The 46,745-nt window shown below is 75.3% G+C and carries 13 protein-coding genes; all 13 read left to right on the top strand.

Annotation, left to right across the window (positions count from 1 at the left end; all coding sequences use genetic code 11):
* A partial coding sequence (locus tag ACFVYI_RS35800) for an SDR family NAD(P)-dependent oxidoreductase (protein ID WP_387893372.1) occupies positions 1-5,987 on the top strand: 5,987 nt, incomplete at its 5' end.
* An 11-nt stretch (positions 5,988-5,998) separates the two neighbouring features.
* Positions 5,999-15,478 carry a type I polyketide synthase gene (locus ACFVYI_RS35795; protein WP_387893370.1) on the top strand — a complete coding sequence of 3,160 codons (9,480 nt, stop codon included), beginning with the start codon at positions 5,999-6,001 and terminating at the stop codon, positions 15,476-15,478.
* A 45-nt stretch (positions 15,479-15,523) separates the two neighbouring features.
* Positions 15,524-35,950, top strand: coding sequence for a type I polyketide synthase (locus tag ACFVYI_RS35790; RefSeq protein WP_387893368.1), 20,427 nt, complete (start codon positions 15,524-15,526; stop codon positions 35,948-35,950).
* Between the two features lie 16 nt (positions 35,951-35,966).
* Positions 35,967-37,301 carry a lysine N(6)-hydroxylase/L-ornithine N(5)-oxygenase family protein gene (locus ACFVYI_RS35785; protein WP_387893366.1) on the top strand — a complete coding sequence of 445 codons (1,335 nt, stop codon included), beginning with the start codon at positions 35,967-35,969 and terminating at the stop codon, positions 37,299-37,301.
* A gap of 56 nt (positions 37,302-37,357) precedes the next feature.
* Positions 37,358-38,179: an SAM-dependent methyltransferase gene (locus ACFVYI_RS35780; RefSeq protein WP_387893365.1), complete on the top strand. Its 822-nt coding sequence runs from the start codon at positions 37,358-37,360 to the stop codon at positions 38,177-38,179.
* Positions 38,180-38,388: 209 nt separating this feature from the next.
* Positions 38,389-39,633, top strand: a complete 1,245-nt coding sequence (locus tag ACFVYI_RS35775; RefSeq protein ID WP_387893363.1) for a LeuA family protein — start codon at positions 38,389-38,391, stop codon at positions 39,631-39,633.
* On the top strand, positions 39,630-41,048 hold the full coding sequence (leuC, locus tag ACFVYI_RS35770; protein ID WP_387893362.1) for a 3-isopropylmalate dehydratase large subunit: 1,419 nt from the start codon (positions 39,630-39,632) through the stop codon (positions 41,046-41,048). Before ACFVYI_RS35775 ends, leuC begins: the two co-directional genes overlap by 4 nt.
* Before the next feature lie 25 nt (positions 41,049-41,073).
* Positions 41,074-41,679, top strand: a complete 606-nt coding sequence (gene leuD, locus ACFVYI_RS35765; protein ID WP_387893360.1) for a 3-isopropylmalate dehydratase small subunit — start codon at positions 41,074-41,076, stop codon at positions 41,677-41,679.
* Positions 41,680-41,684: 5 nt separating this feature from the next.
* Entirely contained in the window at positions 41,685-42,713 is a 1,029-nt protein-coding gene (locus ACFVYI_RS35760) for an isocitrate/isopropylmalate dehydrogenase family protein (RefSeq protein WP_387893359.1), read from the top strand.
* Between the two features lie 54 nt (positions 42,714-42,767).
* Positions 42,768-43,949, top strand: coding sequence for a pyridoxal phosphate-dependent aminotransferase (locus tag ACFVYI_RS35755; RefSeq protein ID WP_387893357.1), 1,182 nt, complete (start codon positions 42,768-42,770; stop codon positions 43,947-43,949).
* A 156-nt stretch (positions 43,950-44,105) separates the two neighbouring features.
* Entirely contained in the window at positions 44,106-45,161 is a 1,056-nt protein-coding gene (locus tag ACFVYI_RS35750; protein ID WP_387893355.1) for an SAM-dependent methyltransferase, read from the top strand.
* Positions 45,162-45,199: 38 nt separating this feature from the next.
* The gene (locus ACFVYI_RS35745) at positions 45,200-46,375 is read left to right on the top strand and encodes a cytochrome P450 (RefSeq protein WP_387893353.1); all 1,176 of its coding nucleotides are present in this window, start codon (positions 45,200-45,202) and stop codon (positions 46,373-46,375) included.
* A 37-nt stretch (positions 46,376-46,412) separates the two neighbouring features.
* On the top strand, positions 46,413-46,637 hold the full coding sequence (locus ACFVYI_RS35740) for an MbtH family protein (protein ID WP_387893351.1): 225 nt from the start codon (positions 46,413-46,415) through the stop codon (positions 46,635-46,637).
* Positions 46,638-46,745 lie beyond the last annotated feature (108 nt).

Genomic DNA, 46,745 nt, shown 5'->3' with positions numbered 1-46,745 from the left:
CGGGGTTGAGTGAGGCGGACCGGGCTCGGATGCGGCGTCAGGGTGTGTTGCCGTTGGAGACCCAGGACGCCCTGCACCTCCTCGACACCGCACTCGCCACGACGGAGCCGAACCTGGTGGCGATCCGCCTGGACGCCGCCGCGCTGCGGACCGAGGCGGCGAACGACTCGCTCGCGCCCTTGATGAGGGAACTCGTACCGGCGCGGGCACGAACGGAACTGCCCGGCAGCCGGCCGGATTCCGGGTATCGGCAGCGGCTGGCGGGGCTGCCGGAGGCCGAGCGCGCTGCCGCGCTGTTGTCGCTGGTGCGGACGGAGATCGCCGGTGTCCTGGGCCACGGGACGACGGGCGGAATTCCGGCCGGCCGGGCGTTCACGGAGCTGGGATTCGACTCGTTGACCGCCGTGGACCTGCGCAACCGGCTCAACAAGGCCACCGGCCTGTCACTCCCCACGACGCTGATCTTCGACTACCCCAATCCGGCCGAGCTCGCGGGCTTCCTGCTCCCGCAGCTCGTGGAGGTACGGCCGGACGCCGACCAGCGGCGGGCCGCGCTCGATTCGACGTCCTCGCCGGTGAATCCGGCAGCGGACGAGCCGATCGCCATCGTCGGGATGGCATGCCGCTACCCGGGTGGAATCTCCTCGCCGGAGGACCTCTGGCGCATGGTGATGGCCGGCGACGAGGGCATCTCGCTGTTCCCGGAGAACCGTGACTGGGATCTCGACGCGCTCTACAGCCCGGACGCCGACCAGCTCGGCACCTTCTACACCAAGGAGGGCGGGTTCCTGCACGACGCGGGGGACTTCGATGCGGAGTTCTTCGGGATCTCGCCGCGTGAGGCGTTGGCGATGGATCCGCAGCAGCGGTTGTTGCTGGAGACCTCGTGGGAGGTGTTCGAGCGGGCCGGGATCGATCCGGCCACCGTGCGCGGCACCGATACGGGTGTCTTCGCGGGGGTGATGTACCACGACTACGCGTCGCGGCTGTCCACCGTGCCGGACGAACTGGAGGGATACCTCGGCAACGGCAGCGCGGGCAGCATCGCGTCCGGGCGGTTGTCCTACACGTTCGGTCTCGAAGGCCCTGCAGTCACCGTCGACACGGCGTGTTCGTCGTCGTTGGTGGCGTTGCATCTGGCGGTGCAGTCGTTGCGGCAGGGTGAGTGCTCGCTGGCGTTGGCCGGTGGTGTGACGGTGATGTCGACGCCGGGGGCGTTCGTGGAGTTCAGCCGTCAGCGGGGGCTGGCGCTGGACGGTCGGTGCAAGTCGTACGCGCAGGCCGCCGATGGCACGGGGTGGTCCGAGGGTGTGGGCGTGCTGCTGGTGGAGCGGCTGTCGGACGCGGTGCGCAACGGGCATCGGGTACTCGCCGTGGTGCGTGGCAGCGCGGTGAACCAGGATGGTGCGTCGAACGGTCTGACGGCGCCGAACGGTCCGTCGCAGCAGCGGGTGATCCGGCAGGCGCTGGCGAGCGCCCGGCTGAGCGCCGCCGAGGTCGACGCGGTCGAGGGCCATGGGACGGGCACCACGCTGGGCGACCCGATCGAGGCACAGGCGTTGCTCGCCACCTACGGTCAGGAGCGGCAGAAGCCGTTGTGGCTGGGCTCGGTGAAGTCGAACCTCGGCCATACGCAGGCGGCGGCGGGTGTGGCGGGTGTCATCAAGATGGTGATGGCGATGCGCCATGGCGTGCTTCCGGCGACGTTGCACGTGGACGAGCCGTCGTCGCATGTGGACTGGTCGGCGGGCGGGGTGCGGCTGCTGACCGAGCAGACGGCCTGGCCCGAGGTGGACCGCCCTCGCAGGGCGGGTGTGTCCTCGTTCGGGATCAGTGGCACCAACGCCCACGTGATCCTTGAGCAGGGGCCGGCGGAGCTGCCGGTGGAGGTGCCGGTGCAGGCCGGTCCGGTGCCGGTGGTGCTGTCCGCCGCCGGGGAGGTCGCGCTTCGTGCGCAGGCGGCGCGACTGGCGCCGCTGGTCGAGGACAGCCCGGTGGCCGTCCTGGGGCAGGCGTTGGCGACGACGCGTGCGGTGTTGGACCACCGCGCGGTGGTGGTGGCCGGTGACGCGGCCGAACTGCGGCAGGGCCTGTTGGCGTTGGCGGCGGGCGAGCCCGGCGCGGGTGTGGTCACCGGCAGTGCGACGAACGGGGGTTGGGCGTTCCTCTTCGCGGGGCAGGGCGCGCAGCGGGGCGGTATGGGAAGCGAACTGTATGAGCGGTTCCCGGTGTTCGCGAGGGCGTTGGACGAGGCCCTCGAACTCCTCGACATCCGTGGGGAGTTCTTCGGTGCGGACGCCGAGGTCCTGGAGGGGACGGGCATCGCCCAGCCGGCGCTGTTCGCTTTCGAGGTGGCGTTGTTCCGGCTCTGGGAATCCTGGGGTGTTCGGCCGGACGCGGTGGCGGGTCATTCCGTGGGTGAGGTCGTGGCCGCTCATGTGGCGGGTGTGCTGTCGCTGGCGGACGCGTGCACCCTGGTCGCCGCGCGTGGACGTCTGATGCAGGCGCTCCCGGCCGGCGGGGTGATGGTCGCGGTGGAGGTCACGGAGGAGGAGGTCCTGCCGCTGCTGGGCGACGACGTTTCGCTGGCGGCGGTCAACGGGCCGACGTCGGTGGTGGTTTCGGGTGCCGGGCCAGCGGTGGAGCGGGTCGTGGCGGCGTTGTCGGGTCGTCGTTCGCGGCGTCTGCGGGTGAGTCATGCGTTCCACTCGCCGTTGATGGAGCCGATGCTCGACGAGTTCCGTCAGGTGCTCGCGGGCCTGTCATTCGAGTCGCCGACCCTGCGGTTCGTCTCCACCGTCACCGGTGCTCCGGTCTCGGAGGAGATCGCGACGCCCGAGTACTGGGTGGAGCACGCCCGCAAGGCGGTGCGGTTCGCCGATGCGGTGTCCGCGCTGCACGCCGACGGCGTCGAGACCTTCGTCGAGCTCGGCCCGGATGGCGTCCTGAGCGCCATGGGGTCGGCCGTGGCACCGGCGGGGGTGTTCGTTCCGTCGGTGCGCCGCGACCGGGACGAGCCCGCGTCCGTGCTGACGGCGCTCGCCCACGCCCACGTCCGAGGCGCCTCGGTCGCGTGGGACGCGGTGTTCGGCCGGTCCCGGGGCCCTGCCGTCGACCTCCCGACCTATGCGTTCCAGCGGCGGCACTACTGGCTGAAGGAGGGCACGCAGTCGGCCGGTCAGGTGGCGGCGGGCTTCGGCGCCGCCGGGCACCCGCTGCTCGGGGCGGTGGTGGAGCTGCCGGACTCCGGCGGGTGCCTGCTCACCGGCACGCTGGCGCTGGAGGCGCAGGAATGGCTCGCCGACCATGTCGTCGCGGGTACCGCACTGGTGCCCGGTACGGCGTTCCTCGAATGTGCCCTACGCGCGGGCCGCGAGGTGGGCTGTGACCGGGTCGCGGAACTGGCGCTGGAGGTGCCGCTCGTCCTGCCGGAGCGTGGGGGCGTGGCGGTCCAGGTGGCCGTGGCGGCACAGGACGAGCACGGGGCCCGCCCGTTCAGCGTGTACGCCCGTCGGGGCGAGGACGCCTGGGTGCGGCACGCCACCGGCGTCCTGACCGGAACCGTGCCCGGGGAGCCGGTGTCGGGCCTGCCCGGTGCCGAGGCCGGCGGGTGGCCGCCCGCGCACGCCGTGCCCGTCGATCTCGCGGACTTCTACCCGCGCCTGGCGGAGGCCGGGTTCGGGTACGGGCCCGCCTTCCAGGGGCTGCGGTCGGTGTGGCGGCACGAGGACGAGTTCTGGGCGGAGGTGAGCCTGCCCGAGGACGTCGCCGCGCAGGCCGGCCTCTTCTCCGTGCATCCGGCGCTGCTGGACGCCGTCCTCCACGCCACCGCGCTGATCCGGCCGGAGGCCGGGCTGCCGTTCACCTGGAGCGGCGTGCGGGTGGCCCGGGCGGGTGCGGCGGAGCTGCGGGTGCGGCTGGTGCCGGCCGCCGACGGCGCGCTGTCGCTGACGGCCCACGACGCCTCGGGTGACTTCGTGCTCTCCGTCGATTCGTTGACGTTCCGTCAGGTGTCCGAGCGTCAGTTGCGGGCGGCCCGTGGCGGGCAGCAGGCGCTGTTCCGGGTCGACTGGCAGCCTGTCGCCCCCGCCGGCGGGAGCGCGCCCGGGTACGCCGTGCTGGGTCGGGACACCCTGGGCATCCTGCTCCGGGGCACCGACCGCCTCGTCGCCGACCTCGGGTCGCTGATCGGAGAGCTGCCCTCCGAGACGGCTTCGGGGATGTCTCCAGGGACGCCTTCAGGGGCGTCCGGCGAGGTGCCCGAGCTGGTGGTCCTGCCGTGCTTCGGTGCGCCGGGGCTCGCCCGGTCCACCGAAGGAGCCGACCTGCGGCCCACGCTGGAAAGGGTTCTGACGATCCTTCAGGACTGGGTGGCTGACCCGAGGTTGGAGCATGCGCGACTCGCGGTCGTCACCCGTGGCGCCGTCGCGCCGCACGACGGCGACGACGTCCCCGATCTCACCGGCGCGGCCGTGTGGGGCCTGGTGCGGGCCGCCCAGGCGGAGTACCCCGGCCGGTTCGTCCTGGTGGACGTCGACGAGCCGGACGCGCTGGCCCCGGCACTGGCCGCCGCACTCGCGGCGCGCGAGCCGCAACTCGCCGTGCGGTCCGGAGCCCTGCGGGTGCCCCGGCTGGTACCCACCGCCGGGCGGGCGGAGCCGGTCGACTGGGACCGGGAGGGAACCGTCCTGATCACCGGCGGTACCGGGGCGCTCGGCACCGAGATCGCCCGGCACCTGGTGACCGCACGCGGCGTGCGGCACCTGCTGCTGGTGAGTCGCGGCGGTGGCGGGGCGGGAACGGAGGCCCTGGCCGCCGAACTCGCCGAGCACGGCGCCGAGGTACGGGCCGTCGCCTGCGACGTGTCCGACGAGGACGACCTTGCCCGCGTGCTGGCCGCCGTCCCGGTGGATCACCCGCTCCGCGCGGTGATCCACGCGGCGGGCGTCGTCGACGACGCCGTCCTGCCCTCCCAGAGCGCCGGGCGGTTGGCCGCGGTGCTGGCGCCGAAGGCGGACGCGGCGCTGCACCTGCACCGGCTGACGCGGCATCTGTCGCTGGACGCCTTCGTGCTCTTCTCCTCCACCACCAGCCTCTTCGGCGGGCCGGGGCAGGCGAACTACGCGGCGGCCAACGCGCTCCTCAACGGGCTGGCCCGGCACCGACGCGCCGCCGGCCTCCCCGCCTCCGCGCTGGTGTGGGGGCGGTGGGAGAGCGACGGCGGCATCGTCGGCGGCCTGGCCGAGGCCGATGTGCGCAGGATGGCCCGGGCGGGGATCGGCGCGCTCTCCTCGGCCGAGGCGCTGGCGCTCTTCGACGCCGCGGTCGGGGCCGGGGAGGCCGAGTTGGCGGCCGTCCTGCTGGACCGGGCCGCCCTGCGCGCCCAGGCCCGCTCGGGCACCCTGCTGCCGCTGCTGCACGGCCTCGTGCCGGCGTCGCAGCGGCCGGGGGGCGCGGCCGCGGACCCGGACGGCGGCGCGGAGTTGCGGACCAGGCTCGCGGGGGCGGCGGAGCCCGACCGTGCCGACCTGGTGCGCCGGGTGGTCGTGCGGGAACTGGCCGGGGTGCTCGGGCACCACGACGCCGGCACGGTCGACGCCGATCGCGGTTTCTTCGAGCTGGGCCTGGACTCCCTGACGGCGATCGACCTGCGGACCCGGCTGGACGCGGCCACCGGGCTGCGGCTGCCCACCGCGGTGCTGTTCGACCACCCCAACGCCACCGCCCTGGCCCGGCACCTGACGGCGGCCCTCGCGCCCGCGGACGCGGTGGCCGACGGCGATGCCGAGCTGCGGCGGATTATCGCCGCCATTCCCGTCGACCGGTTGCGCGACGCGGGGGTCCTCGACCTGCTGTTGCGTCTGGGCGGCTCCGAGGACGAACAGAAATCGATGGATCATCACATGGCTGATTCCGGTGGTATTGACGAAATGGCTCTCGACGAATTGATCCAGATGGCACAGGATGATCAGCGAGACCGGGACTGACGGGGGTATCGGTGAACCAGAGCAAAGAGCAGATCATTGAGGTGTTACGGGGTTCGCTGAAGGAGACGGAGCGGCTGCGCCGTCGTAATCGGCAGCTCGTCGACGCGGCGCACGAGCCCATCGCCGTCATCGGAATGGCGTGCCGCTACCCCGGTGACGTACGAAGCCCCGAGGACCTCTGGCGCCTGGTCGAGGAGGGCCGCGACGCGGTCGCCGGATTCCCGGCCGACCGCGGCTGGGACCTGGAGAGGCTGTACCACCCGGACCCGGACCGGACCGGCACCAGCTACGCGCGGGAGGGCGGCTTCCTCTACCCGGCGGCCGACTTCGACCCCGAGTTCTTCGGCATCAGCCCCAAGGACGCGCTGGCCATCGACCCGCAGCAGCGGCTGCTGCTGGAGACCTCCTGGGAGGCCGTGGAGCGGGCCGGCATCGACCCGACCACCCTGCGCGGCGAGCAGGTCGGCACCTACGTCGGCGTCATGTACAACGACTACGCCGGTCGCCTGCACCGCGTCCCCGAGGGCTTCGAAGGCTATGTGGGCAACGGCAGCTCGGGCAGCGTGGCCTCCGGGCGCATCGCCTACACCTTCGGCTTCGAGGGTCCGACGGTCACCGTCGACACCGCCTGCTCCTCCTCCCTGGTCGGCCTGCACCTGGCGGTCGGGGCGCTGCGGCAGGGCCAGTGCTCGCTGGCCCTGGCCGGCGGCGTCACGGTGATGTCCTCCCCGGCGGCGTTCATCGAGTTCAGCCGGCAGCGCGGCCTCGCCCCCGACGGCCGCTGCAAGTCCTTCTCCGACCGGGCGGACGGCACCGGCTGGGGCGAGGGCGTCGGCATGCTGCTGCTGGCCCGGCTCTCGGACGCGGTGCGGGACGGGCACCGCGTGCTCGCCGTGGTGCGCGGCACCGCGGTGAACCAGGACGGCGCCTCCAGCGGTCTGACGACCCCCAGCGGGCCCGCCCAGCAGCGCGTGATCCGCGCCGCGCTGGCCGACGCCCGACTGCTCGCCGCCGACGTGGACGCCGTGGAGGCGCACGGGACGGGAACGCCGATCGGTGACCCGATCGAGGCGCGGGCGCTGCTGGCCACCTACGGCCAGAACCGCGAAGTCCCGCTGGCCCTGGGCTCGGTGAAGTCGAACATCGGCCACACCCAGGCCGCCGCCGGGGTCACCGGCGTCATCAAGATGGTGATGGCGATGCGGCACGGCACCCTGCCGCGCACCCTGCACGTGGACCGGCCGTCCCCCCAGGTCGACTGGTCGGCCGGCGCGGTCGAGCTGCTGACCGCCGCCCGGCCGTGGCCGGAACTGGACCGGCCCCGGCGTGCCGCGGTGTCCGCGTTCGGCGTCAGCGGTACCAACGCGCACGTGGTGCTGGAGCAGGCCCCCGCCGTGGAGCGGCCGGCGCGCACCGGCACCGTGCCGGTCGTGCCGTGGGTGCTCTCCGGCCGGACGGAGGACGCGCTGCGCCACCAGGCCCGCCGGCTGAGCGCGCTGGTGCAGGACCACTCGGACCTCGACCCGGTCGACGTCGCGCACACGCTGGCGACCGCGCGCACCCGGTTCGACCACCGTGCGGTGGTGCTCGCCGGCGACCGCGCCGGCCTGTGCGACGGGCTCGCCGGCCTCGCCGCCGGGCGCAGCCTGCCGGACGTCGTCCGCGGGCGGGCCGCGGGCTCGGCCCGGGTGGCGTTCGTCTTCCCCGGCCAGGGCGCCCAGTGGGCCGGCATGGCGGTGCCGCTGCTCGACTCCTCCCCGGTGTTCGCCGCGCGGATGGCGCAGTGCGCGCAGGCCCTCGCCCCGTACCTGGACCGCGACCCGCGCGACATCCTGCGCGCAGGCGCTCCGCTGGACCGGGTGGACGTCGTGCAGCCGGTGCTGTGGGCGGTGATGGTGTCGCTGGCCGAGGTGTGGCGCTCGCTGGGCGTGCGGCCCGCCGCCGTGGTCGGGCACTCCCAGGGCGAGATCGCCGCGGCCTGCGTGGCGGGCGCGCTGTCGCTGGACGACGGCGCGCGGATCGTGGCGCTGCGCAGCCGGGCGCTGCTGGGGCTCGCCGGGCGCGGCGGCATGGTGTCGGTGGCCCTGCCGGTGGACGAGGTGCGGGCCCGGCTCGCCGAGCGGGGCGGGGCGCTGTCCGTCGCGGCGGTGAACGGCCCGTCCTCCGTGGTGGTCTCCGGCGACGACGCGCCGCTGGAGGCCTTCCTGGCCGCGCTCGCCGACGAAGGCGTCCGGGCCCGCCGGATCGAGGTGGACTACGCCTCGCACTCGCACCACGTCGACGCCGTCCGCACCGACATCGCCGAGGCGCTCGGCGCGGTCGAGCCGCGCCCGTCGGAGCTCCCGTTCCACTCCACGGTCACCGGCGCGCTGCTGGACACGACCGCGCTGGACGCCGACTACTGGTACCGGAACCTGCGCGAGCCGGTCGGCTTCGAACCGGTGATCAGGGCGCTGCTCGACGACGGCGTGACCTGTTTCGTCGAGGTGAGCCCGCACCCCGTGGTGTCGGTGGGCGTGCAGGAGACCATCGACGCGGCCGGGCGTGACGCCGCCGTGGTCGGGACGCTGCGTCGGGACTCCGGCGGGCCGGAGCGGATGCTCGCTTCGGCGGCCGAGGCGTACGTCCGCGGCGTGCCGGTGCGGTGGGAGACGGTCCTCGCCGAGGCCGGACCCGCCCCGGTGGACCTGCCCACGTACGCGTTCCAGCACCGGCGGTACTGGCTCGACCTCCCCGCGCCCGGCTCGGACGAGAGCGGCCGGGACGCCTGGGAGAGCTCGTTCTGGCAGGCCGTCGACACGGCTGACGGCGAGGCGCTGACCGAGCTGCTGGCGCTGCCCGCGGACGCCCCGCTGGGCTCCGTCGTGTCGACCCTGGCGACCAGGCGCCGCGGCCGCACGGAGCGCGCCGCCCTGGACGAGTGGCGGTACCGGATCGTCTGGCGCCCGCTGGCGGTCGGCTCGGCGCCCGGCGCGTCCGGGACGTGGCTGCTCGTGGCGCCCCCGGAGCACACCGCCGACCGGCGGGTCACCGCGCTCGCCGGGGCCCTGCGGCTCAGGCGCCTGGACGTGCTGGTCACCGAGGCGGCGGACCTCGCCGACGTCGACCCCGCCGCGGTGACGGGCGTGCTGTCGCTGCTGGCCCTGGACGAGGACACCGCGCTGCACGGCACGGCGGACCTGGTCCGGGTGCTGGGCACCACCGGCATCGAGGCACCGCTGTGGTGCCTGACCGGCGGAGCGGTCTCCACCGGCGACGACGACGAGCTGACCAGCGCCGTCCAGGCCGGGCTGTGGGGCCTCGGCCGGGTGGTGGCGCTGGAGCAGCCGCGCCGCTGGGGCGGTCTGGTCGACCTGCCGCCGCACCTGGACGACACCGCCCACGACCGTCTGGTCGCCGTCCTCGGGGGCGTCGACGACGAGTGCGAGGTCGCGATCCGCGAGGCGGCGGTGTTCGTGCGGCGCATCGTCAGGGCGCCGCTGCCCGAGGCCGCCGTGGCGCCGTGGCGCCCGCGCGGCACCGTGCTGATCAGCGGCGGCACCGGACTGATCGGCGCCCACGTGGCCCGCCGGCTGGCGGCCGACGGGGCCGAACACCTCGTGCTGGCCGGACTGCGCGGACCGGACGCCCCGGGCGCGGCCGAGCTGGAGCGGGAGCTGACCGCGCTGGGCGCCCGGGTGAGCATCGTCGCCTGCGACATGTCGGTCCGGTCCGAGGTCGCGGCGCTGCTCGACTCGCTGCCCGCCGACGCTCCCCTGACGGCGGTGCTGCACGCGGCCGGTGTGCTGGCCGACGGCCTGGTCGACACCCTCACGCCGCAGCGCTTCGCCGAGGTGATGGCGCCGAAGGTGGACGGTGCGCTGCACCTGCACGAACTGACCGGCCATCTGGACCTCGACGCGTTCGTGCTGTTCTCCTCGGTCGCGGGCAGCTTCGGCGCCGCGGGGCAGGGCAACTACGCGGCCGCCAACGCCCGGCTGGACGCCCTCGCGCAGCAGCGCCGCCGCAGCGGACTGCCCGCGACCTCGATCGCCTGGGGGTCCTGGGGCGCCGGCATGGCCGAGGACGTCGCCGAACGGCTGGCGCGGCGCGGGTTCCCGGCCCTGGACCCGGACCTCGCGGTGTCCGCCCTGTTCCAGTCGATCGCCCGGGACGAGACCCACCTGGTGGTCACGCACGTCGAGTGGGACCGGGCGGCGCCGGTCTTCACGATGGCCCGCCCCAGCCCGCTGATCCGCGAGGTGCCGCAGGCGCGGCAGGCGCTGGACGGCGCCCGGACGGCCGCGGACGGCACCCGCCCGGACGCGTCGGCGCTGGCGGCGAAGCTCGCGACGGTACCGGCCGACGCCCGGCCACGGGTCCTCCTCGACCTGGTCCGCACCGAGGCGGCGGTCGTCCTCGGGCACGCCACGCCCGACGCGGTGGACGCGGCCCGCGCCTTCCGCGAGCTGGGCTTCGACTCGCTGTCGGCCGTGGAACTGCGCAACCGCCTCTCCGCGGCCACCGGGATCGCGCTGCCCGCCAGCCTGGTCTTCGACCACCCCTCGGCCCGCGCGCTCGCCGACTACCTGCTCACCCGGGTGACCGGTACCGGGCCGGCCGTCCCGGTGCTCGCCGAGACGGCGGCCGGCGCGGACGACGACCCGATCGCGATCGTCAGCATGGCGTGCCGGTTCCCCGGCGGCGTCACCACGCCGGAGCGGTTCTGGGAGCTGCTCGCCGAGGGCGGCGACGCGATCTCGCCCTTCCCCACCAACCGCGGCTGGGACCTCGGCAGGCTCTACGACCCGGACCCGCACCGTGACGGGACGACCTACGCCCGCGAGGGCGGGTTCCTGCACGACGCGGGCGACTTCGACGCGGCGTTCTTCGGCATCTCGCCGCGCGAGGCGCTGGCGATGGACCCGCAGCAGCGGCTGCTGCTGGAGACCTCCTGGGAGGCCGTCGAACGGGCGGGCATCGATCCGACCACCTTGCACGGCACCAGCACCGGCGTCTACGCGGGCGGCATGCACTCCTTCTACGGGGCGGCCACCCCGCCCGGGGAGGGGCTCGAAGCCCACCTCATGACCGGGGTGTTCACCAGCGTCCTGTCCGGGCGGGTGTCCTACACCCTCGGCCTGGAGGGCCCCTCGCTCACCGTCGACACGGCCTGTTCCTCCTCCCTGGTGGCCCTGCACCTGGCCTGCCAGGCGCTGCGCCGCGGCGAGTGCACGCTGGCCCTGGTCGGCGGCGTGGCGGTGATGCCCTCCTCGGGCGGCTTCGCGGGACTGAGCCGGCAACAGGTGCTGGCGCCGGACGGCCGGTGCAAGCCGTTCGCGGCCGCGGCCGACGGGATGGGCATGTCCGAGGGCGCCGGCGTCCTGGTGGTGGAGCGGCTCTCCGAGGCCCGCCGCAACGGCCACCCCGTCCTGGCGGTCATCCGGGGCAGCGCGATCAACCACGACGGCGCCTCCAACGGGCTGACGGCGCCGAACGGGCCGTCGCAGGAGCGGGTGATCCGGCGCACCCTGCACGCCGCCGGGCTCACGGCGCGGGACGTCGACGTGGTGGAGGCGCACGGCACCGGCACCCGGCTGGGCGACCCGATCGAGGCCAACGCCCTGCTCGCGACCTACGGCCGGGACCGGGACCGGCCGCTGTGGCTCGGCTCGGTGAAGTCCAACATCGGTCACACCGCCGCCGCGGCCGCCGTGGCCGGCGTGATGAAGCTCGTCCTGTCGATGCGGCACGGCGTCCTGCCCCGGACCTTGCACGTCGACGCCCCGTCGCCGCACGTGGACTGGGAGTCGGGCGAGATCCGGCTGCTGACCGAGGCCCGGCCCTGGGAGCGCCTGGACGGTCCGCGCCGCGCGGCGGTCTCCTCGTTCGGGATCAGCGGGACCAACGCCCACCTCGTCCTGGAGGAGCCCCCGGCGGCCGACCCGGCGGACCAGGCCGACCCGGCCGACCTGCACGACCCGGCCGAGCTGCCCGAGGCGGCCGAGGACGGCGAGCGGCCCGCGCCGCCGGCCGTCGTCCCCTGGGTGCTGTCCGCCCGGACCGGCCGGGCCCTCGACGAGCAGCTCCAGCGGCTGCGGAGCAGGCTCGCCGAACAGCCGGACCTCGACCCGGCCGACGTCGGGCACTCCCTGGCGCACGGCCGTGCGCTGTTCGCCCACCGCGCCGTCCTGCTCGGCACCGACACCGCCGGACTGTCCCGCGCGGCCGCCGGGGAGAGCGTCGCGGACGCCGTGCGGGGCGTCGCCGGCGGCGAGGCGCGGCCGGTGTTCGTCTTCCCCGGGCAGGGCAGTGAGTGGCCCGCCATGGGGCGCGAACTCCTGGCGACCGCACCCGCCTTCCGCGAGCAGGCCGAGGCCTGCGACGCGCAGATCCGCGCCCTGACCGGCTGGTCGGTGCTCGACGTGCTGCGCGGCGACTCCGAGCCGTCCGAGGACCGGCTGGACGTGTACCAGCCGGTGCTGTTCACCATGATGGTGTCGCTGGCCGCGCTGTGGCGCTCCCACGGGGTGGAGCCGGCGGCCGTGGTGGGGCACTCGCAGGGCGAGGTCGCCGCCGCGTACATCGCGGGAGGCCTGTCCCTGGAGGACGCCGCACGGATCATCGTGGTCCGCAGCGACGCCTGGGCCACCCTGGCCGGGAGCGGCGGGATGACCGCCGTCCTGCTGCCGGCCGACGAGGCGGCGCGCCGGATCGAGCCCTGGGGCCCGCGGCTGTCGGTGGCCGCCGTCAACGGGCCGGGCTCGTGCACGGTCTCCGGCGACGCCGAGGCCTGTGACGCGTTCGTGGCCGCCTGCGCGGCCGACGGCATCCGGGCCCGCCGGGTGCCCGGCGTGACGGTGGCCGGGCACTCGGCCCATGTGGACGCGCTGCGCGAGCGCCTGTTGCGCGACCTCGCGCCGGTCACGCCCGGGCCGGGCAGGATCCCGATGTACTCCACGGTGACCGGGGACGTGGTCGACACCGCGACCCTCGACGCCGCCTACTGGTACCGCAACGTCCGGGAGACGGTGGCCTTCGAGGCCGCCGTCCGGGCGATGGGCCGCGACGGGTACCGCACCTTCGTCGAGGCCGGCCCGCACCCGCTGCTGGCGCTCTCGATCCAGGAGACCGTCGAGCAGCAGGGCGGCGAGCCGGTCGTCGTCCCCACGCTGCGCCGGGACGAGGGCGGCCTGCGGCGGTTCCTGGCGTCGGCCGCCGAGGCCCATGTGAGCGGGGTGACCGTCGACTGGCGGGCCGCGTTCCGGGGGGCGGGCGCCCGCCGGGTCGACCTGCCCACGTATCCGTTCCAGCACGAGACCTACTGGCTGGACACCCCGGTCGCCGGGACCGTCCCGGTCGCCGGTGCGGCCGGCGCCGTCGCGACCGCGGCCGACCAGGCCTTCTGGGCCGCGGTCGAACAGCAGGACCTCACCGCGCTGACCTCCACCCTGGAGATCGGCACCGACGCCGAGCCGGCGGTGCGGGCGGCGCTGCCCGTCCTCGCGTCCTGGCGCCGGCAGCTGGACCGGCGCTCCGCCGTGGACTCCTGGACCTACCAGGTGACCTGGCAGCCCCTCGCCGCCGCCCCCGCGGCGGCGCCGGGCGGCAGCTGGCTCACCGTGGTGCCCGCGGCCCTGGCCGGTCACCCCACCGTCACCGCGCTGGTGGAGGCCCTCGAACGGGCCGGCGCCAAGGCGGTCCGGGTCGAGGTGGGCGCCGCCGAGCTCGACCGGGAGGTCCTGGCGCAGCGCCTGCGGGCCGCCGCCGACGGGGCCGAGGTCACCGGCGTGCTGTCGCTGCTGGCACTCGACGGCTCCCCGAGCCCGGACCGCCCCACGGTCGCCGCGGCCACCGCGGGCACCCTGGCCCTGGTACAGGCGCTCGGCGACACCGGTTCGGCCGCCCGGCTCTGGTGCGTCACCAGCGGCGCGGTGTCCGTGGACGACAACGACCCGCTCCGTGACCCGACCGCCGCCCAGGTCTGGGGCCTGGGCCGGGCCGCCGCGCTCGAACAGCCCGAACGCTGGGGCGGCCTGATCGACCTTCCGCAGGAGGTGGACCGACGGGCGCAGGACCGGTTCGTCGAGGCACTGGCCGGTCTGGGCGCGGAGGAGGACCAGCTGGCCGTCCGCGCCACCGGCGTCCTCGGCTGCCGGCTCGTCCGGGCCGCGGCCCCGGGCCCGGACACCGGGTGGCGGCCCACGGGCACCGTGCTCGTCACGGGCGGCACCGGCGCGCTCGGCCGGCACGTGGCCCGGTGGCTCGCCGGCGAGGGCGCGACGCACCTCGTCCTGGCCGGCCGGCGGGCCACCTCCGCCGTCGGCGCCGACGAACTCGTCGCCGAACTCACCGCCCTGGGTGCCCGGGTGACCCTCGCGGACTGCGACGCGGCGGACCGCGCGGCCCTGGCGCGGCTGCTGGCCTCGGTGCCCGAGGACGCCCCGCTGACCGCGGTGATGCACGTCGCCGGCGTGGTCGACGACGGCCCGGTCGACGCGCTGACCCCGGAACGCCTGGAGCGGGTCTTCGCCTCCAAGGTCACCGCCGTGGACAACCTCCACGCGCTGACCGAGGGCCTGGACCTCACGGCGTTCGTGCTGTTCTCCGCGTTCGGCGCCACCGTCGGCAGCACCGGTCAGGCCAACTACTCGGCGGCCAACGCCTACCTGGACGCCTTCGCCCGCCACCGGCGGGCGCGCGGGCTGCCGGCGACCTCGGTGGCCTGGGGCGCGTGGGGCGGCGGCAGTCTCGACTCGCGCGACGACGCCGAGGCCCGGCTTCGCAGCCGGGGCGTGCGCGCGATGGATCCCGAGCTCGCGATGGACGCACTCCGTCGCGCGGTACGGCACGATGAAACGTTTCTGCTCGTGGGCGACATCGAGTGGGACCGCTTCGCCCGGGGCCTCGCCTCGCTGCGGCCCAGCCCGCTGCTCGGCACGGTGCCCGAGGCACTGGCGGCCATGGCGGAGGCCGGGGCCGGCGGCAACACCGACTCGGTGGACACCCTGTCCGCCCTGCGCGACCGGCTGGCCGCCCTCTCCGAACCGGAGGGCGACGACCACGTCCTGACCCTGGTACGCGCCGAGCTCGCCGCGGTGCTCAGGTACGCCACCCCCGACGCGCTCGACGTGGACGGCCCGCTGACCGGGCTCGGACTCGACTCGGTGACGGCGGTCGAACTGCGCAACCGGCTCAGCCGGCTCAGCGGCATGCGACTGCCGGTCACCCTCGTCTTCGACCACCCGACCGCGCGGGCCGTCACCACCCACCTGCTGGAGCGGATCCGCGAGGACTCCGGCAGCCCGGCCGCGGCGCTGCTGGAGGAGCTCGAAACGCGATTGCCCGCAATCGCCACCGACGACCTCACCCGCAAGGTCGTCATCACCCGGCTGACCTCGCTGCTCGCGCAGCTGACCGAGGAACAGCCGGAGAACGCGTCCGTCGAACTGGCGGAGGCCACGGACGACGAGTTGATCGAGTACATCGGCAAGGAATTCGGCATCTCCTGACCGTCCGGCCGACAGGCTTTCGTTCTTCGAGAGGCACTCACCAGCATGGCGGACAAAGAGAAACTCAGCTATTACCTCAAGCGCGTCACCAACGATCTGCAGGACACCCGCAGGCAATTGCGGGAAATGCAGGAGGAACGGCGTGAGCCGATAGCCGTCGTCGGCATCGGCTGCCGATTCCCCGGCGGCGTTTCGTCGCCGGAGGACCTCTGGCGGCTGCTCGTGTCCGGCGGGAACGCCGTGGCCGATTTCCCCGCCGACCGCGGCTGGGACCTGGAGACGCTGTTCGACCCGGACCCGGACCGGCGGGGAACCAGCTACACCCGCCGCGGCGCCTTCCTCGCCGACGCCGCCGACTTCGACGCCGAGTTCTTCGGGATCTCGCCGCGCGAGGCGCTGGCGATGGACCCGCAGCAACGCCACCTGCTGGAGGTCGCCTGGGAGACCCTGGAACGGGCCGGCATCGACCCCGCGACCCTGCGCGGCAGCCGGACCGGCGTCTTCGCCGGCACCAACGGGCAGGACTACGTACGCCTGCTGATGACCTCGCTGGAGTCCGAGGCGCTGGAGGGCCACCGCCTCACCGGCAACACCGCCAGCGTGCTCTCCGGCCGGCTGTCGTACACGCTCGGCCTGGAGGGCCCGGCGGTCACCGTCGACACCGCCTGCTCGGCCTCGCTGGTGGCGCTCCACCTGGCCGTGCAGTCGCTGCGGCAGGGGGAGTGCTCCCTCGCCCTCGCCGGCGGCGCGACGGTGATGTCGACACCGGGCGCCTTCATCGAGTTCAGCCGGCAGCGCGGCATGGCGCCGGACGGGCTGTGCAAGCCCTTCGCGGACGCGGCGGACGGCACCGGCTGGGGCGAGGGCGTCGGCCTGCTCCTGCTGGAGCGGCTGTCGGACGCGGTGGCCAACGGCCACCGGGTGCTGGCGGTGGTGCGCGGCAGCGCCGTGAACCAGGACGGCGCCAGCAACGGCCTGACCGCGCCGAACGGCCCCTCGCAGGAACGCGTGATCCTCGAAGCCCTCGACAACGCCGGGCTCACCCCCGACGAGGTCGACGCCGTCGAGGCGCACGGCACCGGCACCACCCTGGGCGACCCGATCGAGGCCAACGCCGTCCTCGCCACCTACGGCCGCCACCACACGGCGCAGCGGCCGCTGCTCCTGGGCTCGGTCAAGTCCAACCTCGGCCACACCCAGGCCGCCGCGGGCGTCGCCGGCGTCATCAAGGCGATCCTGGCGGTCCAGCACGCGGTGATGCCGCCCACCCTCAACGTCGACCGGCCGACCACCCACGTCGACTGGTCCGCCGGATCCGTCCGGCTGCCGACCGAGCCGACGCAGTGGCCCGTCACGGACCGCCCCCGCCGGGTCGGCGTCTCCTCGTTCGGGGTCAGCGGCACCAACGCGCACGTGATCGTGGAGCAGCCGCCCGCCGCCGAGCAGCCGCCCGCCGCCGAGCAGCCGCCCGCCGCCGAGCCGGCGCCCGCCGCCGCGGCCGCGGGGCCGCTCACCCACGGCACCCTGCCGCTGCCGGTGTCCGGCCACACCCCGCAGGCGCTGCGCGCGCAGGCCGGCCGGCTCCTGGCCCACCTGGACGAGCACCCGCAGGCCGACCTCCTGGACCTCGCCCACGCGCTGGCCACCGGCCGCGCCGCACTGCCCTTCCGGGCCGCCGTCGTCGCCGCCGACCGCGAGGGCGCGCTGCACGGCCTCGGCGCGCTGGCCCGGGGCGCGGCCTCCCCGCACCTGCTCGGCGGCACGGCCCGGGTCAAGGGCGGGCGGACCGCCTTCCTGTTCGGCGGCCAGGGCGCGCAGCGGACCGGCATGGGGCGCGAACTCCACGACCGAGTACCGGAGTTCGCCGCCGCCCTGGACGCCGTCGGCGCGGTCCTCGACCCGCTCCTGGGGCGGCCGGTGCGCGACGTGATGTTCGGCGACGAGGGGCTGCTGGACGCCACCCGCTACGCGCAACCCGCCCTGTTCGCCCTCGAAGTGGCGCAGTTCCGGCTCTGGCAGAGCTGGGGCGTGCGGCCGGACTACCTCCTCGGGCACTCCGTCGGCGAGGTCGCCGCCGCGCACCTGGCCGGCGTGCTGTCCCTGGAGGACGCCTGCGCCCTCGTCACGGCCCGCGGCCGGCTCATGCAGGCGATGGCGCCGGGCGTCATGGTGTCCGTGGCCGCCTCCGAGGCGGAGGTGGCACCGCTGCTCACCGACCGGGTCGCCGTCGCGGCGGTCAACGGCCCCGCCTCCGTGGTCCTCTCGGGCGACGAGGACGCGGTGTCGGCCGTGCTGTCGGCGGTGCGGGCGGCCCTGGGGGAGCGCCGGTCCAAGCGGCTCACCACGAGCCACGCGTTCCACTCGCCGTCCATGGAGCCGATGCTGGGCCAGTTCCGCGCCGTCGTGGAGCGGCTGACGTTCCACCCGCCGCGGATCCCGGTCGTCTCCAACGTCACCGGACGGGTCGCCGCGGCCGACGAGATCGCGATGCCCGGGTACTGGGTGCGCCACGTCCGCGAACCGGTCCGCTTCCACGACGGGATGGCGGACCTGCTCGCCCGCGGGGTGACCACGTTCCTCGAACTGGGCCCGGGCGGTGTGCTCACCGGGCTCGGCCGCGACAGCGTGCCCGCGGACCGCACCGACGTGCTCCTGACGCCCGCGCTGCGCCACGGCAAGGAGGAGGTCTCCACCACCCTGACCGCGCTGGCCGGCGCCCACGCCAACGGCACCTCCGTCGACTGGCCGGCGGTGTTCGCCGGCAGCGGGGCCGCCCCGGCCGAGCTGCCGACGTACGCGTTCCAGCGCGAGCGCCACTGGCTGAAGAACCCGTTCTCCGCCACCGGCGACGTCACCCGGGTCGGCATCGGCACGGCGAACCACCCGCTGCTCGGCGCGGCCGTCTCGCTCGCGGACGGCGACGGCCTGCTGCTGACCGGCCTGCTGTCCCGGCAGAGCCACCCCTGGCTCGCCGCACCCGCCGACGGCGTGCCCCGCCTCGCCGCCGCCCTGCTGGAGCTGGCGCTGCACGCGGGGAGCCAGGTCGGCTGCGGCCGCGTCGCCGAGCTCACCGTGGACGAGCCGCTGACCCTGCCGGAACGCGGCGGCGTCGTGGTCCAGGTCCGGGTGGGCGCGCCGGACGACGCCGGCGGCCGCGCCCTCACCGTCCACGCGCGCGAGAACCACGACGACGCCCCGTGGACCAGGCACGCCACCGGCGTCCTGGAGCGCGGCGGCCCGACGCCGCCCACCGCGACCGATCGCGGCCGCCCGGGCGAGGGCGCCGAGGCGATCGACCTCGCCGCACTGCGCGCCGGGCACCCCGCCTCCGGCGGCGCGGAGCTGCTCGCCGCGTGGCGCGGCGGCGACACCGTGTACGCCGAACTGGGGGCGCCCGCCGACGCGTCGGCCGGCGCCGACCGCTTCGGCCTGCACCCCGCCCTCCTGGCCGCCGTCGCCGAGGCGGCCGGGGTCCTGCTGCCGCCGGTGACCGACCACCGGCTCCGGTGGCTGCCCACCCGCTGGTCCGGGGTCGAACTGCACGCGGCCGGCGCCGCCGCGGCGCGGGCCGAGCTCACCCTGACCGGCGAGCGCACGGTGTCCCTCGTCCTGGTCGACGAGGACGGCCGCACCCTCGCCCGGGCCGCCGCGGTGACCTTCCACGAGACGGCGGTGCGCGGGCGGCACGGCGACGCCCTGTTCCGGATCGCCTGGGACGAGGTGACCCTCGCCCACGGGGACGCCCCCGCCGAGGGGTGGGCGGTGCTCGGCGACGCCGAGGCCGCCGCCCGGTTCGCCGACGCGACGCCGTACGCCGACCTCGCGGCACTGTCCCTGGCCGTGCGGGCCGGCGCGCCGGCGCCCGCCGTCGTCCTCGCGCCGGTGCCGCCCGGCGGCCCCGGTGCCCTCGGCGAGGAGGTGCGCGCCGCGCTGCGGGGCGTCCTCGCGCTGGCCCGGGAGTGGCTCGCCGACGAGGCCTTCGCGGCCTCCCGCCTCGTGGTGGTGACCGAAGGCGCCGTGACCACGGTGCCGGACGCCCGGCCGGACGACCTGGCCACCGCCCCGGTCTGGGGGCTCGTCCGCTCCGCCCAGTCCGAGCACCCCGACCGCTTCCTGCTGCTCGACGTGGACGGCACGGTCGCCTCGTACCGCTCGGTCGTCCCGGCGCTCGCCGGCGGCGAGCCGCAGCTGGCGCTGCGCGCGGGCACCCCCCACGCACCGCGGCTGGCCCGGCTCCAGCAGCCCGCCGAGCCCGCCGAGCCCGCCGAGCGGCACTTCGACCCCGAGGGGACCGTCCTGGTCACCGGCGCCACCAGCGGCGTCGGCCGGCTCGTCGCCCGCCACCTGGCGCAGCGGCACGGCGTGCGGCACCTGCTGCTGCTCAGCCGGCGGGGGGCGGCCGCCGACGGCGCCGAGGAGCTGCGCGCCGAACTGGCCGAGCTGGGCGCCGAGGCGACCCTCGCCGCCTGCGACGTGGGCGACCGCGAGCAGTTGGCGGCCTGCCTGGCCGCCGTCCCGGCCGCGCACCCGCTCACGGCCGTGGTGCACAGCGCCGGTGTCGTGCAGGACGGGCTGATCGGCTCGCTCACCGAGGAGCAGGTGGACCGGGTGCTGCGGCCCAAGGTCGACGCGGTGCTCCACCTCGACGACCTCACCCGCGACCTCGACCTCGCCGCCTTCGTGGTGTTCTCCTCGGCCGCCGCCACCATCGGCGCCGGAGGCCAGGGCAACTACGCGGCGGCGAACACCTTCCTCGACGCGTTCGCCGCCCACCGCCGGGCGCAGGGCCTGCCGATGGTCTCCGTGCAGTGGGGGCTGTGGGAAGAGCGCAGCGGCATGACCGAGCAGCTCGGCGAGGCCCACCACACGCGGGCCAGGAGCGCGGGCATCATCCCGATGCCCACCGAGCAGGGCCTCGCCCTGTTCGACGCGGTGCTCGACGTCGACCGCCCCGTCGTGGTGGCCGCACCGGTGGACCTGGAGGCCTGGCGGGCGCGGGCGGCGTCCGGCACCGTGCCGCCCCTGCTGCACGGCCTGGTCCCGCCCCTCGCGCGCGGCGCGGCCGCCGACGGCCGCCAGGACGCCGGGGCACTGCTGGACGTGGCCGCGCTGTCGGACGCGGAGCGCGCCAGGACACTGCTGAACCTGGTCCGCACGCACGCCGCCGCGGTGCTCGGCCACACCTCCGCCGAACCGGCCGGAGCCGACCGCCTCTTCAGCGAGCTGGGCATCGACTCCCTGACCGCGGTGGAACTGCGCAACCGGCTCACCCACGCGACCGGGCTCCGGCTGCCGGCCACGCTCGTGTTCGACTGCCCGACCCCGGCCGAGCTGGCCCGGTTCCTCGACGAGGAGCTGGCCGCCGCGGCGGGCGCGCAGCCGCGGCGGGCGGTACCGGCCGCGGTCGCGCGGACCGGGGCGTCGGACGAGCCGATCGCGATCGTGGGGATGGCCTGCCGCTTCCCCGGCGGGGTGCGCTCGCCGGAGGACCTCTGGCGGCTCGTCGCGGAGGGCGGCGAGGGCATCGGCGCCTTCCCCGCCGACCGCGGCTGGGACCTCGAACAACTGCTCGGCGACGGCCGGTCGAGCGTCGGCAACGGCGGATTCCTGTCCGACGCCGCCGACTTCGACGCGGAGTTCTTCGGGATCTCCCCGCGCGAGGCGCTGGCGATGGACCCGCAGCAGCGGCTGCTGCTGGAGACCTCCTGGGAGGCCTTCGAACGGGCCGGGATCGACCCGGCCACGCTGCGCGGCAGCGACACCGGCGTCTTCGCCGGCACCAACGGGCAGGACTACGCCCTGCTCCTGCAGGACCTCCCGGAGGAGCTGGAGGGCTTCGTCGGCACCGGCAACGGCGGCGCCGTCTTCTCGGGCCGCCTCTCCTACACCTTCGGTCTCGAAGGCCCGGCGGTCACGGTGGACACGGCGTGCTCGGCCTCGCTGGTGGCGCTGCACCTGGCCGTGCAGTCGCTGCGCTCGGGCGAGAGCTCGCTGGCGCTGGTCGGCGGTGCGACGGTGATGTCGACGCCCATGCAGTTCGTGGAGTTCAGCCGTCAGGGCGGGCTCTCGCACGACGGGCGCTGCAAGGCGTTCGCGGCCGCGGCGGACGGCACGGGCTGGTCCGAGGGCGTCGGCATGCTGCTGGTCGAGCGGCTGTCCGACGCCCGGCGCAACGGGCACCGGGTGCTCGCCGTGGTGCGCGGCAGCGCGGTGAACCAGGACGGCGCCTCCAACGGTCTGACCGCGCCCAACGGCCCGTCGCAGCAGAGGGTGATCCGCCAGGCGCTCGCGAACGCCCGGCTGACCGCCGCCGAGGTCGACGCCGTCGAGGCGCACGGCACGGGCACCACGCTGGGCGACCCGATCGAGGCCCAGGCCCTGCTCGCCACCTACGGCCAGGACCGGGACCAGCCCCTGTGGCTGGGCTCGGTGAAGTCGAACCTCGGCCACACCCAGGCCGCCGCCGGTGTCGCCGGCGTCATCAAGATGGTGATGGCGCTGCGTCACGGCGTGCTGCCCGCCACGCTGCACGTGGACGAGCCCTCGCCCCACATCGACTGGTCCGCCGGTGCGGTGCGCCTGCTGACCGAGCGGACGGCCTGGCCCGAGGCGGAGCGTCCGCGCCGGGCGGGCGTCTCCTCCTTCGGCGTCAGCGGCACCAACGCCCACGTCATCCTCGAAGCCGCGGTCGAAGCACCGGAGGAGACCGCGCCCGAGGCCGCCGCCGGCCCCGGGCCGGTGCTGCCCTGGGTGCTCTCCGCCGCCACCGACCGGGCGCTGCGCGAGCAGGCCGCCCGGCTGCTGGCCCGGTTCGACGGTGGGACGGCCCCCACCGCCGACCTGGCGTACTCCCTCGCCACCACCCGGTCGGCATTGCGCCACCGCGCCGTCCTCGTCCCGCGGGACGTCGCGGACCTGCCGGAGCTCCTGCGGGCACTGGCCGAGGACCGACCGGCCGCGGGCACCGTCCTCGGCACGGTCGCCACCGACCCGCAGATCGCGTTCGTCTTCCCCGGCCAGGGGTCGCAGTGGATCGGCATGGCGCGGGAACTCCTGGACTCCGCACCGGTGTTCGCCGAGCGGATGGGCGCCTGCGCGGCCGCGATCGAACCCTTCGTCGACTGGTCGCTCCTGGACGTCGTCCGGGGCGAGCCGGACGCCCCCGGCCTGGACCGCGTCGACGTGGTCCAGCCGGTGCTGTTCGCGGTCATGGTCTCGCTCGCCGAACTGTGGCGGGCGCACGGCGTCGAACCGGACGCCGTCCTCGGACACAGCCAGGGTGAGATCGCCGCCGCCCACGTCGCGGGCGGACTCTCGCTCTCCGACGCCGCGCGCGTGGTGACCCTGCGCAGCCAGGCCCTGACCGCGCTGTCGGGCCGGGGCGGCATGGTCTGGGTGCCCGAAGCCCCCGAGCGGGTCACCGAACGGCTCCGGACCTGGGACGGACAGCTGGCGGTCGCCGCCGTCAACGGCCCGACCGCCGTGGTGGTGTCCGGCGAGAGCACCGCCCTGGAGGCGTTCCTGGCGGCCTGCCTCGCCGACGGCGTACGGGCGAAGCGGATCGACGTCGACTACGCCTCGCACTCCCCGCAGGTCGAGGAGATCCGGGAGCGGCTCGCCGAGGCCCTCGCCCCGATCCGGCCGCGCTCCGGCCGCACGCCGTTCTACTCCTCCGTGACCGGCGAACTGCTGGACACGGCCCGGCTGGACGCCGCCTACTGGTACGAGAACCTGCGCCGCACCGTCGACTTCGAGCGGGTGACCAGGCAGGCCGTCGAGCACGGGCACACCGTGTTCGTCGAGGTCAGCCCGCACCCCGTGCTCACCCCCGCCGTGCAGGAGACCGCCGACGCACTGGAGCGGACGGTCTCCGCGCTCGGCACCCTGCACCGGGACGAGGGCGGCCCGGACCGCTTCCTGACGGCCCTGGCCGAGGCCCACGTCCGCGGCGTCGCGGTGGACTGGCGGCCGGTGTTCCCCGCCGCCCGCCCGGTCGACCTGCCGACGTACGCGTTCCAGCGGCGCCGGTTCTGGCCCGACGACTACCTGGCCCGCGCGGGCGACGCCTCCGGCCTCGGCCTGGCCGACGCCGGGCACCCGCTGCTCGGCGCCGTCGTCACACCGGCCGGGTCCGACACCTGCCTGCTCACCGGGCGGCTGTCCACCCGGACCCATCCGTGGCTGGCCGACCACCGCGTGCAGGACACCGTCGTGCTGCCCGGCACCGCCTACGTCGACCTGGCGATCCGCGCCGGCGACGAGGTGGGCTGCCCGCAGATCGAGGAACTCACGCTCCACGCCCCGCTCGTGGTACCGCCGCACCGGGACGTCCACCTCCAGGTGACCGTCGCCGCCGCGGACCCGCAGGGCCGCCGCGAACTCACCGTCCACGCCCGCCCGGACGGCGCGGACTGGACCAGGCACGCCACCGGCGTGCTCGGCCCCGAGCAGCCGCAGCCCGCGCGCGGACAGCTCCCGGACACCCCGGCCGCGTGGCCGCCGCCCGGCGCCGTCCCGGTGCCCCTGGACGGCTTCTACCCGCGCTTCGCGCAGTCCGGGCTGGGCTACGGCCCGGCCTTCCAGGGGCTGCGCGCCGCCTGGCTGGACGGCCCCGACGTCCTCGCCGAGGTCCGACTGCCCGAGGAACAGCGCACCGCGGCAGGCCGGTTCGGCCTGCACCCCGCGCTCCTCGACGCGGCCCTGCACGCGCTCGCCGTCGACACCGGACGGACCGGGGACGCGGCGCCGCGGCTGCCGTTCTCCTGGACGGACGTCACCCTGCACGCCACCGGCGCCGCCGCCGTGCGGGTCCGGCTCTCCCCGACCGGGGCGGACACCGTGGCGCTGCTGGTCACCGACGAGACGGGGGAGCCCGTCGCCACCGTCGGCGCCCTGGCGGTCCGGCCGCTGACCGCGGCGCAGCCCGTCACCCGGAGCCCGCTGCACGGCCTCGACTGGGCCGAGGCACCCGCCCCGGCCACGACGGGCGCCGTCCGGACGGCCGAGCTCGGCGACCCGGGCCTGCGACTCGACCCGGACGGCGAGCACCACGCCGACCTGGCGGCGCTGCTCGCCGCCCTCGACGCGGGCGCGGACCGCCCCGACGCCGTGTTCGCCGCGCTCCCGGCGCCGGCGCCGGGCGAGGACGTCGTCCGGGCCGCCCACACGATCGCGCGGACCACCCTGGAGCTGCTGCACGGCTGGCTCGCCGACGACCGGCTCGCCGACAGCCGGCTGGTACTGGTGACCCGGGGCGCCGTCGGCGAGTCGCCCACCGGCCCGGCGGGCGCCACCGCCTGGGGGCTGGTGCGCTCCGCCCAGTCGGAGCACCCCGGCGTGTTCGGCCTCCTCGACACCGACGGATCCGCCGTACCGCACGAGGCGCTCGCCCTCGCCGCGGCCGGCGACGAACCGCAACTGCGCTGGCACGGCGGTGGGCTGCGGGTGCCGCGACTGGCGCGGCTGGGAGCGGAGGCCGGGTCCGAGGGGTCGGTGTTCGATCCCGAGGGCACGGTGGTGATCACCGGTGGTACGGGTGTGCTGGGGCGGTTGGTGGCGCGGCACCTGGTCGAGGTGCACGGGGTGCGGCACCTGCTGCTGCTGAGCCGCAGTGGCGGCGAGGCCCCGGAGCTGGCGGCCGAGGTGCGGGTGCTGGCCTGTGACGTGGCGGTGCGCGAGGAGGTGGCGCGGGCGCTGGCCACCGTGGCGGCGGAGCACCCGGTCCGCGCGGTCGTCCACGCGGCCGGCGTGCTCGACGACGCCCTGATCGGCTCCCTCACCCCGCAGCGGGTGGCCGAGGTGCTGCGCCCCAAGGTCGACGCGGCCTGGCACCTGCACGAGCTGACCCGCGATCTGGACCTCACCGCGTTCGTCCTGTTCTCCTCGGCGGCCGGCACCCTGGGCAGCGCCGGCCAGGGCAACTACGCGGCGGGCAACGTCTTCCTGGACACCCTCGCCGCGCACCGCCGGGCCCGGGGCCTGCCGGCGCACGCGCTGGCCTGGGGCCTGTGGGCGGACCGCTCCGCCCTCACCGGGCGGCTCGACGGCCACGACCTCGACCGCGTCTCCCGCAGCGGCATCCGCCCGCTGTCCGCGGCCGAGGGCCTGGCGATGTTCGACGAGGCGCTGCGGCGCGACGAGCCGCTCGTCCTGCCGGTCGCCTTCACGGCCGCCGGGCTCGGCGGCCGCGCCCAGGCCGTACCACCGCTGCTGCGCGGACTGGTCCGCACCCCGCAGCGCCGGACGGCCGACACCGCGGCCGAGGGCGGCGAGACGCTGCGGGGCCGGCTCGCCGGCCTGGGCGAGCGGGACCGCCACGAGACCGTCCTGGACCTGGTGCGCGCCCACACGGGCATCGTCCTCGGCCAAGGCGCCGGGGGCGAGGTCTCCGCCGAACGGGCCTTCAAGGACCTGGGGTTCAGCTCACTGTCCGCCGTCGAACTGCGCAACCGGCTCGGCGCGGCCACCGGCCTCAAGCTCCCCGCCACGCTGGTCTTCGACTACCCGAACGTGGCGGCCCTCACCGACTTCCTGCTGACGAGGCTCCTCGGCGACCGGTCCGCGGCGGCCCGGCCGGCGATCACCGCGCCCCGCGCGGCGGCCGACGAACCCCTCGCGATCGTGGGCATGAGCTGCCGCTACCCGGGCGGCGTGCGGTCCCCCGAGGACCTGTGGCGCGTGGTGTCCGGCGGTCTCGACGTCGTCTCCGCCTTCCCGACCGACCGCGGCTGGGACCTGAACCGCCTCTTCGACACCCGCCAGAGCGTCAGGTCCGCCGCGCGCGAAGGCGGATTCCTGTACGACGTCGCCGACTTCGACGCGGAGTTCTTCGGCATCTCGCCGCGTGAGGCGCTGGCGATGGACCCGCAGCAGCGGCTGCTGCTGGAGACCTCCTGGGAGGCCGTCGAGCGGGCCGGGATCGACCCGGCCACGCTGCGCGGCAGCGACACCGGCGTCTTCGCCGGGGTGATGTACCACGACTACGCGGCCCGGCTGCACGACGTCGTCCCCGGCGACCTGGTGGGCTACCTGGGCAACGGCAGCGCGGGCAGCGTCGCCTCCGGCCGGCTCTCCTACACCTTCGGCTTCGAGGGCCCGGCGGTGACGGTGGACACGGCGTGCTCGTCCTCGCTGGTGGCGCTGCATCTCGCGGCGCAGTCGCTGCGCTCGGGCGAGTGCTCGCTCGCGCTGGTCGGCGGGGTGACGGTGATGTCGACACCGGCGGCGTTCGTGGAGTTCAGCCGTCAGGGCGGGCTCTCGCACGACGGGCGCTGCAAGGCGTTCGCGGCCGCGGCGGACGGCACGGGCTGGTCCGAGGGCGCGGGCATGCTGCTGGTCGAGCGGCTGTCCGACGCCCGGCGCAACGGGCACCGGGTGCTCGCCGTGGTGCGCGGCAGCGCGGTGAACCAGGACGGCGCCTCCAACGGTCTGACCGCGCCCAACGGGCCGTCCCAGCAGCGGGTGATCCGCCAGGCACTGGCGAACGCCCGGCTGACCGCCGCCGAGGTCGACGCCGTCGAGGCCCATGGCACCGGCACCACGCTGGGCGACCCGATCGAGGCCCAGGCCCTGCTCGCCACCTACGGCCAGGACCGGCAACAACCCCTCTGGCTGGGCTCGGTGAAGTCGAACCTCGGCCACACCCAGGCCGCCGCCGGTGTCGCCGGCGTCATCAAGATGGTGATGGCGTTGCGCCACGGCGTGCTGCCCGCCACGCTCCACGTGGACGAGCCCTCGCCCCACATCGACTGGTCCGCCGGCGCGGTGCGCCTGCTGACCGAGCGGACGGCCTGGCCCGAGGCGGGCCGACCGCGCCGGGCGGGCGTCTCCTCCTTCGGCGTCAGCGGCACCAACGCCCACGTCATCCTCGAAGCCGCGAGCGACCCGGCGGCGGACCCCCGGCCCGGGACCGGCCCCGGCCCCGTCGTCCCCTGGTTCCTCTCGGCCCGCGGCCCCGCCGCGCTCCGGGCCCGCGCCGCCCAACTGGTGGCCGGCACCGGGCACGACCCGGTGGACGTCGCCTACTCCCTGGCCACCACCCGCACGGCCCTGGAGCACCGGGCGGCCGTCGTCGCCCCGGACGGCGGGGCACCGGCCGCGGCCCTGACCGCGCTCGCCACCGGCGACCGCGCACCGGGCGTCGTCACCGGGACGGTCGTCCCCGACAACCGGCTCGCGTACCTGTTCTCCGGACAGGGCGCCCAGTACGCCGGCATGGGCCAAGCGCTCCACGCCGCGTACCCGGCCTTCGCCCGGGCCTTCGACGCGGTCTGCGAGCGGTTCGACGCCCACCTGGAGGCGCCGCTGCGTGCGGTCGTCCTCGACGGCGCCGCCTCGCTCGACGAGACCGGCTGGACCCAGCCGGCCCTGTTCGCCGTGGAGGTCGCGCTCGCCCGGCTCTTCGAGCACTGGGGCATCAGGCCCGACCGGCTGATCGGCCACTCCGTCGGTGAGATCGCCGCGGCCCACATCGCCGGCGTGTTCACCCTGGAGGACGCCTGCACGCTGGTCGCCGCGCGTGCCCGCCTCATGCAGCGACTCCCCGCCGGCGGGGCGATGGTGTCGGTGCGGGCCACACCGGAGGAGGTGCTGGCCTCGCTGTCCGGGTCGGAGCACCTGGCCGGCATCGCCGCCGTCAACGGGCCGTCCGCCACCGTCCTGTCGGGCGACGCCGAAACCGTCGACCGGCTCGCCCGGCACTGGGCCGAGCAGGGCCGCAAGACCAGGAAGCTGGCCGTCAGCCACGCGTTCCACTCGCCGCTGATGGATCCGGTGCTCCGGGAGTTCGAGCAGGTCGTCCGGGGGCTGCGCCCCGCGCCGCCCACGATCCCGCTGGTGTCCACGGTGACCGGCGAGACCCTCACCGCCGAGCAGGCCTGCTCGACGCAGTACTGGGTCGACCACATCCGGTCGACCGTGCGGTACCTCGACGGCGTGCGGACCCTGGACCGGCTCGGGGTGACGACCTACCTCGAACTGGGGCCCGGCGGCGTCCTGACCCCGATGACGCGGGACTGCCTCGCGGACCGCGCCGACGACGCCGCCGTCCTGCCCACCCTGCGCACCGACCGGGACGAGGTCGGCGCCGTCCTCTCGGCCCTCGCCGCCCTGTACGTCCGGGGCACCGAGCCGGACCACACGGCGCTGTTCGCCGGTACCGGCGCGCGCCGCGTGGAACTGCCCACCTACCCGTTCCAGCGCCGGCGGTACTGGCTGGACCCGGCCGAGCCGCCCGCACCCGGGGCCGACGCGGCCGACAGCGAGTTCTGGGCGGCGGTGGAGCGCTCCGACGTCGAAGCCCTCGCCGGGACACTGCTGGTCGACGCGGACGCGCTCGCCCCGGTCGTCCCCGCGCTCGGCTCGTGGCGCCGGCGCCGGACGGACCTCCACGCGGTCGACGCCCTGCGCTACCGGGAGTCCTGGCGCCCGCTGCCCGAACCGGCACCGGCCGTCCTGACCGGGACCTGGCTGGTCGTCGGCCCCGAGGACGGACCGGTCGCGGCCGGGGTCGCCGAGGCGCTGGCGGCCCACGGCGCGCTGGTCCGCACCCTGCCGCTCGACGACCTCGCGGCCCGGCTGCGCGAGGTGGCGGCGGACGGTGACCCGGTCGCCGGGGTGGTCTCCCTGACCGCGCTCGACGACCGGCCGTCGGCGGGACACCCGCAGGTGCCGGCCGGCGTCGAAGCGACCCTGACACTGCTCGCCGCCCTCGCCGGGGCGCGGCTCCGGGCGCCGCTGTGGTGCCTGACCCGGGGCGCCGTGTCCACCCACGCCGGGGACGGGCCCGTCACCCCCGCCCAGAGCCAGCTGTGGGGCCTGGGCCGGGTGCTCGCCCTTGAGCATCCCGACCGCTGGGGCGGGCTCGTCGACCTCCCGGAGGAGCTGGACGAGCGCGCCCGCACCCGCCTGGCCGGCGTGCTCGCGAGCCGCGCCGAGGACCAGGTCGCACTGCGGCCGGCCGCGGTGTCCGCCCGCCGGGTGCTCCGCGCGCTGCCCCGGGACGGCGAACGCCGCCCGTGGACCCCGCGCGGCACCGTGCTGATCACCGGCGGCAGCGGAGCCCTCGCCGGGCAGGTCGCCCGCCACCTCGCGGCACGGGGCGCCGAGCACCTCCTGCTGCTCAGCCGCCGCGGCCCGGACGCACCCGGGGCCGAGGCGCTCACGGCCGAACTCACCGGCCTCGGCGCCGCGGTGACCACCGTCGGCTGCGACGTACGCGACCGCGAGGCGCTCGCCGAGGTGCTCGCGGCCGTGCCGGCGGCCCACCCGCTCACGGCGGTGGTGCACACGGCCGGCGTCAGCGAGGTGCGCGCCGCGGCCGACACCGACCCGGCCCACTACGCCGCCGTCACCGCGGCGAAGGTCGCGGGCGCCGCCCACCTGGACGCGCTGCTCGGCGACCGGCCGCTCGACGCCTTCGTGCTGTTCTCCTCGATCGCCGCCACCTGGGGCGCCGGCGGGCAGGGCGCGTACGCGGCGGGCAACGCCCACCTGGACGCCCTGGCCCGCGACCGGGCGGCGCGCGGCCTCGCCGCGACCTCGATCGCCTGGGGCGCGTGGGACGGCGACGGCATGGCCGACCCGGACGGCCTGACCAGGCGCGGCGTCCTGCCGATGGACCCGGCCCTCGCGCTCGAAGCCATGACGCAGGCGGTGGAGCACGCGGAGACGACGGTCACCGTCGCCGACGTCGACTGGTCCCGGTTCGCCCCGCTGTTCGCCGCGCTCCGCCCGGCCCCGCTCCTCGCGGACCTGCCGGACGCCCGCGAGGCGCTCGCCGGTCCCGGCGCCGGGACACCGCCCCCGGGCGGGCCGGTCGCCGAACTCGCCGGTCTCGCGGGGCTCGCGGCTGCGCAGCGGCGCCGGGTCGTGCTCGATCTGGTCCGGGCCGAGGCGGGCGGAGTGCTCGGCCACACCGAGACCGACGCCGTGGCGGCCGACCGGGCCTTCCAGGACCTCGGCTTCGACTCGCTGACCGCGCTGGAACTGCGCGACCGGCTCACGACGGCCACCGGACTGCGCCTGCCGGCGACGCTGGTCTTCGACTACCCGTCGCCCGCCGCGCTCGCGGACCACCTGACGGCGCTGCTGGCGGGTGACACCGGGCCGGACGGCGACCCGGCCGACGACGGCCCGGCGCACGCCGTGGCCGCGGACGAGCCGATCGCGATCGTGGGCATGGCCTGCCGCTTCCCCGGCGGGGTGCGCACCCCGGACGACCTGTGGCGTCTGGTGCGCGACGGCGGCGACGCGATCTCCGGGTTCCCGGACGACCGCGGCTGGGACCTCGCCGCACTGCACGACCCCGACCCCGAGCGGTCGGGCACCTCCTACACCAGGGAGGGCGGATTCCTCACCGGCGCCGGGGACTTCGACGCCGAGTTCTTCCGGATCAGCCCCCGCGAGGCGCTGGCCATGGACCCGCAGCAGCGGCTGCTGCTGGAGACCTCCTGGGAGGCCGTCGAACGCGCCGGCATCGCCCCCGACGCGCTGCGCGGCAGCCGTACCGGGGTGTTCGTCGGCACGAACGGCCAGGACTACGCGCTGCTGCTGCACGCCGCCGCCGAGGACCTCGGCGGGTACGTGGGCACCGGCAACAGCGCCGCCGCCGTGTCCGGCCGGATCGCCTACACCCTCGGGCTGGAAGGCCCCGCGATCACCGTCGACACCGCCTGCTCCTCCTCCCTGGTGTCGCTGCACCTGGCCTGCAAGGCGCTGCTGCGCTCGGAGTGCTCCCTCGCGCTGGCCGGCGGCGCCGCCGTGATGGCGACCCCGGCGGCCTTCGTCGAGTTCAGCCGCCAGCGCGCCCTGGCACCGGACGGCCGCTGCAAGCCGTTCGCCGACGGGGCGGACGGCACCGGCTGGGGCGAGGGCGTCGGCATGCTCCTGCTGGAGCGGCTGTCCGACGCCCGCCGCAACGGGCACCGGGTGCTCGCCGTCGTGCGGGGCTCCGCCGTCAACCAGGACGGCGCGAGCAGCGGCTTCTCCGCCCCCAACGGCCCCGCCCAGCAGCGGGTCGTGCGCAGCGCCCTGGCCGAGGCCGGGCTCCGCGGCCGGGACGTGGACGCCGTGGAGGCCCACGGTACCGGTACCGCCCTCGGTGACCCGATCGAGGCGCAGGCGCTGCTGGCCACCTACGGGCAGGACCGGGACGCGCGGCGGCCGCTGCTGCTGGGCTCGGTCAAGTCCAACATCGGCCACACCCAGGCCGCCGCCGGCGTGGCCGGGGTGATCAAGATGGTGGAGGCGATGCGCCACGGCGTGCTGCCCGCCACCCTGCACGTCGACGAGCCGACCACCCATGTCGACTGGTCGACGGGAGCGGTGCGGGTGCTGGCCGACGCGGTCGCGTGGCCCGAGACGGGCCGGCCCCGCCGGGCGGGCGTGTCCGCGTTCGGCGTGACCGGGACGAACGCCCACGTGATCCTGGAGCGGACGGTCGAGGCCGAGGCCGGGGCCGCGTCCGACGGAGCCGGCGGCGACGGGCCCCGGACCCTGCCGGTCGTGCCCTGGGTGCTCTCGGCGCGCTCCGAGGGCGCGTTGCGCGACCAGGCCCGCCGGCTGCTGGCCGCCCTCACGGACGGCGCCGCGGACGGCGACCCGGCCATCCCCGCCCCGAGCGCCGTGGACATCGGCCACACCCTGGCGACGGCCCGGGCGGCCCTGGAGCACCGTGCGGTGCTGCTCGGCACCGACCGGGCGGAGCTGCTGCGCGGCCTGGCCGAGGGCCCGACCGTGGCCGGTCGGGCCACGACCGACCCGAGGGTGGTGTTCGTCTTCCCGGGCCAGGGGGCCCAATGGGTCGGCATGGCCGACGCGTTGATGGCCGAGTCGCCGGTCTTCGCCGCCCGGATGCGGGAGTGCGCGGCCGCGCTGAGCCCGTACGTCGCGTGGTCGCTGCTCGATGTGCTCGGGGACGCGGAGGCGCTGACCCGGGTCGACGTGGTGCAGCCCGCGCTGTTCGCCGTGATGGTCTCGCTGGCCGAGGTGTGGCGCTCGCTCGGCGTCGAACCGGCCGCCGTGGTGGGCCATTCGCAGGGCGAGATCGCGGCCGCGTGCGTCGCGGGAGCGCTGTCCCTGCAGGACGCCGCCCGGGTGGTGGCGCTGCGCAGCCGCGCGCTCCTGCGGCTCGCCGGCAGCGGTGGCATGGTGTCGCTGGCCCTGCCCGCCGAGGGCGCCGAGGCGCTGCTGGCGGGCCTGGCCGGTCGGCTGTCCCTGGCGGCGGTCAACGGCCCGTCGACGGTGGTCGTGTCGGGCCCGGGCCAGGCGCTGGAGGAACTGCTCGCCGAGGCCGGCCGGCGGGGCGTGCGGGCCCGCAGGATCGAGGTGGACTACGCCTCCCACTCGGCCGAGGTCGAGCGGGTCCGGGGCGAACTGCTGGACGCCCTGCGGGACATCCGCCCCCGGGCCGCCAGCGTCCCGGTGTACTCCACGGTGACCGGCGAGGCCATGGACACCACGGAGTGGGGGCCCGACTACTGGTACCGCAACCTGCGGGGCACGGTCCGCTTCGACACGGCCGTACGGGCCGCGCTGGCCGCGGGCGCCACCTGCTTCGTCGAGGTCGGCCCGCACCCGGTGCTCTCGGGCAGCGTGCAGGAGACCGTCGACGACGCCGGGCGGGGCGCCGTCGCCCTGGGCACCCTGCGCCGGGACGACGGCGGCACCCGCCGCCTGCTCACCTCCGCCGCCGAGGCGTTCACGCACGGCGTGCCGGTGCGCTGGCCGGAGGTGTTCGAGGAGAGCGGCGCCCGCCCGGCGGACCTGCCGACCTACGCCTTCCAGCACGAGCGGTACTGGCTGCGCGCCGCCGCGCTTCCCACGGGCGCCCCCGACGGACTCGGCCTGGCCGTCCCCGGCCACCCGTTCCTCGGCGCCGCCGTGGAACTCCCCGGTACGGACGGGTACGTGTGCGTCGGCCGGATCACCCGGCACAGCACGCCGTGGCTCGCCGACCACGAGCGCCACGGCGACACGGTGCTGCCGGACGGCGCCTTCGTCGAGCTGGCCCTGCGCGCCGGCGCCGACGTGGGCGCCGACCACCTGCGGGAGTTCGCCGTCGAGGCGCCGCTGGTCCTGGCGGACGACGGCGCCGTGCACCTCCAGGTCGCCGTCGGCGGCCCGGACGGCACCGGCGCCCGCACGGTCACCGTGCACGCGCGGCCGGACGCGGACACCGCCGGCTGGACGCTGCACGCCCGGGGGCTGCTGGCGGCCGCGCCGCGCGGTGGCCCCGCCCCGGCGCGGCCGTGGCCGTCGGCCGGCGCGCCGGAGGTCGAACCGGCCGACCTGTACGACCGGTTCGCCGCCCTCGGGGTGGGGTACGGGCCCGCGTTCCAGGCCCTGCGGTCGGTGTGGCGCTCGGGCGCCGAGGTGTTCGCGGACGTCGCGCTGCCCGAGGACGTCGCCGTGGACGGGTTCGGGACGCACCCCGTCCTGCTGGAGGCGGCGCTCCAGGCCGTCCGGCTCACGGACGCCGGCTCCGGCGTCCTGACGCCGGTGTCGTGGCGCGGGGTGACCTGCCATGCGGTCGGTGCTTCCGCCCTGCGCGTGCGGCTGACGCCCACCGGCTCCGACGCCTACGCGCTGCTGGCGGTGGACGCGGTGGGCGACACCGTCCTGACCGCCGAGGAGATCACCCTGCGGCCGCTGCCCGACGCCCGGCCGGACACCGGCGGAGCGCTGCGGCGCAACGGCCTGTTCCGGCTCGACTGGGTCCCGGTGGCCGCACCTTCCGCCGCCACCGCCGCGCCGGGCGACTGGGCGCTGCTCGGCGACGACGTCGGTGCCCTCGGGCGGGACTTCGCGGACCTCCCGGCCCACCGGGACGTCACGGCCCTGGGTACGGCTCCCGCCGTCCCGGCCGTCGTGCTGGCCCCCTGGGCGCGGCACGACGACGTCCACGCGGCCACCGGGCGGGCGCTGGAGCTGGTGCGGTCGTGGCTGGCCGACGACCGCACCGCCGGAGCCAGGCTCGTCCTGATCACCCGGGGAGCGGTCGCCGCGTCCCCGGAGGAGGACGTGACGGACCTCGCGGGCGCGGCGCTCTGGGGCCTGGTGCGCTCCGCGCAGTCGGAGGAGCCGGACCGGATCGTGCTCGTCGACGTCGCCGAACCGCCGACCAGGGACGTCCTCGCCGCGGCGCTGGCCGGCGGCGAGCCCCAGATCGCCGTCCGCGGCGGTGGGCTGCGGGTGCCGCGACTGGCGCGGCTGGGAGCGGAGGCCGGGTCCGAGGGGTCGGTGTTCGATCCCGAGGGCACGGTGGTGATCACCGGTGGTACGGGTGTGCTGGGGCGGTTGGTGGCGCGGCACCTGGTCGAGGTGCACGGGGTGCGGCACCTGCTGCTGCTGAGCCGCAGTGGCGGCGAGGCCCCGGAGCTGGCGGCCGAGGTGCGGGTGCTGGCCTGTGACGTGGCGGTGCGCGAGGAGGTGGCGCGGGCGCTGGCCACCGTGGCGGCGGAGCACCCGGTCCGCGCGGTCGTCCACGCGGCGGGCGTGCTGGACGACGCCCTGATCGGCTCGCTGACGCCGGACCGGCTCGCCCGGGTACTCCGGCCGAAGGTCGACGGGGCCCGGCACCTGCACGAGCTGACCCGCGATCTGGACCTCACCGCGTTCGTCCTGTTCTCCGCCGCGGCCGGCACCCTGGGCAACCCCGGCCAGGGCAACTACGCGGCCGCCAACGCCTACCTGGACGCCCTGGCCCACCACCGCCGGGCCCGGGGGCTGCCCGCGCGGTCCCTGGCCTGGGGGCTGTGGGCGGAGGCCACCGGCATGACCGGCCACCTCGACACCGCCGAGCTGGCCCGGATCGCCCGCGCCGGCGTGCTCCCGCTCTCCTCGGAGCAGGGCTTGCGGCTGTTCGACCTGGCGAGCGCGACCGATGCCGCGGCCGTGCTGCCGATCCTGCTGGACACGGCCGCGCTGCGGGCCCGGTCCGGCCACGAGCCGTTGCACCCGCTGTTCGGCGGCCTCGTCCGCCGGCCGGTCCGGCGCGCGGCGGGCCCCGTCCCCGAGGAGAGCACGGAATCCCTCGTCGAGCGGCTGGCCAGGACCCCGCAGGACCAGCGCGACCGGGTGGTCTTCGAGCTGGTGCGGTCGGCGACGGCCGCGCTGCTCGGGCACACCGACCCGGAGAAGGTCGAACCGGACCGCACGTTCGTCGAGTTGGGCATGGACTCGCTCGGCTCGGTGCGGCTGCGCAACCAGCTGGCGGCCGTCTCCGGGGTGCGGCTGCCGGCGGGCCTGATCTTCGACCACCCGACGCCCATGGGCCTGGCCGTCCACCTGCGGTCGCTGGTCATGCCGGCGACCGACGACGACGTGCCCGAGGACGTCGCCACCGCACTCCTGGTACTGGAGGAACTCAACAAACTGCCGGGAACCATCGCGACGCTGCCCACCGACAGTGCGCCGCGCGTCCGCATCAACACGCTGCTTCGCACGCTGTCCTCGAAGTGGGGGACCGACTGACATGGGAGGAGAACACATGGCATCGCAGGAGACGTCCCGGACCCTCGACGTGGCCGGGATCGGCTTCGGCCCGTCCAACCTGGCCCTGGCCATCGCGCTGCGCGAACGGGGGCGGGAGGCGCCGAACGCGGCCTTCTTCGAACGCAGTACCTCGTTCGGCTGGCACCGCGGGATGCTCATCGACGACGCGACGATGCAGATCTCGTTCCTGAAGGACCTCGTCACGCTGCGCGATCCGCGAAGCTCGTTCAGCTTCCTGTGCTACCTCCAGGAGCACGGCCGGCTGGTCGACTTCATCAACCACCAGATCCTCGTGCCCTCCCGGGCCGAGTTCCACGACTACCTCGCCTGGGCCGCGGCCCGGGTCCCCGAGGCGGTCAGCTACGGCAGCGAGGTGATCGCGGTGCGCCCCGTCCCGGGCGACCGCGCCGTCGACTGCGTCGAGCTGGTGATCAGGGACGTCGCCGAGCCCGGCCGGACGCGCACCCGACTGGCCCGCAACCTCGTACTGGCCACCGGCCTGCAACCGGCCCTGCCGGACGGTGTCGAGCCGTCCGACCGGGTCTGGCACAGCTCCGACTTCCTGCACCGGCTCGCCGAGTTGCCCCCGGCCCCGGAGCGCACCTTCACCGTGGTGGGGGCCGGGCAGAGCGCGGCGGAGATCACCAACCACCTGCTGGGCACGTTCCCCGACGCCCGGGTGCACGCGGTGTTCTCGCGCTACGGCTACAGCGTCGCCGACGACAGCCCGTTCGCCAACCGGATCTTCGACCCGGCGGCCGTGGACGACTACTACCTGGCGTCGCCCGCGGTGCGGGAGTCCCTGATGCGGTACCACGGCAACGCCAACTACTCGGTGGTCGATCTCGACCTCATCAAGGAGATCTACCGCCGGCAGTACCAGGAGAAGGTGGCCGGCATCCACCGGCTGCGGATCGCCAACGTCTCCCGGGTCCGCGCGGTCGCCCCCGCCGCGGCCGGTGTGGACGGTGTGGAGGTACAGATCGAATTCCTGCCGAACGGCGATGTGGAGACGGTGAATTCGGATATCGTCATCTTCGCCACGGGTTACCGTCCGGCCGACCCGCTGCCGCTGCTCGGAGAGCTGGCGGACTTCATCGAGCTTGACGATGAAGGTATGCTCCGAGTGGACCGCAACTATCGGGTCGTCACCTCCGAGAAACTCACCTGCGGCATCTATCTGCAGGGTGCGACCGAGCACACGCACGGCATCTCGTCGAGCCTTCTTTCCATGACGGCCGTGCGCTCCGGGGAAATCGCCGAATCGCTCTGCGCCGACCTCCGCCACTCGCCCGCACGGGCCGTCACCGGCGCACTCCGCACACCTTGACGGGAAATCACCGAAACACCACAGGCCCTGACGGGCAGAACCGGAAGGAAGAGGACATGCAGTCGGACGAGAAGGTGCCCGGCACCAGCCTGCCGCAACTCGACTACTACGAACTGGTCGGCCCCATGCTGCGCCGGGAGTGGGACGACAACTTCCACTTCGCCTACTGGCTCGGGCCGGACGACCGCGCCACCGTCGAGGAGGCGACCGACCGGTTCACCGACCTGCTGATCCCCAAGCTCGGGGTCGGCGCCGGCGACCGGGTGCTGGACGTGGGCTGCGGCCTCGGCAAGCCCGCCGTCCGGCTGGCCGGCGCGACCGGTGCCACCGTGCTCGGCATCACCATCAGCTCCTACCAGATCGGGATCGCCACCGAGCGGGCGGCCGCCGAAGGCCTCGCCGACCGGGTGCGCTTCCAGCAGGCGGACGGCACGGACATGCCCTTCGAGGACGCCTCGTTCGACGCCGCGCTCGCCTTCGAGTCGATCGTCCACATGGACCGCCGCCGGGCGCTCGCCGAGATGGGCCGGGTCGTCGCGCCGGGCGGGCGCGTGGTGCTGACCGACCTGTTCGACCGGGAGGACATCACCGCGCAGGAGGCCGCCGCGCGGGCCGGCGCCCCCGGCGCGCTGCCGCGCCTGGCGGACTACCCGGCGCTGCTCGAAGCGGCCGGGCTGGTGGCCGACGAGATCTCCGACATCTCGGAGAACGTGAGCCCCTCGTTCACGATGATGAACGACATCACCGTGGCGAACAAGGACGAGCTGGCCGAGCTCTTCAATTTCACTCCGGCACAGTCGGAGGAGGCGGAGAGCATGGTCGGCCAGATGACCGGCGAACTCGGCTGTGTCCTGATCGTGGCGCACCGGAAGCCCTGAACGTCCGGCGGGTGCGGCGTCGAACATTCGGCACACCGGTGTGCCGATGACGGCGGGCGAGCCGAGTGCACCGGGTACGACGGGCGAGCCGAGTACGAGGAGTGCGGCGAATACGCCGAGCACGGGGGAGTGCGCCGGGCACGACAATCGCGGCGAATTCCCCCGCGCATCGATCCAGGTTTGGCTGAACGGGAGACGGAGAGGGACCAATGGCACGTCAGGAAAGCCCTCCGCAGCGCAGAATATCCATCTTCGACGCCACCTTACGAGACGGTGAGCAGGCGCCGGGGAACGCGATGACCACGGAGCAGAAGAAAGTGCTCGCGCTCAGGGCCGAGGCCTACGGCGCGGACACCATCGAGGCGGGTTTCCCCGGCTCCTCGCCGGAGGACTTCGCGGCCACCCGGCTCGTCGCCGAGTCGCTGGCCCCCACCACACGATTCGCCACGTTCAACCGGGCCTCCCGGGAGGACGTCCGGCTGTCCATGGAGGCGGGGGGAGCACGCCCGAACCACCAGGTGCAGATCTGCGGCACGGGCAGCGACCTGCACCTGAGGTACAAGCGGGGCATCAGCCGCCGGGAGGCGGTGCGGGAGACCGGGGACGCCATCCGGTACGCCCACTCCCTCGGGGCGCAGGACGTCTCCTTCGGCGTCGAGGACGCCAGCCGCGGTGAGAAGGACCTGATCGAGGCCCTCGTCACGGAGGCCCTGGCCGCCGGCGTCAGCACCGTGATCCTCGCCGACACGACCGGCTGCGCGACCCCGCAGGAGTACGGCGATCTGTGCGCGATGGTCCGTTCCTGGCTCCCGGACGACATCACCCTCGCCACCCACTGCCACGACGACCTCGGGCTGTCGCTGGCCAACGCCCTGGCGGGCGTCCAGGCGGGCGCGAACGAGGTCCAGGCCACCCTGGCCGGGATCGGCGAGCGCGCGGGCAACACCCCGCTGGAGGAGATCGCGGCGACGCTGGCCTACAAGGGTGAGCAGTTCGGCGCCACCACCGGCATCCGCCTCGACCGGCTCTACGGCGCCTTCCAGGAGCTGGCCGCGGTGATCTCCATGCCGGCGCCCCGCAACAAGGCGATCTTCGGCGACAACGCCTTCGCCACCGAGGCCGGCATCCACCAGGACGGCATCCTCAAGAACCCGGCGACGTACGAGTTCATCAACCCCTACCGGTTCGCCCGGCAGCGCTCGCTGCTGGTCGGCCGGCACTCCGGCCGGGCCGTCTTCCGCCACGTGCTCCAGCAGCTCGGCATGGAGCCCGACGACGCCCTGGTGGAACGCCTCTACACCGAGTACGTGACCGAACGCCCCGACGGCCGGTGCGACGAGCTCGACGTGGTGCGGGACAGGCTGGCGGCCGAGTTCGGCCCGCCCGGCGACGACAGGCCGGGCGGCGACCACGCGTCCGCCGGCACACCGACGGGGGAGGAGAACCGCGGATGACGGACCCGACGACGGGACCGAGGACCCTGGTCGAGAAGGTCTGGGACGCCCACCGCGTGGGCGACGCCACGGACGGACCCGACCTGCTCTACATCGACCTGCACCTGGTCCACGAGGCGACCTCGGCCCAGGCCTTCGACGGGCTGCGGCTCGCCCGGCGCCCCGTGCACCGGCCCGAGCTGACCCTGGCCGTCGAGGACCACAACGTCCCCACCGACAGCCTGGTCATCACCGACCCGGTCAGCGTGGAACAGGTCACCACGCTGCGCCGCAACTGCGCCGCGCACGGCATCGAACTGTTCCGCCACGGCGACGGACGCCAGGGCATCGTCCATGTCGTCGGCCCCGAACTGGGCGCGGTGCAGCCGGGGATGACCGTGGTGTGCGGCGACAGCCACACCTCCACGCACGGCGCGTTCGGCGCCCTCGCCTTCGGCATCGGCACCAGTGACGTCGAGCACGTGCTGGCCACCCAGACCCTGGCCCTGCAACGCCCGCGGACCATGGCGGTCGAGTTCACCGGCGTACCCGCGCCGGGCGTGACCGCCAAGGACCTCATGCTCACCCTGATCGCCCGCATCGGCGCCAACGGCGCGCACGGCCACGTCCTGGAGTACCGTGGCGAGGCGGTCCGCAGGCTCTCGATGGAGGGCCGGATGACCATGTGCAACCTCTCCATCGAGGCCGGTGCCCGAGCCGGCCTCGTCGCACCGGACGAGACCACCGTCGCCTACCTCGCCGACCGTCCGCGGCGCCCGGCCGGCCGGGCGTGGGAGCGGGCGCTCGCCCACTGGGAGACGCTGCGCACCGACCCCGGAGCGGTGTTCGACCGCACCGTCACCGTCGACGTCGCCGACCTGACCCCGGTGGTGACCTGGGGGACCAACCCGGGGCAGGCGGTGCCCCTCGCGGGCAGCGTGCCGGACCCGGACGACTGCACCGACCCCGCCGAGCGGGCCGCCGCCCGCCGCGCCCTGGACTACATGGGCCTGGCCCCGGGCACCGCGATGCGCGACATCGAGGTCGACACCGTCTTCCTCGGCTCCTGCACCAACGGCCGGGTGGAGGACCTGCGTTCGGCGGCGGAGGTGCTCCGCGGCCGGAAGGTCTCGCCGGACGTCCGGATGCTGGTCGTGCCCGGCTCCATGCAGGTGCGCGAGCAGGCCGAGCGGGAGGGGCTGCACGAGGTCTTCCTGGCCGCCGGCGCCGAATGGCGGTTCTCCGGCTGTTCGATGTGCCTCGGCATGAACTCCGACCGGCTCCCCGGCCGTCAGCGCTGCGCCTCGACGTCCAACCGCAACTACGAGGGACGGCAGGGACGCACCGCCCGTACGCACCTCGTCTCACCGGCCGTCGCGGCGGCGACCGCGGTCGCCGGCCGTCTCGCCGCGCCGTCCGACCTGGACCGCGGGTGACCGAACAGAGCGAGGAGGTACCGGGATGGAACCGCTGACCAGCCACACCGGCACGGTGCTGCCACTGCGGCGCACCGACGTGGACACCGACCAGATCATTCCCAGCGAGTACTGCCGCCGGCTGAGCAAGACGGGGTACGAGGACGCCCTGTTCGCCCGCTGGCGGGAGCAGCCGGACTTCGTCTTCAACGACCCGGCGCGGGCCGCGAGCACCGTGCTGGTCGCCGGGGCGAACTTCGGCACGGGAAGCTCCCGCGAGCACGCCGTGTGGGCCCTGCGGGACTGGGGCGTCGCCGCGGTGATCGCCCCCAGCTTCGGCGACATCTTCCGCCGCAACGCCCTGAAGAACGGCCTGCTGGTGGCCCAGCTGCCCGAGGCGGACGTGGCGCACCTGATGGCGGCGGCCGAGCAGGACGCGACCTACGGGATCACCGTCGACCTCGCCGGGTGCGTCGTGCGCTGGCCCGGGGGCAGCCGCCCCTTCGAGATCGACGGCAGGGCGCGCCGGCTGCTCCTCGACGGCCTGGACGACATCTCGGTGACGCTGGAGAGGCTGGAGGACATCATCGCCTACGAACAGGGCCGGCCCGACTGGCTGCCCGCCTTCGCGCCGACGGGCGGGGTGAACTGAGCACCATGCCCCTCATCACCGTCGTCCCCGGGGACGGCATCGGCCCCGAGGTGACCGAGCAGGCCCTCGCCCTCCTCGACGGCCTCGGCCTGGACCTCACCTTCGACGTGCTCGACCACGTCAACGCCGACACCTTCCTCACCACCGGGACCGCGCTGTCCGACGACGACCTCGCCCGGATCCGCCGCAGCTCCGGCACCCTGCTCGGCGCGATCGGCGACGCGCGCGCCGCGGGCACCCGGTACGCCAGGGACGTCCTGCTGCGCCTGCGCTTCGAACTCGACCTGTACGCCAACTACCGTCCGGCGACCCTGCTGCACGACCGCCTCAGCCCGCTGCGCGACCCCGACCGGCGCGCCATCGACTGCGTGATCGTCCGGGAGAACACCGAGGGCCTCTACACCGACATCGGCGGCGCGCTGCGGCCGGGCTCGGCGGCCGAGGTCGCCATCGACACCGAGGTCAGCACCCACCTCGGCGTCGCCCGGGTGATCGACTTCGCGCTGGCCTCGGCGACCCGCGCGGTCTGCATGGTCGACAAGTCCAACGCGGTGCCCAACGGCGGCCGGCTCTGGCAGCAGTGCTGGCGCGACGCCGCCGCGGCCCGCCCCGACCTGGCCACCACGCACCTCTACGTGGACGTCGCCGCCATGCGGCTGGTCGCGGACCCGACCGCGTTCGACGTCATCGTCACCAACAACTCCTACGGCGACATCCTCTCCGACCTCGCCGCCGAACTGGCCGGCGGCCTCGGTACCGCGGCCTCGGTCAACCTCAACCCGGACACCGGATTCGGCCTGTACGAACCGGTGCACGGCAGCGCGCCGGACATCGCCGGCACGGACACCGCCAACCCGATCGGGGCGATCCTCTCCGCCGCGCTGCTCCTGGAGCGCCTCGGCCACCCGGCGGAGGCCGCCGCCGTCCGCACGGCCGTCAGGACCGCCGTCGCGGACCTGCGCTGCACCGTCGACCTCGGCGGCCGGCTCGGGACGAAGGCGACGGGGGAGGCGATCCGTGCCGCACTCCACTGAACCACGCGGCCCACGGCGGCCCCGGCCGTCACCGGACACCCGGGAGGTGACCTCATGAAGCCCACCACCAGCCGGCTCTCCCGCCGGGTGGCGGGAATCGGCGCGATGGAACTGGCCGGTCTGATGCGGCTGGCCCACGACGTCGGCGCGATCGACATCGCCCTCGGCATCCCGCCGGGCGACCCGCCCGCGGCGGCGATCGCGGCGGCGACCGCCGCCCTCGCCACCGGCCGGAACCAGTACGCGCCGCCGGAGGGCCTCCTCCCGCTGCGGCAGCTGATCGCCGCCGAACTCCTTCGGACCAGGGGCGTCGTGGTCGACCCCGTCGACGAGGTCACGGTCACCTGCGGCGCGACCGAGGGCGTGCTGGACGCCGTCCTCACCGTCACCGACCCGGGGGACGAGGTGATCCTGCCCGAGCCGTTCTACGAGAACTACCCGGGCGTGATCCGGCTGGCCGCGGCGGTGCCCCGCCCGGTGCCGCTCGCCGGCCCCGACTGGCGCCTCGACCTGGACGCGGTCCGGGCCGCGATCACGGGGCGCACCCGCGCCGTGCTGCTCAACACCCCGCACAACCCGACGGGGCGGGCCTTCGACGAGGCCGAGGTCTCGGGACTGCTCGACCTGTGCGTCGAGCACGACCTGGTCCTCATCACCGACGAGGTCTACGAGCGCTACGTCTACGACGGCCGCCGGCACGTCTCGCCACTCGGCATGCCGGGGGCCGCGAACCACGTGATCACCGTCGGCAGCCTGTCGAAGTCGCTGCAGATGTCCGGCTGGCGGATGGGCTACTGCGTCGCCTCCCCGGAGCTCACCGCAGGGCTGCGACGGGTGCACGAGCGCACCACGGTGGGCGCCGCCCGGCCGCTGCAGGAAGGCGTGTCCGCCCTCGGCGCCGCCGACTTCACGGACGACCGGGCGCTGTTCCAGGAGCGCCGGGACCACCTCGTGACGCACCTGGAGGCCCTGGGCTTCGACGTGCGCACACCGGAGGGCGGCTGGTTCGTGCTGGCGGGCACCGCACGGCTGGCGGCCCGCAGCGACAAGCTGGTCGCCGAACTGGTGGAGTCCGCCGGGGTCCTGCTCGCCCCCGGCACGAGCTTCTTCACCGACCGCGCCGACGGCCTGAGCTGGGTGCGCACCACCTTCGTGCGCGACCGGGAGCGCACGGTCGAAGCACTGGAACGGATGCGCCGTTTCCTCCCGACCGGCACCACCGCCCGGCAGGGCTGACCCCGCCCACCGGAACCGGGCCGAGCGGGAACGACCGAAACCGCTCACCGGAACCGAACGAGCGCGAACAACCGAACCGAGTACCTACGACCGAACCGAGCACCGACAACCGAACCAGCAAGAGAACCCGACCGGACTCACAGGAGGAACACGAACATGACCGCTGAGAACAAGTCCGTGGAGGTCCTGGACGACGAGGTCCAGCAGACCTGGAAGTCCGTGGCCGAGGCCGGCGCCGGCGAGCTGGCGTCCTCGTACGTCCTGACCACCGCGATCGTCGGCCTGTCCAACTCCGGTGTCGCCGACCGCCTCTCGGGCGACTGGACGCCGCTCGCCGAACTGGCCCCCAAGCCCGAACTGGCCGACCGGATCGGCAAGGTCCTGCGCTTCCTGGAGCTGCGCGGCATCGTGGAGTCCCAGGGCGACACCTGGCGCACCACCCGGCGCGGCGCCCAGCTCCTCGGTGAGGTCGCGGAGTCGCTGCTCGGCTACTACGTCGACGCCTACGGGCCGGTCCTGCACGAGATCGGCGCCCTGCTGGACGGCAGCAAGGCCTACGGCACCGACGTCACCCGCGACACCGAGGCGCTCGGCCTGCGCTGCGAGACCCTGTTCAACAGCTTCGGCGGCAACCTGGTGCGCGACCTGGTCCGCGAGCGCGGCGCACGCGGCGTGCTCGACCTCGGCTGCGGCACCGGCGGTCTGGTGCTCGACCTGGTGCGCGAGAACCCCGGACTGCGGGGCTTCGGACTGGACATCGCCCAGGACGCGATCGACTACGCGGGGCGCCGGGCCGCGGAGCAGGGTGTCGCGGACCGGCTCTCCTTCCTGGTCGCCGACGCCTTCCGGCCGCAGGACTGGCCGGCCGAGGTCGTCGAGGGAGCCGACTTCTACGTGGCGGTCGGAGCGCTGCACGAGCACTTCCGGGACGGCGAGGCCGCCGTGGTCGAGATGCTCGGCCGCTACGCCGACCTGCTGCGCGCCGCCCCGAACCGCACGCTGCTGCTGTGCGAGCCGGAACTGCTCGTGGACACCGAGGACGCCAACTTCTACCTGATCCACGTCCTGACCGAGCAGGGCTTCCCGCGGCCGCGCGACGGCTGGCTGAAGGTCATCGAGGCGGCCGGCCTGACCTGCCGGCGGGTCTTCTCCGCGCCCAACACCGCCTTCCGGTTCGCCTACTACGAGATCGTCGCCGACCCGTCGTCCTGACCGGGCCCCGGACCCCACCGACCCAAGGAGAGACCCCCATGCCGACCACGCCGGACGGCCCGTCCGACCCGCGTCCCGGTCTTGAGATGCTCGACCTCTGCCGCACCATGCGCGACACCAGCCCGGTGGTGCGCGACCCCGCGAGCGGCGCCTACCAGGTCTTCCGCTACGACGACGCCGTCGCCGTCCTCTCGGACCACGACACGTTCTCGTCGGACTTCAGCGCCGTCTTCCCCGAGGCCACCGGGCTCATGGAGGGGCACATCGGGACCCTCGACCCGCCCCGGCACCAGCAGCTGCGCCGGCTCGTCAGCCAGGCGTTCACGCCCCGCGCGGTCGCCCAGCTCGAAGAGCGGGTGGAGCGGATCGCCGAGGAGCTGCTGGACCGGGTTCCGGACAAGACCGAGCTCGAACTCGTCGAGGACATCGCCTACGCCCTGCCGTTGACCGTGATCACGGAGATGCTCGGGGTCCCCGCCGAGGACCGGCCGCTGTTCAAGCAGTGGGCCGACCAGCTGTACGCCAACGGCGCGTTCGACACCAAGAGCGAGTCGTCCGTCGGCGCGGCGAAGGCGTTCCACGACTACCTGCTCGACCTGGTCGTCCAGCGCAGGAAGCACCCCAGCCCCGGCCTGCTCGCCGACCTGGTGGCGGCCGAGGTGGACGGCGCGCGGCTGACCGACCGGGAGATCGCCGGATTCGCGACCGTGCTCCTGCTCGCCGGCCACGTGACGGTGACCCTCTGGCTGGGGAACACCTTCCTCTGCCTCCTGGAGCACCCGGAGGCGGAGCGGACGCTCCGCGCCGACCCCGGGGCCGTCCCCGCCGCGCTGGAGGAGGTGCTGCGCTTCCGCAGCCCCGTGGGCATCGTCCCGCGCGTCACGAAGAAGCAGGTCGAGCTGCGCGGCACCACCATCGAGGCCGGCCAGATCGTGGTGTGCGCGGTCCTCTCGGCCAACCACGACGAGCGGCAGTTCGACCGCCCCGACGAGTTCCTGATCGACCGGAACCCGAACCCCCACATCGCGTTCAGCAAGGGCATCCACTTCTGCTTCGGAGCCCCGCTGGCCCGGCTGGAGGCACGGGTCGCGCTGCGCGTCCTGCTGCGCCGCTTCCGTTCCTTCCGGCTCGACCCGGACCGGCCGATGCTGTGGCACCCGGACCCGACGATGAGCGGCCCGAAGAGCCTGCACCTGCTCGTCGAACCCGCCTGACCCGCCCTTGTGCGGCCCCGCCCCCGGAAAGGTGACCATGTCCGCGAACGAAGCATCCGACACCGAGCTCTTCCGCGTCCTCGTCAACGACGAAGGACAGCACTCGCTCTGGCCGGCCGACCTCCAGGTGCCCGAGGGCTGGCACCCCGTCGGCCCGACCGGGAGCAGGGAGGAGTGCATGACCTACGTCGACGAGAACTGGACGGACCTGCGCCCGCTGAGCCTGCGGCGGGCGACGGGCGGGGAGGAGCGGGCCGCCTGATCCGGCGGCGGACAACCGGTAGGGCCGTGGGGGGGGGGGGCGCGCGGGGGGGGGGGGGGGCGCCCGCCGGGGCGGGCCGCGCCGGGGCCCACCCCGCCCCGGGCGAGC

The organism is Kitasatospora sp. NPDC058218 (genome assembly GCF_042882445.1).
Classification (GTDB): Bacteria; Actinomycetota; Actinomycetes; order Streptomycetales; family Streptomycetaceae; genus Kitasatospora.
This window is presented reverse-complemented; position numbering and strand designations above follow the sequence as displayed.

What these genes read in the sequence shown, in the direction of transcription:
- ACFVYI_RS35790 (WP_387893368.1), top strand. Translation starts at nt 15,524, where the DNA reads ATGGCGGACAAAGAGAAACTCAGCTATTACCTCAAGCGCGTCACCAAC.
- ACFVYI_RS35785 (WP_387893366.1), top strand. Translation starts at nt 35,967, where the DNA reads ATGGCATCGCAGGAGACGTCCCGGACCCTCGACGTGGCCGGGATCGGC.
- ACFVYI_RS35780 (WP_387893365.1), top strand. Translation starts at nt 37,358, where the DNA reads ATGCAGTCGGACGAGAAGGTGCCCGGCACCAGCCTGCCGCAACTCGAC.
- ACFVYI_RS35775 (WP_387893363.1), top strand. Translation starts at nt 38,389, where the DNA reads ATGGCACGTCAGGAAAGCCCTCCGCAGCGCAGAATATCCATCTTCGAC.
- leuC (WP_387893362.1), top strand. Translation starts at nt 39,630, where the DNA reads ATGACGGACCCGACGACGGGACCGAGGACCCTGGTCGAGAAGGTCTGG.
- leuD (WP_387893360.1), top strand. Translation starts at nt 41,074, where the DNA reads ATGGAACCGCTGACCAGCCACACCGGCACGGTGCTGCCACTGCGGCGC.
- ACFVYI_RS35760 (WP_387893359.1), top strand. Translation starts at nt 41,685, where the DNA reads ATGCCCCTCATCACCGTCGTCCCCGGGGACGGCATCGGCCCCGAGGTG.
- ACFVYI_RS35755 (WP_387893357.1), top strand. Translation starts at nt 42,768, where the DNA reads ATGAAGCCCACCACCAGCCGGCTCTCCCGCCGGGTGGCGGGAATCGGC.
- ACFVYI_RS35750 (WP_387893355.1), top strand. Translation starts at nt 44,106, where the DNA reads ATGACCGCTGAGAACAAGTCCGTGGAGGTCCTGGACGACGAGGTCCAG.
- ACFVYI_RS35745 (WP_387893353.1), top strand. Translation starts at nt 45,200, where the DNA reads ATGCCGACCACGCCGGACGGCCCGTCCGACCCGCGTCCCGGTCTTGAG.
- ACFVYI_RS35740 (WP_387893351.1), top strand. Translation starts at nt 46,413, where the DNA reads ATGTCCGCGAACGAAGCATCCGACACCGAGCTCTTCCGCGTCCTCGTC.